The sequence below is a fragment of the Streptomyces sp. NPDC057445 genome, assembly GCF_042802855.1.
In the GTDB taxonomy this organism is placed as follows: Bacteria; Actinomycetota; Actinomycetes; order Streptomycetales; family Streptomycetaceae; genus Streptomyces.
The window spans coordinates 1-57671 of the sequence record NZ_JBHVDH010000013.1 but is presented as its reverse complement, the minus strand read 5'-3'; the positions used below and the strand labels follow the sequence as shown (position 1 = coordinate 57671).

Genomic DNA, 57671 nt, shown 5'->3' with positions numbered 1-57671 from the left:
CAGGACGTCCGGGTTCCCGGCGCCAGGTCACGCCACGTACGTCACGTCACGTCACGTCCTGATGTTCCCCTGCCATCTGACCTCTCCCCCGTCCCATCGGTCCGTCGGCGCCAAGCCGCAGGCCGCCGCGACGGAAGCCGACGCACGATGGTCGGGGTGGATATGGGCGACGAGGGTGTGCACGGATTGCCGGGCGAGCCAGGCGACCGTCCCGAGGGCTGCCTCCCTGGCGATTCCCCTTCCCTGCCACGGCGTTCCGACGACCCAGGCAAGCTCGGCCTCGAGCCCGTCGGCGGAGCGGTGGACCGTCGCTTGCACCGTGCCCACCAGACATGCCTCTTCACGCAGCCCGACCACCCAGTTGCACCAGGAGACGGCCGGGTCGGGCGAACCTGTCTCCAAGCGCCTGTAGCGGGCACGCAGTTGCTGTGACGTGTCGGGAGTGCCACCGATGAACGTGTGCAGAGCGGGGTCGGAGAGGGCCTGTGCCATCTCTTCGGCATGCCCGGTGAGCAGTGGCAGCAGATCCAGCCGCTCGGTGGCGAGAGCGGTCGTCCTGACCGCGGGCCCCCGGAGCTTGCCCTCCGTACGCGGCCTGCGTACCCCGTCGACGGCCAGACAGATACCGAAGACCCGGTCGTGGCTCGTCCAGCCGTTCACGCGCCCTCGGTTGTTGCTGATCTGCACCCGCTTCCTCGGCCTGTCCACCGCCGATACGAGATGCAGATACACGGTGCCGGCGACACGGGCGAGAACGATGTCACCGACGTCAAGTCTCGCCGGATCGACCGGGCCGACGACGACCTGCTGCCGACTGCGTATCAGGGGGACCATGGAGGAGCCGCTGGGCCTGAACTCCACGGTTTCTCCACCGGCGACTCGGTCCGCCACTCCGTTCAGCATGCCCATCACCCCCGATGCTGCCTGATCCAGGTCGTCGTGAGGAACTGAATTTCCGCTCGGCCGCCGCGCTGCCCGTCCGCAGCCACGTTCAAGCCGTACTCGTACCGGTGGTACCGGCCCTCCCGCTGTGCAGAACGACGAGCGTGACCACCGCCGCGGCCAGGAGTCCCAGCGCGAGCAGCGCGGGGACGAGGGCGACCAGCGCCCCCGCGGCCAGACAGCAGAACCCGCCCAAGACGAGGACGGGCGGCCTGCGTCCGCCTGTACGCAGCAGGATCGCCGCGGCCGCCAGCAGGAATACGCCCACACCCCCGGCGAGCGACCAGGCGACGACCCCGTGCAGAGGCTCGTACAGGTCGTAGTGCTCGGTGTCGGCCACCTGATGCAGGACCGCCTTGGTACCGAGTGCGGTGAGCACGATTCCCGCGACGAGCGGCAGATGCAGGAAGGTGTAGGCGTCGCGTGCCAGGCGAGTGCGGTCGTCGCCCTCCAGCGCGTTCAGCCGCTTCTCCGCGGTCTCGCTGAGATGGTGGAAGTACAGCCACCACAGCCCGGCATCGACCAACAGGCCCGCAGCGGTGGCGATCAGAATGGGCGTGGAGATGGGATAGCCGGACACCCCGACGCCGATCGCGACGATCGACTCCCCCAGCGCGATGATCACGATCAGGCCGTGCCGCTCGGCGAAATGGCCGGGCGACACCACCCGCCAGCCTGAGGAGCCGGTGATGTAGATCCCGCCGTAGTCGATCACCACGGCTCCGAGCCAGATCAGTACCTGAGTCACACCGCTGAAGGCGCTACCGACGAGCAGGAGGAGGAACGGCGGGGTCACCGACAGCAGCGCTGTCCGTCGCAGGGTGGCGTGGAGCGCCGTGTCGCCGGGGCTGGCGATCCGGTACGAGACGAGGTGCAGGACCCGGACCACGCCGTAGCAGACTACGAAGACCAGTGGCGCGTACAGACCACCGGGCAGGTCGTCGTACACCTCGGGCACGGCCAGTGAGACGATCAGCACCACCGCCATGACCGAAACCAGCACGGCCGGCATGGTCCCCGTGTCGGCTCGTACGACATTGCCCAACCAGGCGAAGCAGCACCAGCACCACCACAGCAGCGCGAGCACGACCGACGCGCCGAGCACCCGCAGAGTCGAGGGATCTGCCGCCATCAAGGCGGTGACCTGGGTGATCGCGTACACGAACACCAGGTCGAAGAAGAGCTCGGCGGGCGTCACCCGGTGACCGCCTTCAGTGGCGATCATCCGGGAACGCTCTCTTCCGGTCGGCACAGTGAGTCCCCCCATGGAAGCCGACGCCCGGTCGGGCGGTCAGGCTGATCTCGCGCGGAACGATACTGCTGCCGGCGAGCCTCCGCCGGGGATCGTCGAACCCCGGCGCCCCACGGCCGCCGGAGAACCATGGGTCATGCGGAAATACACCGGGTCGCGGGTCCGGCCTCATCGACCCGACGGCGCGGGTTGATGTGTCAATCACCGGAGGGCTAGTCTCCCTTGGTGACTGAACCCCGATGGCTCGACGATGTCGAACGACGCGCGTGGCAGGGCCTCGTAGCCATGAGCCAGCTCCTGGAGGAGCACGTCAACCAGGGGCTCCGCCGGGCCGGGGAGCTGTCCATGGCCGACTACCGCATCCTCGTTCCACTGTCGGAGGCCGAGGGCCACCGGTTGCGGATGCAGGAGCTCGCCGCACAGGCCCGGTGGGAGAAGAGCCGGCTGTCGCACCAGGTCCGCCGGATGGAGGGCCGTGGGCTCGTGCGCCGGGAGAACTGCCCCACCGACGCCCGCGGCGCCTTCGCCGTACTGACCCCCGAGGGGCTGGACGCGATCCGCGCCGTCGCACCGCTGCACGCGGCCAATGTCCGCCGCATCTTCGTCGACGCACTCTCGCGTGACCAGCTGGAGTCCCTCGCCGAGATCTCGGAGACCGTGGTGCACGGCCTGGGCGGCAGCACAGGCGCGGAGTAGGCCGCACGCGGACGCCACCGCCCGCCGCGTGCGCACGGCTCGCCGTCGGCACGGCCGGGCCGGGCTCACCATCATTTAGTTGACGCATCAACTTCCGAGGACTAACGTCGCAGCCATTGGTTGATACGTCAGCCAAATCAGTTGATGCATCAACGTTTTGTGTCGTATCGCCCCGGCCCAGAGGAGACAAAGCCATGTCGACGCCGAACGAACAGCCCGAGGCCAGCACCCCGCCCAGCCGCAGGAAGGTGCTGCGCTACTCCGCGGCTGCCGCGTCCGTACCGGCCGCGGCTGCCCTCCTTCAGCCCCTCCTGCCCTCCGGGACGGCGCGAGCGGCCGACAGCGCACCGGCCACCTACGCCCCCGTGCCACCGACCGCTCAAGGACCCCGCATCCCCGAGAAGGGATATCTCGTCCAGGAGATCCGTGAGGGGCTCTACTGGCTCACGGACGGCACCTACCAGATGATCTTCCTCGTGACCGGGGCGGGCGTCGTGGTCGTGGACGCCCCGCCGACGCTCGGCCACAACATCCTCCGTGCGATCGCGGAGGTGACCTCGCAGCCGGTCACCCACGTCGTCTACTCGCACCACCACGCCGATCACATCGGCGCTGCCGGGATCTTCCCGCGAAAGGCCGTACGCATCGCCCACGAGCGCGCACGCCACCTCCTGGCGGAGGTCCGCGACCCGAACCGGCCGCTGCCGACCCGAGTCTTCTCCGACTCCCTGCGGCTCGAGGTCGGGGACCAGGTTCTGAAGCTGTCCTACAAGGGCCCCAACCACAGCCCGGACAACATCTTCATCCACGCCCCCCGGCAGCGTGTGCTGATGCTCGTCGATCTGGTCTTCCCCGGCTGGGTCCCGTTCAAGAACCTCGCCATGTCCACGGACATCCCCGGCTGGATCGACGCCCACGACCAAGCGCTCGACTTCCCCTTCGAGACATACGTCGGTGGGCACCTCACCCGGCTCGGCACCCGTCGGGACGTCGAGATCCAGCGCGAGTACGTGCGTGACCTCGACCGCCACGCCCGGGAGTCGATCGCCGCGGTGGACCCGACCGCGATGTTCGCGCAGTACCCGGGCAACCCCTGGGCCGTGTTCAAGACCTATCTCGACGCCGTCACCCGGCGGACCGCCGATGCCGTCGTGCCCGCCTGGGTGGACCGACTCGGCGCCGCCGACGTCTTCACCTACGACAACGCCTTCGCGATGTTCGAGGCGCTGAGGATCGACTACGGCGTTCTCGGGCCGTTCTCCGTCCGGCCCTGATCACCTCGTGGCGCCCGGCACATCCGACGCCGACCCACCGGGACGGTCCGGCGCTCTCCCCGGAACACGACCAAATGGTTGACCTGTCAACCTGGCCTTGGTTTCGGGGGAGCACCCGGACGGAGGAGTGGCACGGAGCGGTCTTCCGGCTGCGCCGCCCGGCCGGGACGCCGGAGTCCGCGCGTCGGCTCGTCCAGAACGTCCTGGCCGACCGGGATGGTCCTGGGGAGCCGGCGGGCAGACTGCAACTGCTCACCAGCGGGCTCGTCACCGACGCCCTGGCTCATCGCCACGGCCGGGCGAGCCCTGGACCGGCGACGAGAAGGGCACGATCATGACCGATTCCCCCCGCGCCCCGGAAGGCACGAGCACCAAGCCCGGCCCCGGAATCCGCGAATCACTGCGTGTGCTGGTGCTGTCCGGATCACTCAGGACCGGTTCGACGAACTCGCGTCTGGCCGCCTTGGTCGCCTCTCTCGTCGGCCGTGCAGGAGCGACGGCCGACCTGGCCCACCTTCGCGATTTCGACACTCCCTCCTACGACGGAGACGCCGAAACGGCTCAGGGTCCGCCGGCGGGGGCTGTCGCCCTGCGCGACCGCATCGAGGCGGCGCATGCCTTCGTCATGGCATCCCCCGAATACAACGCATCGGTCCCGGGCGTGGTGAAGAACGCCATCGACTGGGTGTCGCGCCTGCGGCCCCAGCCCTTCAAGGACAAGCAGACGCTGCTCGTCTCTGCGTCCCCGTCCATGGTGGGCGGCAACCGGGGGCTGTGGGCGCTGCGTGTTCCCCTGGAGCACCTGGGCGCTCGCGTCTACCCCGACATGTTCAGCCTGGCCCAGGCCCATCAGGCGTTCACGGACGACGGCGACCTGATCGACACCCGACTGCAGGAGCGCCTCGCCGCGACCGTGAGCTCCTTCCTGGACCTGGTCGAGGCGGACACGCTCTACCCCTGCCTGCAGCGCCGCTGGTACGAGTTCCTCGGCGACAGCACGAGCGCGTCCGTCACACAGCGTACGGAGTGCTGAACAGTGCGCGAACCCGGCGAAGTACGCTGCCCCGTCGCCGCGGCGGGCGGGGACTCCGTCCGACGGTCGCCCTTCGGGGTCAGACCGCGGGAGCCGGGCTGAGGAAGCCGGTGACCCGCGCGGCGAAGTCGTCCGGGGTGATGATGTCGACCTCGAGCTGTTCGGCCTTGGCGCGCTTCGACCCGGCTCCCTCCCCCGCGACCACCAGGCTGGTTCGCTTGGAGACACTCGAGGACGACTTGCCTCCGGCGCGTTCTATGAGCTCGTTCATCTGGTTGCGGGAGAGACTTTCGAGCGGGCCGGTCATCGCCCCGGTGACGACCACGGTCATACCCGCCAGGGGTCCGGCCGTCGCAGGTTCCGTTTCCGCGTCCGTACCTCCGCCGAGACCTCCGCCGAGCGACGCGGGCGTTGTTCCCGGCTCGGTCATGTTCACCCCGGCGGCGATCAGCTTGTCGATGACGGGTGCGAGCTCCGCCAGTTCCGCGACGATCACGGGCGCCTTTTCCACACCGATGCCCTCCACCCGCTGCACCGCATCGGCATCGGCCTGCCGGATCGCGTCCATCGTGGCGAAGTGGCGGGCGATACGCCGGGACATGGAGCGCCCGGTGCCGCGGACGCCCAGCGCGCACAGCACTCGGTTCAGCGGGCGAGTCCTGGCCTGCTCGATCGCGGTCAGCAGGTTGTCGGCGCTCGTTGGGCCCATGCGGTCGAGTTCCAGCAGCCGGTCGCGGGTGAGGGTGAACAGATCGGCGATGTCGGCGACGAGGCCCGCCTCGACGAGCTGCACGACACGGGTGACGCCCAGCCCCTCGATGTCGAGCTGGTCCCGGCCGGCGGCATACGAGAGCGAAGCGACCAGATGGCAGTTCCGGCCGCGCTCGCAGCGCCACCGCTGCTCGCCGGTGTCGATCCCGGAACCGCACTGCGGGCACACTTCGGGGAAGACGACGGGCCGCTCGGTACCGGTGCGCAGGTGCGCCACCGGCGCCTCGATGCGGGGGATGATGTCGCCCGCTTTGTAGACCATCACCTGGTCTCCGATGCGCAGGTCACGGCGGGTGATGTCGGCCGGGTTGTGAAGGGTGGCGTAGCCGACCGTGGACCCGTCGATCTCCACCGGTTCAAGGACGGCACGGGGCGCAATGATCCCGGTGCGTCCGACCGCCCACTCCACGTCCAGCAACCGTGTCATCTTCTCGACCGCGGGGAGCTTGTACGCGATCGCCCACCGGGGCGCACGGGATCCGGCTCCCGCATCCAGCTGATCGGCCGCGAGGTCCGCCTTGACGACGATCCCGTCCGTCCCGAACGGCAGCTCGGCGCGAAGGGCCGCTATCTCCTCGACACGGGCCAGGACCTCCTCGACAGCGGTCACCGTACGGCCTGACACCTCGGTCGACGCGGTGGTGTGCACCCCGAGAGCGGTCGCGCGCCCGATCAGCGCTCCGTGCGGGAGGCGTTGCAGTTCGTCGGTGAGCGCCTCACCGGCGGCCGGTAGCGGGAGCAGTCCGTACGCGAAGAAGGTCATCTCCACCGTGTAGGCGCGGTCCTTCGCCCGTAGGGTGCCGGCGGCGGCGTTGCGCGGGTTGGCGAACGGAGCTCCGCCGTGCCGGACACGAACGTCGTTGGCGCTCTCGAACTGGGCGTTGGTCATCAGCACCTCGCCGCGCAGCTCCACACTGAGCGGTTCGGCGAGACGGACGGGCAGGCCGAGGATGCTGCCGATGGCGTGCGACACGTCCTCACCCGCGCTGCCGTTCCCACGGGTGATCAGCCGGGAGAGCACACCGTCCTCGTAGCGGGCGGCGATCGCCAGCCCGTCGAGCTTCGGTTCCACGCTCCACGCCGTGACCGGGCGGCCGATGCGACGTTCCAGGGAAGCGGCCCATGCGGTGAACTGCTCGGCGGAGAAGACGTTGTCGAGCGACAGCATCGGGACGGTGTGCGGCACGTCTCCCACCCCGGCCCCGCCCGCGACCTTCCCGGTCGGGGAGCCGGACAGAACCTGGTCGGGGTGGCCGGATTCCCAGTCGGCGATTGCCTGCACCAGCCGGTCGTAGGCGTCGTCGTCGAGCCCGCTGTCCCCGCCTGTGTAATAGGCGGCCGCCGCCTTGGCCGCGTCCTCGACCGCCTGCGCGTACGCGGTGGTATCGGCAAGAACCGGAGTCTTCGTCATGCCCGACATCGTGCACTCCCGCACTGACAATCGGGCCCTGACGGCGGCTCCGTGCACCTTCCGGCCCCGGCAATGCCCGGGACGGTGCGGCTGCGAGCGGAAGCCGCGGCGCATCGAGGCCGGGCCTCACTGTCAGACCTCCCTCGTAACGTCGAAGACACAAGGCCCGGACCGACCGGGCCTCCCAGTGAGGGGACCTGCCGTGGGAGACATCAGCGTGAGCAGGCAAAGCCTGCACAGGCTCCTCGCCGACAGCACGCACAAGCCGCACGGCGCCACCTATCAGCGGGCATTCGCCGAGATCGCGATCACGCACAAGGGACGCCCGCCGGCCGAGATCGTGCCGTTGCTGCGCCGCGCCGCCGACCGGGCTCTCCTGGCGTTCACGCCCTCCGACCTGCGTGAGCAGGCCCGGGCGATCAGCGCGGGCACCGCGTACGAACTGCGGATCCGGGTGACCTGAGTGTCCCGGTTCACACTGTTCGAGCGGGGCGCCCCGGAACATCCGGCGATGGTTCACCGTTCATCCACATGTGGCTGCGGAGGGGACGGTGTCCCCGGGCCTCACCCCTTGCCCATGGGGAAGATCGTTCGGCTGAAGCCCCATGGAGCCTTTCGCCGAGAGGCGACCGCCCTCCGCGTCCACGCTGTACCGCCCCGGCTGGATTCCCCCGATCCGGCCGGGGCTTTCCTCGTCCTCGGGCCGGGCAGCGAAGAGCACCCCGGAGCCGGACATCTCGTCCCCCGACCGGTCCACGGCGATGTGATGCGCAGAAAGCGGGCACGGCGGCTCGTGGTCCCAGCCCCGCACAGGGCGACCGTGACGGCCGCCCGCCCCGTGCCCGTACATCGGCACCCGGCTCCATGACCACCGGCGCTTCCATCACGCAGACCCGTCGCACCGCGCCGGCATCCCCCGCGTGCGCCGGGCCCGACTGCACGGGACCGGCGCCCCGGTTCAGGCCCAGGTCTGCGAATAGTAGTTGCGGTAGTTCCGGCGGCCCTGGGCCGACTGGATCCAGCGGCTGGCGATCAGCATGAGCAGACTGGCCACGATGACGGCGAGCCCCGGACCCACCGCGCCGAGAGGTCCGAGACCGGCGGCGATGTCGGTGACGATGCCCGGTCCGATCGCCGACCCCTGCGAGGCGGGCGGTCCCGGTGCCACCGGTGTTCCGGCTCCCGACGCGGACGAGGGGTCCTGCGCAGAGCCCGGCGCGCCGCCCCCGCCCTCAGGCCGCGCGATCAGACTCACCCCGAGCTCTGCCATCGCCTTGGTCGCCGGCTGGAAGAACGTGACGCCCCCGGTCCTGCAGTCCCCGTTGCCCCCGGAGGTGACACCCAGCGCAAGCCCCTCCGCGAACATCGGACCCCCGCTGTCACCGGGCTCCGCGCAGACCGTGGTCTCGATCAGACCGGTGACCGTCCCCTCCGGATAGTTGACCGTCACATTGAGCGCGGTCACCTCCCCCGACCGGAACCCGCTCGTGCTGCCGCTACGGAAGACCCGCTGCCCGACCACGGGGTCGGCCGCGCCGATGATCCGCACCCCCCGGCCGCCGCCGATGGTCACGATGTCGGCGCCCTCGAGGGAATCGCCGTTCTCGTAGCTCACGAGCGAGTAGTCCTCGCCCGGGAAGCTGGAGGCAACGGTGGTGCCGAGCCGCGCGTCCCTTTCACGGTCCCCGAACCAGGGGGTGCCCACTGAACCGCAGTGTCCGGCGGTCAGGATGAACGAGCGCCGTCCGTCGGTCACGTTGAAGCCCGCGGAGCAGCGGCTTGAGCCCGCGAAGATCGGAGCGGCAGCGTTCAGCCGCGTGGTGAAGGCGCCGGCGGTGCGTTCCATGTGGACGAAGCCGCCGATCCGTTCGGCGACGTCCGACATGCGCGACCAGTCGGACGCGGACACCGTGCTGTCGGCGTGCACCACGACCTGGTTCGATGCGTAGTCCACCGCCCATGCCGTCCCGGCCACCCGCGGCGCGGCACCCAGGGTCGCTGTGGCCGAGCGGAGTCGGTCCATGTTGTAGCGCACCATTTTCGCCTTGGCGCCGCTCCGCCGCACCTCCTCTGCGGCGTCCTCGTCGGTCACCGCGACCACCGGCCGGCCGTCGGCTCCTCTCCAACTGCCCGCAGTACGTGATGTGCCGAGCCGGGAGACCAGACCCTCGGTCGGATCGCCGGCCCGCAGGACGCCGCCCGCAGCGGTGCCCGGCGCCGGCGGTTCGCCCGCCATCGCGTCGGAGACCATCAGCGAGCCCCAGACGAGCCCACCGACCGCCGCAAGCCGAACGATCCGCTGGAGGTTCCGTCGTGCATGCCTCATCCGCGGCCCCAAGGTCGTACTGACACGGTGTCACCAGCTGTACGGGGCCCTGTGAACCAGGGCCCCGTCGTCTATACGTGCAAGTGCGCCGTGCTGTTCATCCGGGGCCTGCCGGTGCCGGACGGTGTACGAGGCTGCCGGACGGAAGCGGCGTCAGTCGACGGTCGTCGTACTGAGCACCGGGTTGGGCGACGGATAACAGGACGTCGGCACACTGACCGGGAAGAACACCACGGTCACACTGGCCGTGAACGTGAGCCCGGGGTCGCTGTGACTGCTGCCGGCGAGCTGTGTCGTGACGGCGGTACCGGCCGCTCCGGCCTTCAGGTCCAGGTTGACGGCGGGAAGGGTGAAGGTACTTCCGCCCTTGATCGGGCCGGGCACCGTCATGACGACGGTGTTGCCACTGACCGCGATGCTCGGAACGCCTGAACCGATCCCGGAGCCTCCCGAGAGCGACTTCCCCGTGAGGGTCGCGTTGGCGGGCACGGGCATGCTCAGTTTGATGTTGCTGATGGTCTTGACCGTGTACCCGTTGACCGACCCGGGCACCGTGATCGCGGACGGAGCGAGAGTGACCTTGAAGTCGCTGCCCGACGCGACCGACTCCGGCGCGGTGGCGTTGACGCCGGTACCGACGTCGAAGTTCTGTGCCCCGCCGATGGGCGGGGTGGCCTGACATCCGAACGTGAGAGGGGTTTCAGCAGCCGAGGCGGGGCCCACGGCCATGCCGGCGAGCGCCAGCCCGGCGGCCAGTGCCATGGGTAATCGCTTGCGTGAGAAGGCTGATCTCATTCTCACCCTCCTGGGGCGTCATGAGTCCGGACCGGATGCCTTCGGCGGACCCGGCACCCGGCATTCTGAATTCGCCGGGATGATGTCGCGTTTCCCGGAGCCCGAACCGGCAGGTCAACAGACTTTGAGCGCTGCCGCTCCACGCCGGCATGGTTGACGCAGGCATGTCACCACGTAGGGGTGGCGAAGTCCAGGGGCATGCACAGCCCATTCGAGTCCGCCGGTGCCCGCCACGGGTCGCAACGCCGTCGCAACGCCCTCATGCGCCTGGTGTGTCCCACGACCGTGTCTCGCGCTCGGCACGGCGTGTCTGACGCTCACGGACTCGACGAGCAGTCCGGCACCCGAGCGCGGCGGCCGGGGAGACGACGATCAGGCTCAGTGCGCTTCTGGTACTGAGCCCGACGCTCGCGCTCCTCCCCGAAGCAGTACCGGCCGGAAAGGCCCGCGCGGGAGCCGGCGAGCCGGCCGGTCACCACCGCGTGACCCGCTCCGGGGCATGGTCGGGGACGGGCCGCGGTCAGCGGCCGAGGCGCTCGACGAGGGCAGACAGGTCGGCGACGGAATCCAGAACGTGGTCCGGGGTGCCGGTGGCCGCGCGGTGCGTCTCGGGCTGGTACTTGCCGGTCCTGACGAGAACGCCGGTGAGCCCGTTCCGCTGGGCGGCGAGCACATCGGACTCGATGTCGTCGCCCACCATCAGCGTCCGCGAGGCATCGACGCCGAGATGGGCCAGGGCGGCGGCGAAGAAGGGTGCGGCGGGCTTGCCGGTGACTTCGGCCTCGACGCGGGCCGCGCGTTCCAGTCCGAGAAGGAAGGCGCCGGTGTCGAGCTGAAGCCCCACTTCCGTACGCCAGTAGAGATTGCGGTGCATCGCGACGAGTCGGGCGCCTTTCTGGAGGTGGGCGAACGCGCGGTTGAGCGCCTCGTAACCGAACTCCGGTCCTGCGCCTCCGACGACGACCACGTCCGGGGCGACGTCGCCATCGGGGTCCACGAGGGCGACCCCCTCGAAGTCCTCGTGGATGTCGCCGCTGTTGATCAGCAGGCATCGTGCCCCGGGAAAGTGCTCGGTGAGATGGGCGGCGGTCACGGCGGGAGCGGTGAAGATGTCATCGGCGGTGACGGGGAAGCCCGCCCGGGCCAGGACCGTCGCGATGGAGGCCCGCGTCCGGGACGTGGTGTTGGTCAGCAGCGCGAGCGGAGTGCCCGCGTCCCGCAATCGCCCGACCGCCTCCACGGCGCCCGGCAGCGGCTTCCAGGAGACCGTGAGCACACCGTCGATGTCGAGCAGGACGGCGCTGACCTGTTCCATGGGGTGACCGTACCCGGGGACCGCGGCGGGACGCGGCAGCGCCGGGCGCTGCGTACAGGCGTGGTCCGGACGGTCAGGCGCCCCGGGGCCCTCGCTGTGGACGCCGCCGCGTACATGCCTCCAGGGCACGCCGCCCGGACTCGCCCGGGGCGTGACTCGTCACTCACGGACCACGATGTCCCACAGCGCGTATGGGCGCATATGCCCCCGCCTTGACAGGGGTAGTGGCAGATCTTATGCCCGTATAGGCAGGGGAATTCGCTCCTGCGGGCGGACAGGAGCGCTGATCAGGGACGGAGGAGGCCGTGATGGCGCCTGCGAACGGTGTGGAGACGTCCGCCTGGGTGGTGGAGCGCCCGGCCCCGATCGCTTCGGGACCGCTGCGGCTCGTGGAGCGAACGACGGACCTTCCCGGCCCGTACGAGCTGCTGCTGCGCGTCCGCGCGTGCGGGGTGTGCCGCACGGATCTGCATCTGGCCGAGGGCGATCTGCCGCCCCGCAGACCCCGCTGTACACCCGGCCACGAGGTGGTCGGCGAGGTGATCGCCGCCGGGCCTTCCGTCAGGGACCACGGCGTGGGTGACCGGGTCGGGGCCGCATGGCTGGCCGGAACCTGCGGCCGGTGCCGCTACTGCCGCTCCGGGCGGGAGAACCTGTGCCCGGAATCCCGTTACACGGGCTGGGACATCCATGGTGGATTCGCCGACCACATCCTCGTGGATGCCCGTTACGTCTACCGCCTCCCGGAAGGGTGGAGCGACGAGGACGCGGCGCCCCTGCTGTGCGCGGGCATCATCGGCTACCGGGCCCTTCAGCGGGCGGACCTGCCGCCGGGCGGCCGGCTGGGCATCTACGGCTTCGGAGCCTCCGCACATCTGACGGCCCAGCTCGCCGTCGCCGGGGGTGCCGGCGTTCATGTCGTCACCCGCTCACCACGGGCGCAGGGGCTGGCACTTGAGCTCGGAGCGGCGTCCGCCGGAGCCGACGCGCCCCCTTGCCCACTGGATTCCGCGATCCTCTTCGCACCGGCCGGGAGCCTGGTCCCGGCGGCGCTCGAGGCCCTGGACCGGGGCGGCACGCTCGCCATCGCGGGGATCCACCTGAGTGCCATACCGCAACTCGACTACGAACGGCACCTGTTCCAGGAGCGGACCGTACGCAGCGTCACCGCCAACACCCGCGAGGACGGCCGTGCCTTCCTCGCCGATGTGGCCCGTCTGCGCCCCGTCGTCCGGGTGACGCGATACCCGATGCGGCAGGCCGACCAGGCACTGATCGACCTGGCGACCGGTCAGGTCACCGGCGTCGCCGTGCTCGTCAACGGATGAGCAACCACTGCCGGTGCGTCGCCGGGACGCCTGCCGCGGGGAGTCGCGGCGGAAGGGCTGCCCACAGGAACGGTCCGCCGAAAGAACCAGCGGTCCACGTCCGGCACGAACAGCGACACCGCACACGCGTCACACGTCTCCTCCCCGTTGCCGCGCTTCCTCTTCGCGGTGCGTTGGAAGCTCGGGGAACCGCTCGGCTGGGACAAGCCCGACTCCGGCATCGGCTCCCGGGTGCGGACGCTCCGGGACCGGTTGCCGGAGGACCTCCGCGACGGTGTCCGGGGGCCGGACCTCCCAGCGGTTCCGTTCACCTCCGTCTAATCGGACACACGAGGAGTGGGCGGCAGAGTCGGCCAACCGGACCGTGCACGCGGTGATGCACATCGGCTGGGTCCCGGACAGGGCCGGTGGCTACCGCGGCCAGATGGCCGTCCTGGTGAAGCCGAACGGGCTGCTCGGCTCGCTGTACATGGCCGGCATCAAGCCCTTCCGGTACCTGGGGGTGTACCAGCAGACGGTTCGGGCGATCGGGCGCAACTGGCAGGCGAGTTGGGCGAGCGCGGCGGCGTGTCGTGACCGGTCGGCGAACCGTGCGGGGCCGCCGTCGCGCAGAGCACGAAATCCCCGTCGGCTCTCGCCTGCCGCAGCGCCTGCCGCAGCCCTGCGCTCGTTCCCACTCCGCGGGCCCCGCTCACGGTCACTGCCGTCCCGGGTGCGGGAGTCCGGTCAGCGCACTCCCCCGGATCGCTTCAGGCCGTACGGCGCTCAGTGGGACTCCCACGGCGCACCGCCCTGTCGGCCTGGCGCCGGAACACGGTCGGACCTTCCCGGCCGGTCCGGGGTTTCCCGTTGCGACGGGCAACGGGAAACCCCGGGAAACCCCTGGTCGCGCCGCTCCCCAGGCGACAGCGTGGAGGTCGCCGGGCAATCGCGACAACTCCGCGGGACGCACCGGCGGACCCGTCCGGCCCGTCCGAGCCGCACCGTCGTGTGCCGTGCATCCGGCGACCCGGACCACCGACCCCACGGAGGAAGAACGTTCGTGAGCATCCTCAAGCGCATCCACGCGGCCGCGGCCGCTCTGCTGATCAGTTGCGGCCTGGCCTTCGCCGGTCCGGCAGGCACCGCCCGGGCCGCCGCGTCGGACTGTGAGGGCGGTCGCAACGGCTTCGTCGACATCTCCGACGAGGCGTACGACACCGCCGCCCGCCAGGTCACCCTCCATGGCGAAGGAATCAACATCAGCCTGCAGTACGGGAACATCCGTGGTGTGCAGCGGGGCTGGGCCCGGATCGCCGGTGACGTACAGCCGGGCAACCAGGTCTGGATGGATGTCAGTTCGGACGGCGGGGCGCACTGGCTGCAGTGCGGACCCTTCACGTCCCGCAACGGTGAGAACAAGACGAGTGCCGCCCAGCGCACCAGCACCAACCCCCACCACAAGTTCCGCGCCTGCGGCTCCACCCGCTCCGGCATTCACTGCACCGGCTGGTGGTAGGAACCCGCCCCGCACGCACCACCTGGAGGAATCCGTGAACCTGTCCCGTACCTCGCTCGTGCTCGCGTCCGCCGCATTCCTGGCGGCTCTGGGCACGCCCGCCCTGGCCACGACCGGCACCACCGGCGGCGCCGCCTCCGAAACCCACTGCTCCGTCGTGGTCGACAAGGTCAAGCCCGGGGAGACCGTCTCCAAGGTCGTCTCCCGCAGATGCTTCACCGGACCGGACTCCGCCGCCCGCGCCAGGGCGGCCTTGCCCACTGCAGCGGCCGAGACACAGCTGATGACCTGGGCGGAGCACGCCGACTACGGCGGTGCCTACACCCACATCTACGGAAGCGCCGGCCCCTGCGACTCGGCGGGCTACAGCTTCCGCCCGAACAGCTGGTGGTCCAGCCGGCTTTCGTCCTTTCTCGTCCATGGCGGCTGCAACAAGTCGTATCTGTCCGGCCCCAGAGGCAACGGCTCCTTCACCGGCAGCGTGCCCTACGTCGGCGGCACGCTCAACGACGCGGTCACCTACATCAAGATCTGGCGCGGCTGAGGCCGTGATGATTGCGCAGCCAGGGGTTTCCCGGCCGATCCGGCAGGAGGCGACGGGAAACCCCTGGTTGTGGGGACACGGGGGCGGCACTGTGGTGCCGCCGGCCCCCGAGGGCCGATCCCTCGAGGAGGGAGCCGGGAACGAGCGGGGCCGTCGTCCGGGTGCGCCCGTGCGACACGGCCGTACACGACCGGGACGGCGCGAACGAACGCCGTCCGTGACGCGGCGCCACGCGCCGCGAAGGGGGAACCTCGTATGAGGGAAAGACTCCTGGGAAGAGGGCTGGTCACCGCACTGGTGACAGCCCTCCTTCTCGCCCTGGCCCCGGCCGCTTCCCACGCGGCCGGAACCGGGGAGCAGAACTGGTGCAGCCTCCAGGGCATCGGCTCCGAAGGGGCCCACCGTGCGGTGAGCGCCGCCTGCGCCGAGTGGCGGAGCCGCACGCTCTACACCTGGGGTGGTGGTCACGGCCCGGCTCCGGGCGTCAGCTACGGCACCCTCGACCTCGGCAACCTCGAGGAGACCTGGAACGATCCGAAGACCCGCGGGTTCGACTGCTCCGGATTCGTGCGCTGGGCCTGGTACAAGGCCCTCGGCCTCGACATCCTCGGCAACGAGACCGCCAGGACCATGTATCTGAACGCCGGGCACAGGGCTTACGAGAGGATCCAGGGCAACGGCGGGGGCAAGCCGGGTGTCGAGAATCTGGAGCCCGGAGACCTGGTCTTCACGGCTGTCGGCGGCACCGTGGACAAGATCAGCCATGTGATGCTCTACCTGGGCTCCGGACATGTCGTCGAGGCGTATCAGTCGCAGCGCCCGATCCGCGTCATCGACATGAACTCCCGTACGAGCAACAACAGGCTGGTGGGGGCCGTACGCATGCACCAGGGCAGCCCCTTCACCGAGCCACCGGGCCACGACGGCACGCTCCAGGTGACCTGGGGCACCGACGTCGCGGTGCGCCGGCATCCCAACCGGTCGGCCGCCGTGGTCACCCGCCTGTCCGGGTCCGATCCGGTGTACGCCAAGTGCCAGCAGCACGCGGACCGGGTGACGGCCGAGGGCTACACCAACAGCGCCTGGACCTATCTGTCCAACCGCGGGGGCTGGATCAGCAACATCTACCTCAGGGGCCCGGCCTGGCTGCCGGAGGTCCCCACCTGCACGGGCGCCGACCACGACCCGGATATCGGGGCGGGCGGCACCGGGGACGTCACCCAGGGCGGGCCGTACAGCACGTGGGGATCCGGGGTCGCGATCCGTTCCCAGCCGTCCACGACCACCGGTACGACGGTGGCACGGCTGTCCGGCCCGACGTCTGTCACCGTCAGCTGCCAGACACGCGCAGAGACCGTGACGTCCGAGGGGTACACCAACGACGCGTGGTCCTATCTGCCGCAGTACGGCGGCTGGATCACCAACATCTACCTGAAGGGCGACGCCTGGCCGGCCGGCGTCCCGGCCTGCGACGGCAAGGGCACCTCCACGCCGGCCGGCGCCAGCCCGTACAGCACCTGGGGCACGGGCGTCGCGATCCACAGCGATCCGTCGATGGGTTCGGCCGTGGTGGCGAGGCTGTCCGGTCCCACCAGGGTGGCGGTCTCCTGTCAGAAGCACGCCGAGCAGGTGACGGCCGAGGGCCATACGAACACTGCCTGGTCGTACCTCCCCCAGTACCAGGGATGGATCACCAACATCTACGTGCAGGGCGACGCCTGGCTGGCGGGCGTCCGCAGCTGCGGCGCTCCGGGCGCCATCTGATCCGCTGGTTCGCCGGCACTCCCGACTCCCCGACCCCCGCGGCCCGTCCGGACCGCGGGGGTCGTCGTGCGCCCGGCGCAAGGCCGGGCCCACGGAATGCGCCCCGTAACCCGGTTGAGAGCACGGTCGTTGTGAAGCCGGTCACGCCGCTCCTTCTCCGGGAACCACACTCGGTCCGCCCGCGCCTGACGCGGCGAAGGGACACACCGGTGAAATCGGTCGGCCCAAGGGGACTGCGCCGTCGAGCGCCGCACGCCGTGAAGGGTGTAGATGGACCGGAGTCGAGGCGGGCAGGCGAAGCGGACCGGCGCGCAGCAGCCGCACGCCGGGCGGTTCGGAGCCGCGCTGCGCGAACTGCGGCTGGCACGGGGCCTGTCGCTGTCGGACCTGGCCCGCCGTACGCACTACAGCAAGGGCTATCTGAGCAAGATCGAGACGGGCGGGAAGCCGGTGAACCGCGATGTCGCCCGCCGTTGCGACGAGGCTCTGGACGCGGACGGCGCACTGCTCGCGCTGCTGCCGCCGCCCAATACGACGCCGTTGCCCGCTCAGCGCGGTGACATCGACACGCCGAGCTGCCCCTATCCCGGACTCACCGCGTTCGGCACGGACGACACCCGGTGGTTCTTCGGACGCGAACGGGCCCTGGCCGCCCTCGTCGAACGTCTCTCGGCACGGATCGGCGAAGGGCCGCTGGCGGTCGTCGGCCCCTCCGGTGCCGGCAAGTCCTCGCTGCTCAAGGCCGGTCTCATCGCGGCCGTGGCGGGAGGTGCCCTGGGGGCGGGCGCAGCCGGCCACCTACCCGTCGCGCTGTGCACCCCCACCGGGCGCCCGCTGGCCTCCCTGGTCCGGGCCCTGCGTGACGCCCTGCCGGACGACGCCTTCGGCGGCGTCCCCGACGACGGCCCGCCTCCCGTCCGCGCCACCGCGATCGTCACGGCGCTGCGCTCCATGGCCGCCGGCGGCCCGTCACGACCGGGCGGTGACGGCGCCGGTGTGCCGTGCGTGATCGTCGTCGACCAGTTCGAGGAGACCTTCACCCTCTGCGACGACGAGGCGGAGCGGCGGTCCTTCATCGGCGCGCTCTCCGCGCTCGCCGGCCCCGGTGAGGGGCCGCAGGCGGCCGCGGCCGTTGTGCTCGGTGTGCGCGCGGACCACGCGGGGCGCTGTCTGGAACATCCGCCGCTGGTGCCGGTCTTCAGCGACGGTCTGTTCGCGCTCGGCGCGATGAGCTGCGACGAACTGCGCGCCTGCATCGTCCGGCCGGCCGAGGAGTCCGGCAGCGAGCTGGAGCCGGGGCTCGTGGAGATCCTCCTGCGGGACCTGGGAGCGAACGACGGCACGGATGGCCTCGGCAGCTCGGGGGCAAGCTCCCGAGACGGGAACGGAAACGGGTACGCAGGAGGCGGGGAAGGAACGGGCCGCGCCGGGAGCCCCGGAACGCTGCCGCTGCTCGCCCACGCCCTGATGTCCACCTGGCGCCGGCGAAGCGGACTCACCATGACGGTGGACGGCTACCTCGCCGCCGGCGGCATCCATGGCTCGGTCGCCACCACGGCGGAGACCCTCTACACAGCCCTGGCCGCAGCCGAACAGGACGCGGCCCGCCGGCTTCTCCTGCGGCTGGTGCGGGTCGGTGAGGACGACGAACCGTCCCGGCGCCCGAGCGGCGCCTCGGCGCTCCTCGACGGCCTGCCGGACCAGGCCGCCGCTCGCGCCGCACTCGACACCTTCGTCGCGGCGCGTCTGCTGACGGTCGGCGCCGAGTACGTCGAGATCGCCCATGAAGCCCTGCTCCGTGCTTGGCCACGGCTGCGCGGCTGGATCCACGCCGACCGCGCCGGGCTGCTGATGCACCAACAGCTCACCGCGGCCGCCGCAGAATGGGAACGGGAAGGCCGGGACCCGGCCCTCCTGTACCGGGGCACGCGGCTGGCGGCCGCCCGGGAGTGGGCGGGCGCCGACGGTCGCGGCGGTGAACTGAGCGCCGCGGAGGCCCGCTTCCTGCACAGGGCCTGGTCGCAGGAGGACCGAGGGCGGCAGCTCGGGCGGCGCCGGGCGCGTCGGCAGCGCAGATTGCTGGCTGTGCTCGCGGCTCTGCTGGTGGTGGCCGTAGTGGCCTGTGGTCTCGCGTTCCAGCAGTGGTTCGCCGCCGACGAGCAGCGCCGCACGGCTCTGTCGCAGGCCATGGCCGCCCACTCGGCAGAACTGGCCGCGGGCCATCCTGAGGCGTCGATGCTGCTCGCCGACGCCGCCTACCGCACCGCGCCCACCACGGAGGCACGCGGGGCGCTGCTGAGCACCCAGGCCAATGCCTTCGCCGGTCGGCTCACCGGTCACGGGGGCCCGGTCAACTCCCTGGTGTACTCGCCGGACGCGCGGCTGCTGGCGTCGGCCGGCTCGGACCGCACCGTACGGCTCTGGGACACCGCGGCCCGGTCCGGCAAAGCCGTGCTCACGGGACACCGAGCCCCCGTCCGCTCTGTGGTGTTCTCGCCCGACGGCCGCACGGTGGCGTCGGCGAGTTCGGATGCCACCGTGCGGCTGTGGTCCGTGCGCAACCGCCGGACGACGGCCGTGCTGACCGGCCACCGGGGCCCGGTGCGGGCCGTGGCCTTCTCTCCCGACGGCAGGACGCTGGGATCGGCGGGTGCCGACGGCACCGTCCGGCTCTGGGACACCCGCACCCGCCGCCAGACCGCCGTCCTCACCGGACACACCGACGCAGTTCTCACGCTGGCCTTCCGCCCGGACGGGCGTGCGGTCGCCACCGGCGGCGCCGACCGAACCGTCCGGCTGTGGGATCCGCGCGCCCGTCGGATCACGGCCGTGCTCACCGGTCACAGCGGCGATGTCCTCGCCGTCGCGTTCAGCCCCGACGGGCGGTGGCTCGCCTCTGGCGGCGCGGACCGCACCGTGCGGTTGCGGGACGTCGCCACCCGGCGCTTGTCCGCGACGCTCACCGGGCACGACGACGACGTCAACGGGCTCGGCTTCGGTACCGGCGGTCGTACCGTGGTGTCGGCAGGCGGCGACGGCACCGTCCGCCGGTGGGACACCCGCACCCACCGGCTGATCGACAGCCTTGCCGGCCACACCGACTACGTGATGGCCGTCGCGGTGGCGCCACGCGGCCAGCGGCTCGCGACCGCCGGCTTCGACCGGACGGTGGCGCTGTGGGACCTCGGCCGCAGCGCCCTCGGTTCCTACCCTTTCGCCGAGGTGTGGAAGCCCGCCTTCAGCCCTGACGGCCGGTGGCTCGCCTCCGCCGGGGCCGACGGTTCCGTCCGGATCTGGGACGTGGCGAGCCGCACTCAGACGCCGGCCCTCAGCGGCCACGGCGGTGCGGTGTACGACGTGGTGTTCAGCCCGGACGGACGGTGGCTGGCGTCCGCCGGCGCCGACCGCACGGCACGGCTGTGGGATCTGCGTACCCGTCAGGTCAGGGCCGCGCTCACCGGCCATGGCGGCGCGGTCTTCGCCGTCGCGTTCAGCCCCGACGGACGGTGGCTCGCCTCGGCGGGCGCCGACCGCACGGTCCGGCTCTGGCGCATGTCCGCGTCGGGGCGACCGGGAGCGACTGCGGCCCACGTGCTCACCGGGCACACCGACTTCGTCAACTGCCTCGCCTTCAGCTGGGACGGGCGGACGCTCGCCAGCGGCAGTGACGACCTCTCGCTGCGCCTCTGGGACGTGTCACGGGGGCTGCCCCGGGCCGTGCTGGACGGGCATGACGGATCGGTACGGGGCGTGGCGTTCAGCCCGGACGGACGCGCGATGGCCAGCGCGGGCAACGACGGCACCGTCAGGCTGTGGGACGTGCCGCGGGCCCGGTCGTCAGCCGTGCTCCGTGCACACGCCGGATCGGTGCGGGGAGTGGCATTCAGCCCGGACGGACGCGCCCTTGCCACCAGCGGCAACGACCGCACCGTCAGGCTGTGGGATCCGCAGCGGCACCGGCTGGTCGCCACCCTCACCGGACACCGCCAAGCCGTATGGGGCGTGGCGTTCAGCCCGGACGGGCGCACGGTGGCCAGCGCGGGCAACGACGGCGCCATCCGGCTGTGGGAGCCGGACGTACGCCGCCGCAGTGCCGGCCTCTGCCGCGTCGCGGGGCCCGCCGACCGTCGGCACTGGCAGAGGGTCCTTCCCTTGTACGACTATCCGGGCCCGTGCGGAGCCTTCTGAGCCGTCACGAGACGTGGGGCGGACGAGAGACCGTCAGGCGGTAGCGGTAGCGGTAGCTGCTGACGGCCATGTCGAACGGGGTCGTGGTCGTCCCGTGCTCCGTGCTGCCGCGGACGTGCAGGTTCGGGTGGCCCGCGCGGTGGTGGGCAAAGAGGGCGCGCGGGTCCCGGCGCAGGGACGCCGGTCTCGCGCGGGTGCTCCGAAGAACAGGCGCCGTCACCCGAACAGCGGCAGCGGTTCCGGATCCGTGCCGCGTCATGCCGGCTGAGGCACCACGGCGACCGGGCACTCACTGTGGTGAAGCACCGCGTGCGCCACTCTGCCGAGCTGGAGACCGAAGTGGCCCTGCCTGCGGCGAGCACCTACGACCATGAGGTCCGCCGCCGCACTGCGCATGACCAGCACCTTGTGAGCCGAACCCTCGACGGCGGAGCGGCGCAGCGGGACCTCCGGGTACTCCTTCGCCCATTCCGCCACGGCCTCGTCGACCTGGGCAGCCGCCGCCTCCATGTGGTAGCGGCCCGGTCCGCCTGCCGCCCGTGGGTGCCCGACAGCCTCGCCCACGGTACGGCGCCACGCCCGGACCGCGTCCAGTTCACAGCCGCGTGCAACGGCCTCCCGGAAGGCGAACCGGGTGGCGCTCGACCCTTCACCCGCGTCGGCGACACCCAGCAGGACGCGCCGATGGGTGCTGTCCCGCCCTGTCGTGTCCCCTCGCACCACGACCACCGGGCAGTGCGCACGCGCCGCCACACCCAGCGACACCGATCCCAGCAGCAGGCCCGTGAGTCCTCCCCTGCCGTGCGATCCGAGGACCACCATCGCGGCGTGGAGGCTCTCGTTCACCAGCGCGATCGCCGTGTCCTCCGCGAGCACCTCCGTGGTGAGCCCGATATCGGGGTTGCGGCGGCGGGCGCGCCCCACCGCGGCCCGGACGAGCGCGTCGATCAGTTCCTGTTCCGAGGGGCGGTCGGAATCGTCCAACGGCAGGGCACCCTCGTACCGCTCCCATCTGGACGCGTACACGAGGCGCACCGGAAGGCCGTGGAGTGCCGCCTCGTCCACGGCCCAGTCCACCGCTTCGAGGCTGGAGTCGGAACCGTCGATTCCCACGACCAGGGGCCGCTCCATCGTCCACACCGCCCTTCTTCGCCCGCCGGAGCCTCACTCCGTCACCGTCGCACCCGGGGGCCGAATCCGCGAGCGGCGATCCGGCCTCGTGGGGCGTTCGGCCCACGGCGCCGGTGGCCAGGGAGTAACCGGAGCCCACGTCCCGGGAACTCACCGGCGCGCCGTCCGGCCACAGCCGTGCAGGAGGGCGGGACACCCTCCGGGTCGGCTCCGGCGAATGCCTCTCGCCCGGACGCTCCGCCGTGTCGCCGCCGGGGGCCGGGGCGGTTCCGGCGACGGCGGGCCCACCGCCGTCGCCGGGGAGTGTCTGACAAATGATCGCGGGCGGGTTCGCGGAGCCGGCGGCCGGGCTCGCGTGCCCTGGCGCCGGACCCCGCTCACCGATCCCGGCCTGATCCACCTGATCCAAACGAAAGGAGCCGGCGGCCGGCACCCGATCTCCTTCTGAAATGATCAATGGGTTGGCGCCGCCGTCAGGTGTGCGGCCATTCGGAGGATTCTGACCACACAGAAGGCAGCTCAAGGTCAAGTCCCGGTGCTTGCTGGCATCTTGAGGGCTTCAGCCTAGGCTTCTGGAAGGCAGAGTCATGCAAGTACTCACCACCACGGTGCACCCACCGGACAAACCAGCTTTCGACGCAGAGACGGCACAGGAGCCGTCCGGCGGAAGTCGATCCGAGGTCGCATGGTGGATCTGGGCCCTGGCGGGAGCGCTGTTCTTCACGTACACGGTGTTGTCCCTGCGCATTCACGAAAGGATGCTCTCCAACAGCTTCGACCTGGGAATCTTTGAACAGGCCATCCGCTCCTACGCGGACGGCCATTTGCCGGTATCCGAAGTGAAGGGACCGGACTTTCCCATTCTGGGAGATCACTTCTCTCCCGTCCTGGTTCTTGTGGCCCCGCTGTATGCGCTGTGGTCATCACCGAAGGTACTGCTCGTGACGCAGGCGCTGCTGATCGCGGCAAGCGTGATGCCGCTGGCCCTGTGGGCGCGCCGGTCGCTCGGCTCCCTCGCCGCCGTCGTGATCGGCATCTGCTACGGCCTTTCCTGGGGCATCGCGAGCGCGGTCGGTTTCGACTTCCACGAAGTGGCATTCGCCGTTCCCCTCCTCGCATTCTCCCTGACAGCACTCGCGAACAACCGGTTCCGGGCAGCGGCTTGCTGGGCTCTGCCCCTGCTCCTGGTGAAGGAGGATCTCGGGCTCACGGTGATCGCGATCGGCGTCATCATCGCCCTGCGCGGCGACCGCAGACTCGGGATCATCACCGCCGCATCCGGTGTGGCCGGAGCGCTGCTGGCCATGCTCGTCGTACTGCCGGCCTTCAGTCCCACCGGTTCCTACGCCTATACGTTCTGGCTGGACAGCCCGGGAGGTGGTGGCGGGTTGGGGGATCTGCTGCACAAGAGCACCATTGGTCTCATCACTCCCCAGACCAAGGTCACGACTCTTCTGCTCGTGCTGGCACCCACCCTGTTCCTCGCCATGCGCTCCCCCCTCATGTGGATCGCACTACCGACTCTGCTGTGGCGTTTCGCCTCGAGCAACGCATCTCACTGGGGAACCAGCTACCACTACTCGCTGGTGCTGATGCCGATCGTCTTCGCGGCTTTCATCGATGCGTTGGTCCGACGGCGCTCGAGTCGAAGCAGCCTGCGCCGTTGTCTGGCGGGCTGTGCCGCGATCACATTTCTGCTTCTTCCGCAGTCTCCCTTCTGGCAACTGGTCCAGCCGGCCACCTGGCGGACCGATCCCCGCATCGCCGTCGCCCACAAACTGATGGACCGTATTCCCGACGGCGCCACTGTCCAGGCGTCCAACAAGCTCGTCCCCCAGCTCACCGGCCGGACCAGCGTCAGCCTCCACGGCTGGCCCACCAGCCGTCCCCGGCCTGAGTGGATCATGGTCGACGGCACGGTACCGCAGCACGAGCGATGGCCACTCAATCCACTTCAAGAGAGGATGGCCCTGGACGAAGCCCGCTCCCATGGATACAGCCTGGTGGCCAACGAGGACGGCTACGTTCTGCTCCAACGCCGCAGCTGATTCACGTCCGGAATTCGACGGGGTGCCGGCCTGGACCGGCCGGCACCCCGCTCGATGTCATCAGCCGGCCTGGCGCGGGCCGGCTGCCGCCTCCTGCCGAACCGTCACCGACTTGATGACGACGGGCTTCTTGGGCATTGCGTTGGGCGATCCGTCCGAAGTCCCGTTCTTGGCGATCGCCTTCAGTACGTCCATCCCGCTGACCACCTTCCCGAACGGGGTCCAGTTGGCCGGCATACGCATCGTGGGGTCGGCGTAGCTGATGAAGAACTGGCTGCTGTTCCTGCCTCGAGTCGCCGGGGCCAGGGCCACCGTACCGGCCGGGTAGACGGCTCCGTCGAGATTCTCGTCCCCGAAGAAGTATCCCGGATCGGCCGAGCCCTTTCCTGCAGGATCCCCGCACTGCAATACGAAAATCATCCGGGTACTGACCCGGTGACACTTGCTGTTGTCGTAATACCCCTTCCCGGCAAGGAAGGAGAACGAGTTGGTGGCGCAAGGCGCATTATGTGTCAGCGCCTTGAAGGTGACGCTGCCCATGTTGGTGACCACTTTCGCCGTGTACGGCCGGGCCGCTGCGGCGGCGTCGTACGTGGGCACCCCGACGGTCTTCTTGCCGTGCGTAGGTGTGTAGGAGCATCGGGTCGGTGGCTTCGAATCGACACTTTCACTGGTCAGGGAGACCGCCGTCCAGGCCAGCCCCGAGCAGACGGCGGTGACCGCGAGTGTCGCCTTCGCCGCCCTCATCACGCGTCCGCCGCCCTTCATGACGGTATTCAGTTTTCCTTGCAGGTTCCTGACGGACATTCGAGCCCCATTGCTGTGAGATTTCATGGATGACGCGACAAGGAGAGCGTATCCAGGCCTCTTTGGATCGTTCGGGCCGACACACGCCGTTCGCGCACCGACCGAGCGGCCCGCGAAGTCGGCTTCTGGGCCCGGAAGTTCCACGGGAACAATTCCGTCGACAGAGCGGAGATTCCCGCCCGACACCCTGCCCGGTCCGCCTCGTAAGGAAAAGCCGATCAATACGCCATAGGGGGGTGCCACCGGACAGCAAGGGCCGCGTACGGCAGTTCGCGGCCACTTCGCATGGTCCACTGACGCAATGCCAGTGATTTCGGTCGTCGTTCCCTGTTTCGACGAGAGCGAGGTGATCGGCACCTTCCACTCCGCCCTCACCAGCGCGCTGGAGCGGACCGGGGAAGAGTACGAGATCTGTTACGTCGACGACGGCAGCGGCGACGAAACCGTCGAGCACCTGCGGGACCTGGCCGCGGCCGATTCCCAGGTGCGCTACACCTCCTTCAGCCGCAACTTCGGCAAAGAGGCCGCCATGCTCGCCGGAATGCGGATGTCCCGCGGCGCCGTGGTCGTCCTCATGGACGCCGACCTGCAGCATCCCCCCGAGCTCATCCCCCGCATGCTGGAACTGCACCGGCACGGTCACGACCAGGTGATCGCCCGGCGCGACCGCACCGGCGAGAGCGCCCTGCGCACGATGCTCAGCCGCGGCTACTACCGCCTCGTACGCCACTTCATGGACGTCGGGGTGATCGACGGGGCCGGTGACTTCCGGCTGCTGTCCCGCCGCGCGGTGGACGCCGTGCTCTCGCTCCCGGAAAGCAAACGCTTCTCCAAGGGGCTGTTCTCCTGGATCGGTTTCGACACGGTCAGCTTCCCCTACCGCAATGTGCGCCGGGCAGCGGGCCGTTCCAAGTGGGGCAGCCGACGGCTGCTCGACTACGGCATCGACGGCCTGCTCTCCTTCAACAGCCGCCCGCTGCGTCTCGCGATCCACACCGGCCTGTGGCTCTTCCTGTCCGCGCTCGTCTACGCGCTGTGGATCGTCGCCAACGCCGTACTGGACGGTGTCGACACCCCTGGCTACGCGACCCTGATCACCGCCATCGTCGCCCTCGGCGGGATCCAGCTCGCCACGCTCGGTGTCATCGGCGAGTACGTGGGCCGGATCTACCACGAGTCGAAGCGGCGACCGCACTACGTCGTGCGCGAGACCGAGGAGTCGCCGGCGCTCCGCTCCGAGAGCCCGCGCTCCCCCGTGCCCCGCGACCGTATCCGCACGGCAGTCACGTCGGGCCTGTCCCCCGCGGCCGCCGCACCGGTCCGGCCGGAGCCATGAACGCCACGTCACCGACAGACGTCCGAGCTGCCCGGGGCTCACCGCACCGGGCAGCCCTCCGCGATGTCCTCCGGACTCTCCGGACCGGGCCGACCGTTGATCACTGCCGGCAACTGGAAGTAGGGGTGCCGGCAAGAACGCTGTCACCAGCCGCAAACGGCGGTGATCTTTCGTGGGCGTCACCCGTGTGGGTGAGTCCTGGGCCGTACGCGCCGCCCACGCCGGGCCGGTGCGACCGGATCGTGGCGGCCGCTCTGCGGGCGGCCGAGGCGTCACTGACCGCCCTGATCTCCTCGCGGCTGAGTTGGGCGCCCGTCTCGACCTTGCAGCGGCCAATGTTCCGGCCCCCGGACGTCGCCGGCCAGCAGCCGACAGGGCAGCGCGCGTGAGGCGTGGGGGACGTCTGGAGGAGCTGTGGGAGGGAGGAGGGAACCAGATGGTTCCCTCCTCCCGTATGCGTCATGTCGTGACATCCGCGCTGTTTCGTGGAGCGTCTCCCTCGGGGCGCCGCTTCAGGACACCTCTTCCACCTCTCAGAGGGTCCATCTCGCGCCACTCCGGCCGCAGCCCTGCCAAGTTCGTGGTGAGGAAGTACGCGGCTCCACACGCGAGCAGTACCGGCACAAGTCCGACGGACGCCACCGCCGCCCCGGCGGCCAGTCCACCGAAAGGGATACCTGCCCATGCCACCGAGTCACCGAGCGCGTTGACCCGGCCCAGCATCCGGCGCGGCACCCGTTCGAGGAGGACGGCCCCGATCACCGGGTTGAGGAAGCCTGCACCGAACCCACTGACAGCGAAGACGGCCAGTACCGCTCCCAGCGGGGCGTCGAAGGCGAGGATCAGGAATCTCGGCGCCCCGGCCAACAGAAACCCGGTGAAGAACACCATCCTGCGCCGCAGCCGGTGCGCGGCCACTGCGGCGATCAGGCTCCCGGCAACCGCCGCGGCTCCCATTGCGCTGCCCATGAGGCCGATCGCAGTCGGCCCGTTGCCGGACTCTCTGGCCCAGACCGGCATGAGTACCGCGTTGAACGCCGCGTCCAGCAGGTTGGTGATCCCCACCATGACGATGACGGTGAGCAGCAACGGCTCGGTACGCAGGAAGGTGAAGCCCTCGCCGAATCGCCGCCAGTATCCCGGCTCCGTCTCCCCGGTCCGCGATGAGGCTTCCTCCGCTGCATGCCCCATGCCGCGAGGCAGCGCCAGTGCGATGATCACCGATCCGAGAGCAAAGCAGCCTGCGTTGACGGCCAGTCCGGTCAGAGGTCCGAGGAGCGCCACCAGGGATCCGCCGGCCGCCGGGCCGATGGTGGAGGCGAGCCGTTCGGTCACGCCCGACAGACCGGTGGCTCGCTCCAGCGGCATCCCGCCGTGCTCAGCCGCTTCAGGGACCATGACTTCCTTGGCCAGGTCGCCAGGGCCGCGGGCGGCACCGATCGCCGCGACCAGGGCCAGCAGGAGCGGAAAAGAGAGCAGGTGCAGGGCCTGGAACAGGGGAACCACAGCAGCGGCGGCCGCGCTGACCAGATCCGTGGTCCAGGAAACGGCCCGCGGGCCGATCCGGTCCACCAGTGGGCCGGTGAACGCCTTGACCAGCACGTAAGGAGCCATCTGGAAGAAGGCGACCAGCCCGGTCTGGGTGGCGCTGCCCGTCGTGACGAGCACGAACCAAGGCAGTGCCACGGCCGAGATCCGAGTACCGGTCAGTGACACGGCCATGGCCGCCAGCACCCCGCTCAGCGGCCGTAAGGACCGCCTGTTGGGTATGCCGTCGGCACCTCGGAGATGTTCCGTCACGACGTCTCCGTTCGTGTCACAGTCTCAGGACCGGACTGCACCTCCGACGCGGCGGGCGTATCCAGTTCCGGAAAGAGGTGCGTGATGACGGCGACCCGCTCGGCTCCCTCCGGGGCTTTCGCTGCCGCCTCCGGTGTATCTCTCCGGTAGCGGGCGACGACCGCCAGCAACTCCTGGCGCAGGGCGGCGGTCTCCTCAGGCGTGAGCCGCAAGGCCCAGTCGCTCATCTCAAAGGTGCCCCGCCACGCACGGGGCATCGTCTGAAGCTCGTTGACTGCCCGCTGTGTACGAAGGGTGTAGGTGGCGGCGACGGACTGCAGGTAGGCCAGGGCGGCCTCGGGCTCTCGCTCGGCCAGCTCCGGGTCGTTGAGCTCCGTCATCTGATGCAACGAACGCCACCAGCGCTCTCGCGCGTTGCCGCGGTCCGTGTCCTCCTCGACAAAACCGGCCGCGCCGAGCTGGCGCAGGTGGTAGCTGGCCGTGCCGGAGTTCACGCCGAGCCGCTCCGCGAGGCGTGTAGCCGTCGACGGGCCGTACTTCCGGAGCAGCCCGACCAACTGCACGCGCACCGGGTGCGCCAGGGCACGCAGCCCCTTGGCATCCAGAACGACCGCGTCCGCATCGGCGTTCAGACCATCAGGCCCCGCACTTGTTTCAGTCATATCGCACACTCTAGACCGCAAAGAGTTCTTCGCAAAGAGATCTTCGCGAAGAACTCTTTGGGGTTTCAGTGGCCCATACGATACCGCTGCTCATCTATCGACCGATTGATGAGCAAGATCGATAAGTGGCGGCGCGCGGCTGGATCGGCACCGGATCATGCCCATAAAACGCTGTCAGAAAGTCGATGTGCTCAAGAACTTGAGGAGCACCCTTTTCTGTACGATCTGGCAGGTGCAGCAGCCTCGATCGCGAAGCTCTTTCGGCGTCTCCAGGAACACGATCTACAACTATGTGCCCGAGCTGAAGGGCGGTCGCCTCGCACTCAACGAGGCGACCAATGCGCCGGGGCTGCACCGACCTGCCAGGTCCGAGGATTGATCACCGCCGCTTGCGGCTGGTGACACGGTTCTTACCGGCACCCCAAGTACCGATCCCGACGGGGGACGCGCGTCGTCCCAGTGCCTCCCGCCGGGTGGGGCCCGCCAAAGGTACGGACCGCCGCGTGGGGCAGGATGGCTGGTCGCGTCGAGTCGGACACAGTGACGGGTCCTGGGCCGACGCGACGGCTCAACGGCACTCCCAGAATGCACAGGTGGCAAGGTGACGAGACATCACATCCGGCTCCAGGCGGCGACCGCCGCCGCCCGCGCCCTTCCCGGTGGCACCGGAGGGGGACGGTGAACAGGGACCTCACACTGCACGACCTGATCGTCGCCGGTATCTCGGTTGCCGCGGGCATCGCGGCCGCGCTCCTGCTGCGCGTGATCCTCAAGTGGCTCGGCGTACGGGCCGGCAGGACCCGCTGGAGCGGAGACGACATCATCGTCGACGCGCTGCGGGCCCTGATCCCCTGGGCCGCGATCACCGGCGGCGCGGCGGTCGCGGCGTCGGTGCTGCCGCTGAACCCCGGGGTGGGACGCAATGTCAACATGACGCTCAGCGCCGTGCTCATCATGGCCGCGACCCTGACGGCGGCGAGGATCGTCGCCGGGCTCGTACAGGCCCTGGCCAACTCCAGGTCCGGTGTCGCCGGGTCGGCCACCATATTCGTGAACATCTCGCGCGTCGTGGTCCTGGCCATGGGTTTCCTCGTCGTGCTGGAAACCGTGGGCATCTCCATCGCCCCGCTGCTCACCGCGCTGGGTGTGGGAGGGCTGGCAGTCGCCCTGGCGCTGCAGGACACCCTGGCGAACCTCTTCGCAGGGGTGCACATCCTCGCCTCCAGAACGGTGCAGCCCGGTGACTACATCCGGCTGAGCAGTGGTGAGGAGGGGTATGTCGTCGACATCAACTGGCGCAACACGGTGGTGCGTCACATCTCCAACAACCTCGTGATCATCCCCAACACGAAGCTCTCCGGTACCAACATGACCAACTACCACCGGCCGGAGCAGCAGATGACGCTCAACGTCCAGGTGGGAGTCGGCTACGACAGCGACCTGGACCATGTCGAACGGGTCACCACCGAGGTCGTGGAGAGCGTGATGGAGGACATCGACGGCGGTGTACCCGACCATGAACCGGCGATCCGTTTCCACACGTTCGGCGATTCCAGGATCGGGCTCACGGTCGTCCTGGGCGTCGGCGAGTTCAGTGACCAGTACCGGATCAAGCACGAGTTCATCAAGCGGCTTCACCAGCGTTACCGCTCCGAGGGCATCAGCATCCCCGCCCCGACCCGGACCGTCGCCGTCCAGCAGGGAGAGCTGCCGATTCCGCACCAGCGCTCCGCCACGGAGCAGGTGACAGCACCGATGCATCTGGGCCCGCCTGTGTGACGGGGGCCTGGGCGGGCGCGCCATACACATGTCGTGTCACGGCGCGCCTGCCGCCCGGGCGAGGTTCATCTTCGTTCTTGCTCGTCGTCGTGCAGCCATTCGGCCCTTGCCAGGAGGATGCCCGCCTGGAAGCGGCTCTCGGCCCCGAGGGCTTCCATGATGTCGGCGACATGGCGGCGTGTGGTGCGCAAGGACATGCCGAGACGACGGCCGATGGTCTCGTCCTTCAGCCCCTGGGCGAGCAGTCGGACGATCGTGCGGTCGATCTCCTTGGCTACGCGTTCCAGGCCGTCGTGTCCGGCGTCGGAGAAGGGCGTGGCGCGGTTCCAGGCCTGCTCGAACACCTCGTGGAGGTAGGCCACGACGGAGGGTTCGCGGATCACCACGGCCCCCCAGGTGTCCTCGCGTTCCGGAATGAACGCCACTTTGCGGTCGAACAGGATGAGCCGACCGAACAGTTCGTGAGCGGTGCGGTACTCGGCACCGAGTGCGGTCGCGGCGGCGACGTACGCCTGGCTCGGGCCGTTGAAGCGGGCCGTGTGGTGGTAGAGGGTGCGCATCCTGACGCCGCGGGAGAGCAGGGCGTGGTCGCGGGCGAGCGCCTCTTCGAGGACGGCCGGGACCCGGTTGCCACCGGGCTGGCTGGTGAGCATCTCCTCGCGGCACTCGGCGGATTCGCGGTTGAGCGCGGCCCGTACCTCGTCGACGCTGGGGATCACCTCCAGCGCGGAACGGGCCGGTTCGGGTGCAGTGCGGCGCAGGAAGCGCTCCCGCAGCTGCTCGATGTCGTTCTGGATGCGCTCCAGCGCGTTCTGATGGCTGCGGATCGACTCCTTGAGTGGGGTGGTGAGGCGCGTCGCGACGGCATCCGGGTCCACGGCGCGCGCACGGACCGGATCCTCGGAATCGACCCGTATCAGCCTGAGCTGGACCAGGTGCCCGAGCGCTCGGGTGACCGTTTCCGGTGGCAGCGCGAGGTCGACGGAGGCCCGGTCGGCGTCGGTGCTCCGGTGTTCCAGCACCCAGCCGTACAGGGCCAGTTCGTGCTCGCCGAGGACCGGCTGAGGGGATATCGGCACTGAGGTGTCCACTATGCCTCTGTTCGCCCTTCGCTCTCGTTGCTGCCTGGCAGCTTGGTGACGGTCGGATTGCGGACTCTGCCCCTGATTATCGGAGAGGCTGAGGGGGCAACCGGAAACAATTCGGTTGACGGAGGCCCCGCTTCAGGCAGCGAGCAGGTGACACAGCCGATGAAGAGTCACCGTATGCGCGGGGAGCCTGCGAACCGAACCGCCGCGCCACCAGGGGGAACCCGCGGCGAAGTTCTGAAGGAGTGAGTCCGCAGCCATGGAACAGACCGTCCTGGACACCGGGGCCAGCCTGACGGCACGTGAACGGGAGGTGCTCCACCACGTCGTGGACGGCCTCACCTATACCTCGATCGCCCGTCGGATGGGCTTGAGCCCGCACACCGTCGACACCTATGTCCGCCGTATCCGCGCCAAGACAGGCACGGCGAACCGCACCCAGCTCGCCGTACTCGCCATGACGCTCGAGCCGGGGCGGGGCGGACTGCAGTAGGACGAAAAGCAGCCGGCCGGTCCGGGTGCCCCGTTCAGGGGCGCCGCGGACCGGCCGGCGTGTCGTTGCAGCGAAAACGAAATGGCAGGCAATCAGCTCTCTGCAGCGGGCGGCTGAACCCGGCTGATGATGACGCCGCCACCCCAGCCGCTGTCGCCCGGCTTGATCGGACCACCCGCGACGACGTGGGCGGAAGGCGCCTCGGCTAACGCCGGAACGGCGGCGGAGAGGGACAGGACCATGGCTGGCGCCATGACACTGATGACGGTGAGTCGGCCGAGCTTCATGCGATGTCTCCAGAAGGCAATGCGATTGCGGACCCCGTACGGCGCGGGTCGCTGTTGACTCGTCCATCCTGGCGATCCGGCACCCCGTGCCACCACGCGTGGGCCGTTCACCAAGCTGCTCGGCAGCAAAGTGAGCGACGGATGAACCAGCACAATCCAGGCCGGAGTCACCGGAATCGACGATTCAGCCGTCACCGCCCAGGTGGAAGCTGAGCAGCACCGCCGCCGAGCGGCCCGTCCTCGTGCTGTACCTGGCCCCTCGTGGCAGATAGAGCACGCTGCCGCCCCGAAGACGCAGGTCCTGGCCGTCCGGTACGGGCTCCTTCTCCGTGCGGCAGGGCCAGATCCGGCAGTTCAGCGAACCTCGCACCGGCATCAGCAGCACATCCCGGTCGCACAGCGACTCGTCCTCCTCATGCCAGGCGCGCAGGTGCCGCAGCCCGGCACTCACCGGCAGACCGATCAATCCGCCCAGGTCTGCCGCGAGTTCGTCCGCCTCTTCCACCCGCCCGCCGTCGGCCGGGCGGGAGCCGATGCGGGCGAGGGCCGTCCCCTCCCCCTCCGGCCAGACCATCGCGGGGGTGCGCCCCCGGTATGTCGACACGCACAGGGCCACGTCCCTGAGGAATGCCTCGTGCCCTCCGTCGGAGGGTGTTTCTGCTGTCACTGCGACTCCTTGCGCCCCCTGCCCGGGTCGGTGGGGGCCCCGGGCCGGTTCCCGGGGCCGTTGGCGTTGTGCGATGACCGAAGGACGGTGCGGCGGGCACCACGGCCGTGCCCCCTCGCGCTACGGCACCGGTGCCGCGGCGTTCGGTTCCCCTGCCGGGACCGCGGCGCCGACGGCACGAGGTTCGCGCCGACCGGCGTCGAGCTGCCCCCATACCGGGAAGACCAGCGGCGCGAGCGTGACTCCCAGGTACACGGCGCCCGTTGCGAGCAGCGCCGATGTCAGACCGAGGCGGTCCAGCAGGATCCCTGCGGTGAGCATGCCCAGCGGTGTGGCAGCCAAGGCGCCGGCGACCAGCAGACCGAAGATACGGCCCCGCAGACGCTCCGGCACCCTTTCGTACGCGACGGACATCATCAGCGGCCCGACGATGCCCGAACCGAGGCCGGAAACAGCGAGGACGGCGAGCAGCACCGGCGGCGACGGCTCGGCGGCGAGCATGGCACAGCGCACTCCACCGACCAGCACGAAGCCTCCCACGAACACCGCGCGCCGCGGCCAGCGGTGGCCGGCCCAGCCGTGCAGCACCGAACCGAGGAGCGCCCCCGCGCCGATCGCGGTGATCACGGCTCCGAGAAGCGCGCTGCTGTGCAGGACCCTGCTGCCGTAGGCGGGATAGAGCACCCCGTTGAGCGCCCCGTCCAGGGCGTTGGTCACCATCAGGACGGCGGTCATCGCGCCGAGGAGCCGGTCGCTGCGCAACTGCTGCCAGCCTTCGCGCAGTTCGCGGCGGTACGAGGTCTCCTGGGTGTTTTCGGACACCGGGGCCGCTCTGGGCACCAGGATGACCACCAGCACGGCAGAGACGAGCAGCGCCGTCATGTCCGCGCACAGGGTTCGCACCGGCCCTGCCGTGGCGACGAGCAGTCCGGCCAGCGGCGCACCCGCCATGAAGCCGATCCTGCGCACGCCTTCCACCGCGCTCGTCCCTCGCTCGTTGGTGACGTCTGCCGCCCGCATGGCGTCGGCCAGCAGTACTTGCTTGGCCGTGTCGGCCGGTCCCCGGGCGGCGCCCACGACGAACACCGCCGCGATCAGTGCCGGCAGCGGCAGCCCGACGGTCGCGTGCAGCAGCGGAATGATGCCGATGGCCAGGGCGGTGACGGCGTCGGCGGCCACGCTCGTGGCGCGGGCGGGCAGACGGTCGACGACGGGACCGGCGAGCACCGCCGAGCACAGCAGGCCCAGGCTCTCGGCGGCCGCGACCAGCCCGGTGCTGGTGCCGCTGCCGGTGTTCTGGAGCACGAACCAGGGCACCGCGAGCAGGGTCATGGACGTCCCGAGCGACGAGATGCCGGACACGGTGACCAGGGTGAGCAGCGGCGTACGCCGCCTCTGCGCCCGCGGCGGTGCGTGTGCACCGGCCGGCGACGGATGATCCTTCATTCGGTCTTGCCTCCTCCGGCAATCGGCGGGCCGCCCGGCACCCCGTCGTACGGGGGGCCGGGCGGCGGACAGCTGACGGCCGACGGGTCAGCCGGCCATGCTCAGCCGGAGGCTGCGAGGGCGCATGTCGGTCCACACCTGCTCGATGTGGGCCAGGCACTCCTCCTTGCCGCCGCGGACGCCGGCCTCGCGCCAGCCCGCCGGAACGGGACGGTCGGCGTCCCAAAGGGAGTACTGCTCCTCGTCGTTGAGCACAACGGTCCACTGCCGCTCGGGCTGGGCCTGCTGCGTCGGCGCGTTGTTCATGGTGATGACTCCTTCTTCGTGGTGAGGGAAACGGGAGGAAATCGGACTGCGGACGGAGGTCAGGAGGGGAGGGCGGCTGCGACGGCCGCCGCCAGGACGGCGGCGTGCGGCTGATCCATCAGCGTGTGGTGATTGCCCGGGATGCCGCTGTGGTGGACCGCGCCCCGGGTCCGGGCGGCCCAGGGAGCCGGATCCACGAGCGCGGTGTCCAGCTCCTCGTGCCGCTCGGAGACGGTGAAGAGATGGATGCCGGTACGCAGGACCGCTTCGGTGCGATGGGATGCCGACGCCCTGCCGTTGGCGTCGGCGACCCGCATCATCCTGCGCAGCGCCTCTGTCGGGACGCGGCGCGGCAGGCTGCCGTTCTCGTGCCCGCGCCGGGCGAGGACCGCGATCAGGGCGTCCTCGTCGAGTTCCCTGGCTTCGTGCGCGTCCAGGCCGGCCGCGATGCCGTAGCGCACGAGGTCGGGGTCGCCGGCGCCGTCGTCCTCACGGAGTTCGGGTCCCGGGGCCGCGGTGTCGATGGCGCCGAGGAAGGCGACCGTCTCCCCGGCGGCCTCCAGACGGACAGCGATCTCGAAGGCCAGGGTGCCGCCGAACGACCAGCCGGCCAGCAGATAGGGGCCGTCGGGCACGGTCCTGCGGATTTCCGCGAGATACCGTTCGGCCATGTCCGCCACACGCTCCAGCGGCGTCTCGCCGTTGTTGTAGCCCACCGACTCGATGCCCAGGACCGTGCGCGGGACGTCCTCTGCGTCGCCCAGCGCGCGGATCATGTCCCGGTAGCAGACGATGTCGCCGCCGCGCGGATGGACGAGGATCAGCGGGGGAACACCGGGATCGCCGTCGGCCAGTGCCACCAGGAGGCGGTCCGCCGCCTCACCGGCCTCCGGGAGTGCCTCGCAGAGCAGCTCCACCGTCGGCCGGCGGAAGACCACGTGCAGGGGCAGTTCGACCCCGAACTCGTGGCGGACCGCGCCCATCAGCTCGAACGCCTTGAGCGAATGGCCACCGTGCTCGAAGAAATCGTCCCGGACACCGACGGGTGCGATGCCCAGGACCCGCTCCCAAAGTCGCGCCATGCGGAGTTCGGTGATGTCGCGCGGCGCGAGCGGGGCCCGGTCGGTCGGGACTGTCCCACCGCCGGTGGGGGCGGGCAACGCCCTGCGGTCCAGCTTGCCGTTGGGGGTGAGCGGCATCCGCTCCAGGACGGTCAGCACGCGGGGCACCATGTAGTCGGGGAGGTCCTCGCGGAGGTGTTCGGTGAGGAGCCGCAGATCGCCGGGCTCGCCCCGCCAGGTCAGATATCCGGCGAGCACCGCCTCGACCCCTGATCCCCGCACGGTCACCGCTGCCTCCGCCACCTGCGGGTGGCTGGTCAACACCGCCTCGATCTCGCCGAGTTCGATCCGGTGGCCGCGGACCTTGACCTGGCCGTCGCCGCGGCCGCGGTACTCGAGGGTGCCGTCCGCAAGGCGTCGCACCACGTCCCCGGTGCGATACAGCCGGCCCCCCGGGGTGCAGGGGTCGGGGACGAAGCGCTCCGCGGTCAGTGCGGGCCTGCCGAGATAGCCGCGGGCGACGCCGTCCCCGGCGATGAACAGCTCGCCGTACACGCCGACGGGTACCGGCCGCAGTTGCGCATCGAGCACATAGAGCCGGGTGTTGGCGAGCGGACTCCCGATCGGAACCCCTCCCCCGCCGTGCCCGCCGGGTCCGGGTCCGACCCGATGGGCGGTCGACCAGACGGTCGTCTCTGTCGGGCCGTACACGTTCCACACCGTGCCGGTGGCATCGAGCATCCGCTCCGCCAGCGCAGGAGGCAGTGCCTCGCCCCCGCACAGGGCGCGTACGTGCGGGGCGTGCCAGCCGGTCTCCATCAACTGGTGCCAGGTGGCGGGGGTGGCCTGGACGACGGTGACGGCGGCGGCGTCGAGTTCCTTGGCGAGCAGCGTGCCGTCACGGGCGGTGTCACGGGAGACGATCCGCACGGTGGCACCGCAGGTGAGCGGCACCAGGAGTTCCAGTACGGCGATGTCGAACGAGACGGTGGTGACGGCGGCGACGGTGTCGCCGGGCGTGAGCTCCAGCCTCCGGACCATGTCGAGGGTGAAGTTCATCAGCCCGCGGTGCGGAACCATGACGCCCTTGGGGCGGCCGGTGGACCCCGAGGTGTAGATGGCGTAGGCCAGTCGGTCGAGGGCGACGCTCCGTTCCGGTTCGTCGTTCCCGTGCGCGGTGTCGTCGGTGTCCGGCCCCCTGCCGTCCTCGAAGAGTGTGTCCAGGTCCAGGACCTGAACGCCGTCGGGCACGGTGAGACCTTCGGGGCCCGGCCCCGAGACCAGCAGTACCCGGGCCCCGCTGTCGGCGATCATGTAGGCGACGCGGTCGGCCGGATACTCCGGGTCCACCGGCACGTACATGCCTCCGGCGCTCAGCACACCGAGCAGCGCGGCGGGCAGGGCCGCCGAGCGTTCCACGCAGACGCCGACCGCCGTGTCGGGTCCCACCCCGAGCCCGCGCAGTGCCCGCGCCAGCCGGGCGGTGAGGGTGCCCAGCCGGGCGTAACTGAGCCGTCGCCGGCCGTCGTCGACCGCGACGGCGCCCGGGGTGCGGGAGGCCTGCTCGGCGACGAGGTGGTGCAGCGCCTTCCGGGGAAGGGGCTCTGCGGTGTCGTTCCAGGCGTGCAGGACTCTGTGTGTCTCGTCGGATCCGAGCAGTTCCAGCGAGCTCACGGCGCGGTCCGGCTCCGCGACCGCGGCGCTGAGCAGACGGGTCAGCGCGTCCGTCATGCGCAGTACCGTGTCCCGCTCGAAGAGGTCGGTGGCATAGACGGCCTGGCCGGTCAGCTCGCCCTGCTCCTCCGAGAAGTACAGCGAGAGGTCGAACTTGGCGGCGCCGCTGGCGAGTCCGACGGGCTCCGCCGTGAGGCCGGTCGGGAGCGGTGGGGCGCTGGTCTCCTCGTCGAGGACCAGCATGACCTGGAACAGCGGGTTGCGGCTGAGGTCCCGCTCGGGCTGGAGTTCCTCGACGAGCCGCTCGAACGGCACGTCCTGGTGGGCATAGGCACCGAGGGCGGTGCTGCGGGCCCGGGCCACGAGTTCGCCGAAGCCCGGGTCGTCGGACAGGTCGGTGCGCAGCACCAGATTGTTGACGAAGAACCCGACCAGAGGCTCCGTCTCGGCACGGTCGCGGCCGGAGATCGGTGCCCCGACGGTGATGTCGTCGGCGCCCGACCAGCGGGCGAGCATGGCCTGGAAGCCGGCGAGAAGGACCATGAACAGGGTGGCGTTGTGCCGGCGCCCGAGCGCACGCAGCCGCTCCAGCAGGTCGGCGGGGAGGGTGAAGGCCACCTGTTCCCCGCGTCCGGACGGGACGGGAGGCCGTGGCCGGTCGGCGGGCAGTTCCAGGGGACCGACGCCGTCGAGCCGCTCGCGCCAGTACGAGAGCCGGCTCTCGAGCCGTTCGCCGGTGAGCCCGGCGCGCTGCCAGGCAGCCACGTCCCGGTAGGAGACGGCGAGTTCGGCCGGCCCCGGGGCGCCGTCGGTGCGGGCACGGTAGGCGGCGAAGAAGTCCCGCCAGAACACGGACACCGACCAGCCGTCGAAAGCGATGTGGTGGGCGACGACCACCAGCAGGTGGTCTCCTTCGTCGATCCTTACGAGACGGGCGCGCACCAGGGGCGCCACGCCCAGGTCGAACGGGCGGGCGGCGTCGTCCGCGGCCAGCTCCAGGGCGCGTGCGGCGGCCCGCGCGGGATCGGTGCCGGTGAGATCCGTGTACTCCGGGCAGAACACCTCGGCCGGCTCGACGACCTGACGGGCTTCCTCCACCGCTGCGGGCCCGGCGTGTCCGGCGGCCTCGCCGGTCACGGTCACGGTCACGATCCTCGAACGCAGTACGTCGTGGCGTGCCACGACGTCCCGCAGGGCGCCGAGCACCGCGTCGGTGTCCAGCCGCCCGGTGAGCCGCATCGCCCCTGGCATGTTGTAGTCGGGGCGGCCGGGCTGGAGCTGGTCGAGCAGCCAGAGCCGCTGCTGGCCGAAGGAGAGCGGGGCGGGGCCGTCGGGCAGGACGGCGATGCCGCCGGCGGCCTCCTCCGCGCCGCTGTCCACGGCGGCGAGCGCCTGGGCGAAGTCCTCCGCCACGGGATGGCGGAACAGCAACTGGAGCGGAATCTCCCGGTCGAGCAGGTTCCGCAGCCGTGACACCACGCGAGTGGCGCGCAGCGAGTGTCCGCCGCGCTCGAAGAAGTGGTCGCGCAGGCCGACGGGGCCGTCGTCGAGGATCTCCTCCCACACGCCGGTCACGGTCCGCTCCAGCGCGGTGCGGGGCGCGACGAAGTCCCGGTGGTGCCCTGCGGCCGGGCCTGGTTCGGGCAGTGCCCTTCGGTCGATCTTGCCGTTGGGGGTGAGCGGCAGGGCGTCCAGCGGGACGAGTGCCGCGGGCACCATCGCGGCCGGCAGCGACTTCCGCAGGAAGTCCAGCACCCCGGCGGGGTCGCCACCACCGTCCCGCCACACCACGTACGCCGCGAGCGAGCGCTCTGAACCTTCGCCGTGGGCGGCGGCGACCGCTCGCGAGACATCGGCGTGACGCAGCAGGGCGGCCTCGACCTCGCCGAGTTCGATGCGGTGGCCGCGCACCTTGACCTGGTTGTCGCGCCGGCCGTGGAACTCGAGGACGCCGTCGGCGCGCAGCCGGACCAGGTCGCCGGTGCGGTACATCCGGCTGCCGGGCGGGCCGTAGGGGTCCGGAGGGTAGGCCTCGGCCGTGCGGACGGGATCGCCGAGGTAGCCGCGGGCCAGCCTGGGTCCGGCGATGAACAGCTCGCCGGTCGCGCCCTGCGGCAGCGGTTCGAGACGGTCGCCCAGTACGAGCGTCCGGGCCCCGGGCAGCGGACGGCCGATGGGTATCCGGCCGCTCGCGATGTCGTCGTCGGTGACGACGTGGTACGTGGTGGTGTTGGTGGCCTCGGTGGGCCCGTACTGGTTGACCAGCTGCAGCAGGCCGGGGCTTCCGAGGCCGCGGGCGGCGCCGGCGAGTCCCGCCGACAGTGCCTCGCCCGTGGTCATCAGCAGCCGCAGTGAGGGGCAGGGTCCGGTGGCGGCGTCGACCACGGCGGTCAGCATCGACGGGACGATCGACAGTACGGCGGTGACGTCCTGCTCGTGCAGCAGGCGGACCAGGGCCTCCGGATCGCCGGCTTCGTCGTCGGCGGCGAGCACGGCCCTGCCGCCGGTGGTCAGCGGCGCGAACAGGTCACGTACGGACGGGTCGAAGGTCAGGGCGGTGCGTGCCAGGACGGTGTCCTGCGGGCCGATCCCGAACGTGCCGGTGAGGGCGGCGAGATAGCCCGTGGCAGCGGCATGCGGCACGGCAACGCCCTTGGGACGGCCGGTGGAGCCGGACGTGTAGAGCAGATAGGCGAGGTCTCCGGGGCCGGCCAGGGGCGGCAGGTCCGTTCCCGGTGCGGAGTCGATCCAGGCGCGTTCGGCGTCGAGATCGAGGACCGGCACGCTGCCCGCCGGCGCCGGGGCGAGTCGGGCCGCCGTGCCGCCGGTCAGGACCAGGTGTGCTCCGCTGTCGGCGAGTACCGAGGCGATCCGGTCGGCCGGGTGGCCCGGGTCCATGGGTACGTACGCGGCGCCGGCCTTCAGCACGGCGAGCACGGCGACGACCATGTCGGTGTCGCGTCCGGTGAGCACGGCGACGGTGGTGCCGGGGCCGGTGCCGCGCTCGCGCAGACGGTGGGCGAGCCGGTTGGCGCGGGTGTTCAGCTCTGCGTAGGTCGTGGCTGTGCCGGCGAAGGTCAGCGCAACGGCGCCCGGGGTGCGGCGGGTCTGCTCCTCGACCAGGGCGTGGAGGGTGGTGGCCACGGCCGGGGCGGGAGTCCGCGCGGGCTCGCCGAGCAGTGTGCGCTGCTCCTCTTCGAGGAGCATCTCCAGCCGCGACAGCGGGAGGTCCGGACCCTCGGCGACGGAGTGGAGCAGCCGCAGATAGTGCCCCGCGAACCGCTCGACGGTGACCCGGTCGAACAGATCCGTGGAGTACTGCAGGGTGCCGGTGAGTCCGCCCGGGTGCTCGGTCATGGCCAGGCTCAGGTCGAATTTCGCCGTTCCGTTGTCGGCATCCAGGGTCTCGACCCGCAGCCCGTCCAGGCCAAGGGTGTCGGGCCGGTCGGGGTGGAGCTGGAAGAGGACGTCGAACAGGGGGTTCCTGCTGAGGTCGCGGTCGGGGCGGAGTTCCTCCACGAGCCGGTCGAAGGGCACGTCCTGGTGCTCGTACGCGGCGAGGGCGGTCTCCCGGACCCGGCCGAGAAGTTCGGTGAAGGCCGGGTCGCCGGACAGATCGGTACGCATCACCAGGGTGTTGACGAAGAAGCCGATGAGCGGCTCGAGTTCGGTGCGGTCGCGGCCTGCGATGGGTGTGCCCACGGCGATGTCCTGCTGTGCCGTGTACCGGGCGAGCAACGTCTGGAAGCCGGCCAGCAGAACCATGAACAGGGTGGCGCCCCGGCCATGGGCGAGGGCGGTGAGCCGGCCCGCGAGAGAGGCGGGGACCTCGAAGGTGAGGGCGTCGCCCGCCCCGGACCGGGTGGCGGGCCGGGGGCGGTCGGTGGGCAGTTCCAGCGCGGGCAGGCCGGCCAGGTGTCCGCGCCAGTGGGCGAGCCCGCGGTCCAGTTCTCCGTCGGCCACGCGCTGCTGCTGCCAGTGGGCGTAGTCGCCGTACTGGATGGGCAGTTCGGGCAGTTCGGGGCGCGTCCCGGAGCGCAGCGCGGCGTAACAGGCGGACAGCTCGGTCCAGAGCACCGACATCGACCAGCCGTCGCCGACGGTGTGGTGGAGGACGAGGACCAGCAGGTGTGCCCGCTCGGAGAGCCGGATCAGCCGGGCGCGCAGCAGTGGCGCCGCGGTGAGGTCGAAGGGGGCGGCGGCGTCGGCGTGGGCCAGCCCGAGCGCGCGTGCCTGCGCCTGGTCGCCGGGAGTCCCGGAGAGAGCCGTGAGCACGGGGATGAAGACGTCGGCCCGTTCCACGAACTGGACGGGTCCTTCGGGGCCTTCGGCGATCCGCGACCGGAGCACGCTGTGACGCTCGACGACGGTGCGCAGCGCGTCGAGCAGCGCGGTGGTGTCCAGCGGGCCTTCGAGCCGGGCGGCCACGGGGATGTTGTAGTCGGGCCGTCCCGGCTGGAGCTGGTCGAGGAACCACAGGCGCTGCTGGGCGAACGACAGCGGCGCGGGGCCGTCACCCGAGCGGAGCGCGGGACGGACGGAGCCGTCCTTCGCCGGGTCCGTTCCGACGGCGGAGGCGGCATGGGCGCTCAGGGCGTCGACGGCCGAGGCGAACCGTGCCAGGGTCGGGTTCTCGAAGAGCGTGCGCAACGGCACCTCGGTACCGAGGCGGGCAGCGAGCCGGGAGACCACGCGGGTGGCACGCAGCGAGTGGCCGCCGAGGGCGAAGAAGTCGTCCTGTCCGCCGATCCGTTCGGCGCCCAGCACCTCGGCCCAGACCGTGGCGGCCAGTTCCTCCGTGGGGGTGGCGGGCTCGGTGAATGCCGCGCGGTGTGCGGTGTCGGCGGGCGGCGCCGGCAGGGCGCGCCGGTCGAGCTTGCCGTTGGGGGTCATGGGGAGGTCCGGCACGACCATGACGGCCGCGGGCACCATGTAGTCCGGCAGGGTGGCCGCGAGGGCGGAGAGCAGTTCCTCGGGTTCGGGGGTGGCCGCGGGTTCGGGTACGGCGTACCCGACGAGGCGCTGCTCCCCGGGGTCGTCCTCGCGCACGACGACGACGGCACGGCTCACGCCCGGACAGGCGGCAAGTGCGTTCTGGACCTCGCCGGGTTCGATGCGGAACCCGCGGATCTTCACCTGCTGATCGGCGCGGCCGAGATAGTCGATCGTACCGTCGGGGAGGCGCCGGGCCAGGTCGCCCGTGCGGTACATCCGGGCGCCGGGCTCGCCGTAGGGGTCGGCGACGAACCGCTCGGCGGTGAGGCCGGGCCGGTGCAGATAGCCACGGGCCAGTCCGGTGCCGCCGACGCAGAGCTCACCGGCGGCGCCTTCGGGGACGGGGCGGCCCCGGTCGTCGAGGACGTACAGCCGGGTGTCGTCCAGCGGGCTGCCGATCGGCACCCTGCCCTCGGCCGGGGCCGGGGCGCGCAGCTGATGGAGGGTGGCGAAGGTGGTCGTCTCCGTGGGCCCGTAGGCGTTGGTGAGTACGGTCTCCGGTGCGGCGTCCAGGGCGTCGCGGAAGGCGGCGACGGAAGCCGCCTCGCCGCCGGTCCAGACCTCCTCGACAAGGGTGAGGAGTTCCACGCATTCCTCGACGACCAGGTTGAAGAGGGCGGCGGTCAGCCAGATCGCGGTGATGCCGTGGTCGGTCACGAGGCGCTTGAGGGTGGCGGTGTCCAGCCGCCCGGGCGGAGCCATGACGACACGGCCGCCGGAGAGAAGCGGCACCCACAGCTCGTAGGTGCTGGCGTCGAAGGACAGCGGGGAGTGGGCGAGCACGCGGTGATGCGCGGGGCCGAAGGAACGGTCGCGGGCGAGGGCGGCGACGTTCGCGTGGGTGACCGCGATGCCCTTGGGCTCGCCGGTGGAGCCCGAGGTGTACATCACGTAGGCGAGCTGATCGGGCGCGCACGTCACAGGACGGTCTTCGGCGGCGCCGGTCGTGCCCTCGAGCTCGGTGGCGTCGAGCTCGGTGGCGTCGAGCTCGGTGGCGTCGAGCTCGGTGGCGTCGAGCACCGGCACGGGCGACGAGGCCACCGCGTCGTGGCCGAGGGTCGCCGGGTCGGCGAGCAGCAGTGCGGCACCCGTGCGCTCCAGCATCCAGTGCAGACGCTGCGCCGGGAAGGACGGATTGAGCGGTACGTAGACGCCGCCGGCCTTGAGGACGCCGAGGATCGCTGCCAGCAGGTGGGTGGAGCGTTCCATCAGCAGTCCGACCGGGGTCTCCCTGCTCACACCGGCCGCGACGAGCCGGGCGGCCAGCCGGTCGGAGAGGGCGTCGAGTTCGGCGTAGCTGAGGGTTTCGGCGCCGCAGGTCACCGCGATGGCCCCGGGGTTGCGCCGGACCTGGTCGGCGAAGAGGCCGGTGAGGGTGGCGGGGGTGAGCTCCCGTACCGCGCCGTGGCCCTCACGGGTGAGCCGGGCCGTCTCCGGGCCGGGCACCAGGAGTTCGGCGACCGGGATGTCGGGGTCGGACGCGGCGGCCGTCAGCAGCCTCAGATAGTGCCCGAGCAGCAGCTCGGCGGTTCCGCGGTCGAACAGGTCGGTGTCGAAGACCAGGGAGCCGGCGCATTCCTGCGCGCCTTCCGCCACGAACACGCTGAGGTCGAAGAGCGATCCGCCGAAGTCGGTCCGTACGGTCTCGGCGGAGACACCGGGCAGGCGCAGCCCGGCCGTCTCGTCCTGCGCCGCCGCGAACATGACCTGGGTCAGTGGATTGCGGTCGCCGACCCGCTCCGGGCTCAGGTGCTGGACCAGACGCTCGAACGGCACGTCCTGGTGACCGTAGGCGTCGACGGTGACTCTGCGGACCCGGGCCAGCAGTTCCCGGAAGGTCGGCTCGCCGGAGACATCGGTGCGCAGGACGAGGGTGTTGACGAAGAGCCCGATGAGGGGCTCCAGCTCGACACGGTCGCGGCCCGCGACGGGCGTGCCGACGGCGATGTCGGTGCTGCCGCTGAAGCCGGCCAGCACGGCCTGGAAGCCGGCCAGCAGAGTCATGAAGAGAGTGACGCCCTGCGCCTCTGAGAGCCGCCTCAGCCGGTCGGTGAGCGCCGCGTCGAGCGAGAACTCCAGGGTGCCGCCGTCGCCGCTGCGGCGCAGCGGGCGGGGCCGGTCCGTGGGCAGTTCCAGCGGCTCGAGTCCTGCCAGGCGCTCCTCCCAGTGGCGCAGCAGTGCGGCTGTCTCCTCCCGGTCGAAGCGTTCGCGCTGGAATCGGGCGTAGTCCTGGTAGCGGACGGGGAGCGGCGGCAGGGAGAGCCTGCGTCCCTCGGCCAAGGCCCGGTATCCGTCCGCGAGTTCCTTCCAGAGCAGCCCCATGGACCAGCCGTCGGTGGCGATGTGATGGACCACGAGTACGAACAGATGCTCGTCGTCTGCGGTTCGGACCAGCAGGGTTCGCAGCAGGGGCCCGGTGGCGAGGTCGAACGGCTCCCGGGCTGTCCGCCGGGCCAGCTCGACGGCCCGCCGCTGCTGTTGCGCGGCCGGTTCACCGCGGAGATCGACGACCGGCAGTGGTACGTCGGCCGGGGGCGGTACGACGACGGGGTGCGGCAGCCCGTCGCGCTCCTCGAACACGGTCCGCAGGGTGTCGTGCCGCTGGACGAGTGCGGTGAGGCTCCGCCGGAGCAGGCTCTCGTCGAGCGGGCCACGCAGCCGGACCGTCTCGGGCACGGCGTAGCCGGGAGTGCCGTTCAGCATCCGGTCGACCAGCCACAGTCGTTCCTGGGCGAAGGAGGCGACGGGTTCGGCATCCGGGTCGACGGCAATGGTGGCGTCGGCCGCCGCACCCGCCGGGTCGGCCAGGGCGGCCTGCACCCGGCGGCGCAGCAGCTCCCTGGCGGCGCCGAGTTTGCTGCCGACGTCGGTGGGCGTGGTGTCGTGGGTGGTCACGCGGTCTCTCCCTGGTGTACGAGCGGACGGGAAGCCTCGTCGTCGGCCGCGGCGGTGAGTTCGTCGAGGAGCGCGGACTCGATCGCGGCGGCGAGTCCGGCGACGGTCCGGTGCTCGAAGAGGGTGTGCAGGGGCATTTCCAGGCCCAGGGCCTGGCGGAGGCGGGCGGCGACGCGGGTGGCGGTCAGTGAGTGGCCCCCGAGCGCGAAGAAGTCGTCGTGGCGGCCGATGCTGTCGACACCGAGGACCGCGGTCCACAACGCGGCGACGAGTTCCTCGGTCTCGTCGGCGGGTGGTTCGTGGCCCGTGGCGGTGGCGGCCGTCGGTGCGGGCAGGGCCCGGCGGTCGAGCTTGCCGTTGGGGGTGACGGGCAGCTCGTCGACGACGACGAGCACCGGCACCATGTACTCGGGCAGTGACCGGGCGAGTTCGGCACGCATGGCGTCGGGTTCGGGGGTCGTGCCGGCCAGCGGGACGACATAGCCGACGAGCCGGCGCTCGCCCGGGGTGTCCTCGCGGACGACGACTGCGGCCCGTGCGGTGTGCGGCAGCCTGGCGAGGGCCGTCTCGATCTCCCCGAGTTCGATCCGGAATCCATGGATCTTGACCTGGTCGTCGGTGCGGCCGAGGTATTCGACGGCGCCGTCGGCGCGTCGCCGGACGAGGTCTCCTGTGCGGTACATCCGGGATCCGGCCGGGCCGAACGGGTTGGCGACGAAGCGTTCGGCCGTGAGCGCCGGACGGTTCAGGTACCCGCGGGCAAGTCCCGTTCCGGACAGATGGAGTTCGCCGGGGACGCCCACCGGCACGGGCCGTCCCGACGGATCGAGGACGTGCAGTGCGGTGTTCCAGATGGCATGGCCGATCGGAACGGGTCCCCGGTCCTCGGGGCGGCACTCCCAGTACGTGACGTCGACGGCCGCCTCGGTAGGCCCGTACAGATTGTGCAACGGGACGTCGAGGACGCTGTGGAAGTGGTCCTTGAGCTCCTCGGGCAGTGCCTCGCCGCTGCAGATCACCCTGCGCAGCGAGCGGCAGTGCACGGCCGCGGGCTCCTGTACGAAGGCCGCGAGCATCGACGGAACGAAGTGGACGGTGGTGATGGCCTCGTCCTGGATCAGCCGGGCGAGACAGGCCGGGTCCTTGTGGTCTTCCGGCTCGGCGACGACCAGGGTGGCGCCGGTCAGCAGGGGCCAGAAGAACTCCCATACGGAGACGTCGAAGCCGAACGGGGTCTTCTGCAGCACCCGGTCGCCGGCGTCGAGGCCGTAAGTGTCCTGCATCCACAGCAGCCGGTTGACGATGGCGGCGTGCTCCACGACGACGGCCTTCGGGCGTCCGGTGGAGCCCGAGGTGTAGATGACGTAGGCGGGGTGGGAGGGCAGCAGAACGTCCGTGGGCCGACCGGCGGGCAGGCCGCCGGCGGTGTGGCGATCGGCGCCGGCGTCCGTCTCGTGCACCGCGTGCACCTCGTGCCGCATGTGCACCGCGTCGGAGTCGGCCGCGCCGTCGTCGGTGTCCGCGTCGGCGTCGGCGTCCGCGTCGAGGAGCACGCGAGCCAGTCCCGGCGTGGGCGGCAGCCCTGGCCCGACGTCCTGGTTGGTGATCAGCAGGACCGGCCGGGCGTCGGTCAGCATGAAGGCGATGCGGTCCTCGGGCAGCGACGGATCCACCGGCAGATAGGCCGCCCCGGACTTCAGGACCGCCAGCAGGGCGATCACCATCTCGGTGGAGCGGCGCAGGGACACCGCGACGATCCGCTCGGGTCCCGCTCCCCGCTCACGGAGCGCGCGGGCCAGCCGTTCCGCCTCCTGATGGAGCTCCGCGTAGCTGCGCGTATCACCCCGGAACACGGTCGCCGGGGCGCCGGGAGTCCGGTCCGCCTGCCGGGCGAGGAGTTCGCAGAGGGTGGTGTCCGGTACGGGGTGTCCGGTCGCGTTCCGGTCCCGGACCAGACGGTGCTGCTCGGCGGACAGGATGTCGACGGCCCCGACGGCGAGGCCCGGGGTGTCTGCGGCCGTGGTGAGGATCCGTTCCAGCGCGTCAGCGATGCCGCGCGCTGTCGGTGCGTCGAGTACGTCCGGGCGGTGGTCGAGGTTCAGGCACAGCCGCTCGCCCGGCAGGGCGATGAGGTTGACGGTGTAGTGCGTGGCGTCGGAGCCGCCGACCCAGGTCAGCCGCGGTCCGCCGGCGGCGTCACGGATCGCGTCGAGGTCCAGTGGATAGTTCTCGAAGACGACGGCGGTGTCGAAGAGTGTGCCGAGCCCGGTCGCGTGCTGGATGTCGGCGAGCCCGATGTGCTGATGGTCCATCAGCCGTGCCTGCTCGTCCTGGAATCGTGCGAGTGCCGCCATCAGAGGCTCTTCGTCACGGATCCGGAAGCGCACCGGGAGGGTGTTGATCAGGAGGCCGACCATCCGCTCGATGCCGGGGATCTCGGCGCTCCGGCCGGCGACGGTTCCGCCGAAGACCACGTCGTCGCGTCCCGTGATGCGGCCGAGCAGGATCGCCCACGCTCCCTGGACGACGCTGTTGAGGGTGATCCCGGCAGCGCGGGCACGGGCGGTCAGGCGCGCGGTGAGCTCCTCCGACAGTTCGACGGGAATGCGTTCGGGCAGGGTGTCCAGACGGTGGGGATCCCCTGCGGCCAGCAGGGTGGGCTCGTGGAGTCCGTCGAGCGCCCGGCTCCAGGCGGTGTGCGCCTGATCGCGGTCCTGGTGCGCCAGCCAGTCGAGATAGGCCCGGTAGGGCACGGCCTCAGGGGCGATGTGCCGATCGTGGGCGGAGGGTTCAGCGGTGGGCCGTTCTGCCCGGTCGCCGAGTTCGGCGTATCCGGTGAGGAGTTCACGCAGGAGGATCGCGGAGGACCAGCCGTCCCACAGAATATGATGGTTCGTCAGCACGAGCTGGTGGTGGCCCTCGCCGAGCCTGACGAGCGTGAAGCGCAGCAGTGGCGGCCGCTCGAGGTCGAAGCGGCGCAGCCGGTCGTCCGCCAGGAGCCGGTCCAGTGCGTCCCGCTGCTCGCTCCCTGTGAGTCCGGCGAGATCCACCAGGTCGAGCGGGGGCTCGAGTTCGGAGAGAACCACCTGGACCGCAGCGGCCAGACCTTGGTCGGTGAATGCGGCGCGCAGCGCGCTGTGCCGGTCCAGCAGCCCTCTGCACGCCTCGCGAAGCCGCCGTACGTCGACTTCGCCTTCGAGCTCCAGCACGAGCTGTCCGGTGTAGGCGTCCGTGCCGGCCGTGTCGAACGACGCGTGGAAGAACAGTCCTTCCTGGAGCGGGGAGAGAGGGAGCACGTCGCACAGGCCGGGGTAGCGCTCCGCGAGGCCGTCCACGTCCTGTTGTGCGAGCCGTACCAGCGGGAGGTCCCGGGGTGCGAGGCGTCCCCCGGCCGGCTCCGCCGAGCGGTCGGCGAGCGTGTGCAGGGCACGCTGCCACTGCTCGGCCAGGGTGGCGGCGTCGGCTTCCTCGAGCAGGGCGTCCGGCCAGGTCCATACGGCGGTGAGTTCGGGGCCGGAGGGCCCGTCGACGGCCAGTACGTCGATCTGCAGGCAGTGCTCCAACGGCATGGCGGGATCGCTGTCCGCCCGCAGTCCGGCCGCGCCGGGCAGTGGACTCCACGGTCCGGTCTCGTCCCCGTCGAAGCGTCCCAGGTAGTTGAAGAGCACCGTCGGCCGGGGCATGGCCTCGAGCTCGGCCGCGGTGTCCTCGTTCAGCAGGCGGAGCAGCCCGTAGCCGCTGCCGTGGTCGGGCACGGCGGCCAGCTGCTCGTGAACCCGGCCCACCAACTCGACTGCGGCGTCGGCCTCTTCGGCGGCGGCATCGGGCGCGCGGTCGCGCAGATCGAGTCGGACGGGGTACTGGGTGGTGAACCAGCCGACGGTACGGCCCAGGTCGTGCCGGCCGCTGCGGTCGGACCTGCCGTGTCCCTCCAGGTCGACGAGCAGGGAGACGGCACTCTCGCCGGTCCGTTCGCGATGCCAGGTGCGCACCGCCGTCGCGAGCGCGGCGAGCAGGATCTGCGAGGGACCGGTGCGCAGCGCGTGCGGCACGGCCGACAGCAGCGGCCCCGCCACCTCGGCCGGCAGAATCACGCTCAGGGAGCGCGCGGTCGCCGCGGTGTCACGCGCGGGGTCGGGGATGCGGTCCGCGAGCGGGGACGGTCCGGTGGTGGCCTCTGCGGGCTCCAGGACCTCACGCCAGTAGGGAAGTTCGGCAAGTGTTTCGGGCGTCCGGGCGTGCTGCTGAAGATGCTTGGCCCAGGCGCGGAACGACGTGCCACCCTGAGCCGGGGCGACACTACGGCCCTCGGTGTGGGCGCTCCATGCCTCGGCCAGGTCTGCCAGCAGGATCCGCCAGGAAACTCCGTCGACCGCCAGATGGTGCACGCACAGCAGCAGTAGGGGCCCGGCCGGATCGCCCGCGAGGCGCACCGCCTGGAGCATCACTCCGGCCGCCGGGTCGAGGCGCCCGGCGGCCTCTGACACCACGCGATCAACCTCCTTGCGACGTGCGTCGTCGTCCGCGCCCTGGAGGTCGACGCGCGAGAGCAGAGGGGTCACGTCCACGCTCCCGCGCGGCCCGACCGCGCAGACGGGCCCGGTTGCGCCGGGTGTGACCTTCAGCCGCAGCATGGCGTGCTGTTCGACGACGCTCTGCAGCACGCTGGTCAGCTTGGAGTCGTACGCACGGTCGTGGGAGTCGGTGCCGTCGTGGGAGTCGGCACCGGCGTGGGAGTCGGCACCGGCGGGCAGACGCACCACCATGGACTGGCTGAACCGGTCCGTGGGACCGTCGGCCTCCAGCAGCCAGCGCATGATCGGGGTCGACGGGATGTCGCCTTCGCCGGTGTCGTCGCCGTCCGTGGCTGCGGGCGGCGTCCCGGCGTCGCCGTCGGGGAGGGCGGCGGCGAGAGCGGCCGCGGTCTTGTGCTCGAACACATCACGCAGGCTGAACGACAGCCCACGCGCCCTCGCACGGCTCACCAGCGTCAACGCGCCGATACTGTCACCGCCCAGCTCGAAGAAGCTCTCCGCGGGACCCACCCGCTGCCCCAGCACCGCACCGAACAGCTCGCACAACACGGCCTCGAGTTCGGCCCGGGGGCTCCGCAGAGTGGCGGCGAGAGCGGCCGCGGTCTTGTGCTCGAACACATCACGCAGGCTGAACGACAGCCCACGCGCCCTCGCACGGCTCACCAGCGTCAATGCCCCGATACTGTCACCGCCCAGCTCGAAGAAGCTCTCCGCCGGACCCACCCGCTGCCCCAGCACCGCACCGAACAGCTCGCACAACACGGCCTCGGCGCCGGTACGGAGTTCACTTGAAGCCGCTTCGTCCGTTGCGGCTGTCGTGGCCGGCGCTTCGCGGTCCGGTACGACGAGGGCCTTGCGGTCGACCTTGCCGCTCGGGGTGAGGGGCAGCCGGCTTCCGTCGAGCAGCACGTAGGTGTGGGGCACCATGTAGCGCGGCAGACCCTCGCCGAGGAATGCCTGGAGCTCCTCCGGCCCGGCAGCGGGGGCGTCCGCGTCCGGGGCCACGAACGCGACCAGGCGCTTTCCTGCGCCCGGCGCGTCGTGGACGACGACGGCGGCCTGGGCGACCGCGGGATGGCGGGTCAGTTCCGCCTCGATCTCCCCCAGTTCGATGCGATGCCCGTTGATCTTGACCTGCTGGTCGATGCGGCCCAGGAACTCGAGTTCACCGTCGGCCGACCAGCGCACCAGGTCGCCGGTCCGGTACATACGCGCTCCCGGATCCGTCGCCCAGGGGTCGGGAACGAACCGCTCGGCGGTCATCGCCGCCCTGCCCAGGTAGCCCCGGGCCAGACCCGCGCCGGCCACACACAGCTCTCCCGGCACGCCCGGCGGGACCAGCCGCAGCCGGCGGTCGGTCACATACACGCGGTGGTTGACGGTCGGGCGGCCGATCGGCGGGGCCTGTCCCCCCGAGGGCGCGGAACACCGGTGCATGGTGACGACGACAGTGCTCTCGGTGGGACCGTAGGTGTTCCACACCTCTCGCCCAGGGGCCGCCCAGCGGTCCACGATGTCGCCCGTGGGGGCTTCTCCGCCGGTGGAGACGAACGACAGGTCGGGCAGCGCGGCGGGGTCGAGCAGGGGCATCAGGGCGGTCGGCAGGTCGGCGATGGTGACGGCCTGTGTCGCCATCAGCGCCTGCAGCCTGTCCACGTCGAGCCGTTCCTCGTCGGTGGCGAGGACGAGGGTTCCCCCGCTCAGCAGTGCGCCGAAGATCTCCAGTACGGAGACGTCGAAGGTGAGTGCCGCGAAGCCCAGGAAGCGGGCGTCGGTGCCGACCCGGCAGGCCGCGAGGTTCTGGAGAGTGAAGTTGACGGCCGCCGAGTGGGCGACCACAACACCCTTGGGCTCTCCGGTGCTGCCGGAGGTGTAGAGCATGTAGGCGGCAGAGGCCGACGGCCGGTCCTCCCCCGACGATGCCGGTCCCGCGCCGCCGCTCGCCTGTGCGGCGTCCTCCAGGGATCCCACCGGCACCAGCGAAGGTATGCCCGCCGGCAGCCTCTCCGCCGGTCCCGGGCGGGTGACGACCGTGTCGATCCCGGCGTCGTCGACGATGTACGCGAGGCGTCGGCGCGGCAGCGACGGATCCAACGGCACATAGTGCGCACCGGACTTGAGGATGCCCAGCAGCGCGGCCACGAGTGCGGGCGAGCGCTCGAGACTGACGCCGACCGGGCGGTCGGGGCCGGTGAGCGGACGGAGCCGGGCCGCGATGTCCGTGGCCCATACGTCGAGTTGACGGTAGGTCAGCTCGACTCCGTCACAGATCACGGCAGTGGCGTCCGGGGTGCGGGCGACCTGCTCCTCGAAGAGCTGGTGGAGGCAGCGGTCCTCGGGGAACGCGGCGGTGCCGCCGTCCCCGAGGACCGCAAGACGCTTCCTGTCGGCGCCGGTCAGCAGCTCGATGCCGTCGACCGGAGTGTCCGCGTCGGCCTTGGCGACCGCGGCCAGGAACTCCATGAACCGCTGCTGGTGCGCGCCCAGTTCATGCTCGTCCGCGCGCGCCCGGTCGGCCTCGGCCTGCACGGTGATGGGTCCGTCGCCACCGCGGTCGTACACGTTGAACGAGACGTAGTCGACGGGCCCGACGGAGAGGTTGTGCACCGTGGCGGGCGCGCCCGCGAACGACAGTCCGTAGTCGAACGACATGATGTTGACGGCCGCGTCCCACAGTTTGCGCCCGGCGTCACGACCGGCGCCGTCGGTACCCGGGCCGGCTTCGTCCGCGCCGCGGGCGAGGTCACGCTGCAGATCGGTCGAGCGGTAGCGCTGATGGCGCAGCGCCTCCTTGATGGCCTCGGACGTCCGGCGCAGCAGCTCGCCGAGCGGAAGGGAGCCGTCGACGGAGAGCCGCAGCGGAACCACGTTCGAGAACATGCCCGGTGTGCGGCGCGCCGCCGAAGTGGTACGGCCGGTCACGGGGAGTCCGAGCACCAGGTCGTCCGCCCCGCTGACGCGGTGGAGATATGCCGCGGCGGCGGCCATGACCAGCGCCGGCCAGCGCGTGCCGTGGCGACGGGCGCCGTCGCGCAGGGCACGGCCGTCGGCAAGCGGGAGATCGCGGCGTACCCGCAGGGTCTCGCCGACCGGCGGGACAGGAGCGTTGCCGGTGTATCCGACGGGCTCGGGCGCATCGGCCATCCTGGCCAGCCAGAACTCCCGGTCGCGTGCGCACTCCTCGGACTGCCGGTACGCCAGGTCCTCCGCCACGATCTCTTCCAGCGGGGCGGCGTCGGCGTCCGGCACCGGCCTGCCTTCTGCCAGCGCGGTGTAGATCTCGGCGACCCTGCGGGCCACCATGGAGCCGGTGATGCCGTCCACCACGATGTGGTGGTAGGCGTGGAACCACAGACAGGTCTCCGGGCCGGTGCGCAGCAGCAGATACCGGTGCACGTCTCCCGCCGCCAGGTCCGCCGGACGGCCGAGTTCGGCCCGCATCCGTGCCTGGGCGGCGCCGGCCGGGTCGGGGCTGTCCCGGAGGTCGACCGTCTCCAGTTGGAACGGGGGCAGTTCGGCCGGTATCTGCCGGATCTCGCCGTCGTGCTCCACGAATCGCATCCTGAGCACTTCGGTCTCGTCCAGCATCCGGCGCAGCGCCGTCTCGAGCAGCTCCGGGTCCACCGAGCCGTGGATCTCCAGGTATTCACCGATGTTGTAGTCGGCGCGATGGGGATCGAGCTGCTGCGCGACCCAGACGCCGGTCTGCGGGGATGTCAGCGGCAGGTACCCGCGGTCAAGAGCGGCCATGAGGTGGTCCTGTCTCCTCAGTCGGATGAGTCGGGTCGACGACGTTGCCCGGCAACTCTCACCCGAGGGGTGCTGCCGTGTAAGTCACGGAAAACCGCCCCTTGACATGCGAAGGGAGTACGGGTGCGGATCGCGGGACCTGCTTTACGTGACTGGGCAGCGACCGGGAAGCGCGGCGAGCCTGGACGGGTACGGCCCCGTCCACGACGTTCAGCAAAGGAACCGGCGATGACTCCGGAGATCGAAGAGGCCTTCGAGGCGATCAGACGCACCCACGGCGAGCGTTCGCTCGACCGCGTGGAGGCCATGCTCGACCCGGAGGGACAGAAGCGGCACCCTCTGCAGAGAGATGCCAAGTGGGTCATGCCCGGCATCTCCGAACGCCCGTGGCACGACCCTTACGAGCACCCGGAGGTCGCTCCGGTCGTGCGGGCCTTCGAGTCCGGCCACGCCGCGATCAAGGAGGAGCTTGCGGCGGCGTGGGCGCAGCGCCGGGGGCAGTTCTCCGACTACGAGCACTATCTCGTCCGGCAGAACGACTGGCAGGCCCTCTACCTCTACAAGAGGGGGCGCCTGATGGCCGAGTCGGAACCGCTCGTGCCGACCGCGTACCGGATCCTGCGGGAGACGGCAGTGGACACAGGGGCCATATGCCCGCTGCTGGAGAGCCACTTCTCGACACTGCTGCCCGGGGCCGCCATCCGCCCGCACTGCGACCTGTGGAACTTCAGCATCAATCTGCACGTCGCCGTCGACATCCCCGAGGACTGCGGCATCCGCGTGGCAGGGGAGGCACGCCCGTGGAAGGAGGGCGAGTGCCTGCTCTTCGACTACTCCTTCGAGCACGAGGCATGGAACCACGGTGCCCGGCCCCGTACCTGCCTGCTGGTCGACCTGTGGCATCCGGAGACAACGCTCCCCGAACGGGAGGCACTTGTCGCCCTGGTGACGGAGATCCGGGCGCTCACGGGCGAAGGCTGACGGGGACGACCGTGCCGTCCAGGCAGGGGCCTGGTCCCGGGTCCGGCCCAGGCCGGCCGCCGCAGGGGATCCGGGCCGGGCAGCGGGACGCATCGCCGGGAGACAGCGGACCCTCAGTCCGGGACACGCGTCGGCCCCGGCCGGACCTGCGTCACAGGTCCGGCCGGGGCCGTGGTGGGGCCGACTTCAGCGACGACGGGCGGTCTCACCGCGATTGCGCGTCCGGAGCAGCAGAACGCCTGCGATCAGCAGCACCGCCCCGGCCGCGGAGGGCCACAGCTGGGCACCCGTAGAGGCAAGCCCTCCCTCTGCGGCCTGCCGGCCGTTGCCACCGGCAGGCGCCGGAGCGTTCCCACCGGTGTCCGGCGTGGCCTGCGCACCGGCCGTACCGGCAGCCGCCCCCGTCGCGAGCTTGGGCGTGTCCACCTCGCCACCGGTGTCCGGCGTGGCCTGCGCGCCGGGCTGGCCGGCACCCGGCTTACCACCGTCCTCGGGCTTCTCCTCCCCGCCACCGGGCGCGGGCTCCTCACCGGGCTGGCCGGCACCCGGCTTACCACCGTCCCCAGGGTTCTCCGCCCCGCCACCGGGCGCGGGCTCCTCACCGGGCTGGCCGGCACCCGGCTGACCACCGTCCCCAGGGTTCTCCTCCCCGCCACCGGGCGCGGGCTCCTCACCGGGCTGGCCGGCACCCGGCTGACCACCGTCCCCAGGGTTCTCCGCCCCGCCACCGGGCGCGGGCTCCTCACCAGGCTGGCCGGCACCCGGCTGACCACCGTCCCCGGGAGTCTCCTCGTCCTCGGCCGGAGGGGCACCGGTGTCGCCGGGTCCGCACTCTCGTCCCTCGTTGATGCAGCTCACCATCGTCCGCATGAGGTCGTCGTCGAAGACGTTGATGAAGTCGCCGTGGTCGGTGACCGGCTTGTGCAGCTGCTCGGGGAAGGAGTCGACGGCGAACACCGCGGGGCTGTTCCCGTCGAAGACCGGCGGCGGCACGTCGTAGACGATCCGCTGCACGAGCTGCGGGATGGCCTTGAACCCGTTCTGGCAGCGGCCGTTCTGGTCGGCGAAGGCCACGTGCGTGCGGTGGTTGGCGCTGTCGGTGTTCTGACCGTCCCAGCAGCTCTGGAACTTGAAGCTACGGACCACCTTGCTGCCCTGGGGGCAGATCGGGTACTTGTCCTTCAGCTGGCGGTCCTCGAAGCCCGTGCAGCTCCAAGAGGCGTTGGCGTTCGCGTTGCCGTTGACGAAGGCCTTGGCGTCACCGGTGATGATCCGCAGGAAGCGGGGCATCTCGGTGACCTTGTCGACCGGGCTGCCCACGAAGTTGAGCGTGACCTGGGCCGGGGTCTGGATCTGGCCGGTGTTCTTGTCCTTGCCGCCGCCGTCGGCCTGGACGTCCTTCTCGTCCTGACCGTTCTGCAGGCGCAGGACGGGCCAGTAGTAGGTCGACTTGTCACCCTGGTCGCGGCACGAGGTGTCGCCGTTGGCGAGGTCGTCGTCGCTCGCGAACGCGTCGTTGGCCTGGTTGCCGACGTAGTCGTGCATATGGTGCGCGCCATTGCTCACACCGGGCGCGACGATCACGTTGTCCGGGTTGAACTTGCCGTTCGCGTTGACACCGCACTCGGTGGAGAAGGTGCCACGGGAGGCGTCCTGAAGCCGTTCGGGGTTGCCGACGTTCGGCTGGACCGACTGGATGTCGGCGAAGTCGGACGCCTCCGGGCCGTTGCCCGCCTGGCCGCCGTCGCCGTTGTCCTGGCCTCCGCCGTTGTCCTGGTCGCCCTCGCCGTTGCCGTCCTGGCCGTCGCCCTGGTTCTGCCCCTCGCCGTTGCCCTGACCGGCGTCGCCCTCGTCCGCGTCATCCACCTGCAGGGTGCAGGGAGCCATTGCCTCCAGCCCCTGCGGGCGCGCCCCGGCCGCCCGGCTGATGGCCACGGCGATGCGGTCGATGCTCGCCGCACGCTTGCCCTCCAGCGGTCCGAGCACCGCGTTCTGGGCGAACTGGGAGTCCCGCTGAATCTGGTCCTTCTGTTCGACGAACCGCTGGTACGCCTCGGTGATCTGACTGTCCAGTGTCGCAAGCTCGCGGTCGACCTCGGGCCTGGCCCGGTCCGGCACCTCGGACAGTCCGTTCGCCACCTCAGGACACTTGATGGTGGACGCGGAGGATCCGGCACTCAGGTTCTGATTCTGCTGCTCGTTGCCGGACCAGGGTCCCCATCCCTCGCCGGCGGAGGCATAGGAGTTGACCGCAATGAGGCCACCCCCGCCCAGCATCAGCGCGATCGAGGCGGCGACTACCCTTTTGCCCTTTTTCGAGCGTCTTCGAACTGTACTCAATGGAACTCCTATGCTTCGGCGCCGGTCGGGTCATGAACGTGCGCCGGCCGAGAGGGAAGCGCTGGTCTTCATACGGCGGAGAGCCACGGGGTGTTCACCCCGTACGGAAATTCGTGGGAACCTCCAACAACGGAGGCGACTGACGCTTCATCAAGAGGGATCCCATGGCCCGCCTGTGTGCAGCAGACAGGCGTCCGCGAATCCGGCCATGCTGTGCCCTGGCTCCGGCACGAAGCAGCCCGCTGCGGGCGTCAGATGGCCGGGGTCATCGGCTGCGATGCCGATGACGATGCCGATGCCGAGGATGTGCCGCGTGCCCGGGCTGAGGATGTGCCGTGATCCCGGGCTCACGAGGGCGCGGCTTCTGGCGTTGCGGAGGCATGGCCATGATGTCGACCTGAATGGGCCGGTCCACCTCGTCCAGAGTGAGCCGGGTGAGCTGGAGGACTGGGT

General features: G+C 70.8%; 35 protein-coding genes and 2 pseudogenes. 16 read left to right on the top strand and 21 right to left on the bottom strand.

Annotated features, from left to right (window positions below; all coding sequences use genetic code 11):
- Window positions 1-51 precede the first annotated feature (51 nt).
- Both ACFU5O_RS24825 and ACFU5O_RS24820 read right to left on the bottom strand, forming a co-directional pair.
- Window positions 52-531, bottom strand: coding sequence for a GNAT family N-acetyltransferase (locus ACFU5O_RS24825; RefSeq protein ID WP_384244088.1), 480 nt, complete (start codon window positions 529-531; stop codon window positions 52-54).
- Window positions 532-991: 460 nt separating this feature from the next.
- Entirely contained in the window at window positions 992-2167 is a 1176-nt protein-coding gene (locus ACFU5O_RS24820; RefSeq protein WP_384243971.1) for a low temperature requirement protein A, read from the bottom strand.
- Between the two features lie 252 nt (window positions 2168-2419).
- Here ACFU5O_RS24820 and ACFU5O_RS24815 point away from each other — a divergent pair, with 252 nt between their 5' ends.
- The 3 genes from ACFU5O_RS24815 (at window position 2420) to ACFU5O_RS24805 (ending at window position 5197) form a co-directional block, all read left to right on the top strand.
- The gene (locus ACFU5O_RS24815) at window positions 2420-2890 is read left to right on the top strand and encodes a MarR family winged helix-turn-helix transcriptional regulator (protein WP_384243969.1); all 471 of its coding nucleotides are present in this window, start codon (window positions 2420-2422) and stop codon (window positions 2888-2890) included.
- 194 nt (window positions 2891-3084) lie between these two features.
- Window positions 3085-4164 (top strand): MBL fold metallo-hydrolase, encoded by a 1080-nt coding sequence (locus ACFU5O_RS24810; protein ID WP_384243968.1) that lies wholly within the window; start codon window positions 3085-3087, stop codon window positions 4162-4164.
- Window positions 4165-4498: 334 nt separating this feature from the next.
- Window positions 4499-5197, top strand: coding sequence for an NADPH-dependent FMN reductase (locus ACFU5O_RS24805; protein ID WP_384243967.1), 699 nt, complete (start codon window positions 4499-4501; stop codon window positions 5195-5197).
- Between the two features lie 79 nt (window positions 5198-5276).
- On the opposite strand, the gene ligA is transcribed toward ACFU5O_RS24805, so the two are convergent.
- On the bottom strand, window positions 5277-7388 hold the full coding sequence (gene ligA / locus ACFU5O_RS24800) for an NAD-dependent DNA ligase LigA (RefSeq protein ID WP_384243966.1): 2112 nt from the start codon (window positions 7386-7388) through the stop codon (window positions 5277-5279).
- Between the two features lie 208 nt (window positions 7389-7596).
- On the opposite strand from ligA, the gene ACFU5O_RS24795 reads away from it, so the two are divergent.
- Window positions 7597-7842, top strand: a complete 246-nt coding sequence (locus tag ACFU5O_RS24795) for a hypothetical protein (protein WP_384243965.1) — start codon at window positions 7597-7599, stop codon at window positions 7840-7842.
- Between the two features lie 495 nt (window positions 7843-8337).
- Here ACFU5O_RS24795 and ACFU5O_RS24790 read toward each other — a convergent pair whose 3' ends face one another.
- The 3 genes from ACFU5O_RS24790 to ACFU5O_RS24780 all read right to left on the bottom strand — a co-directional run bounded on the left by ACFU5O_RS24790 (window position 8338) and on the right by ACFU5O_RS24780 (window position 11815).
- Entirely contained in the window at window positions 8338-9705 is a 1368-nt protein-coding gene (locus ACFU5O_RS24790; RefSeq protein WP_384243964.1) for a S1 family peptidase, read from the bottom strand.
- Between the two features lie 153 nt (window positions 9706-9858).
- A complete protein-coding gene (locus ACFU5O_RS24785; RefSeq protein ID WP_384243962.1) occupies window positions 9859-10500 on the bottom strand; it encodes a cyclase in 642 nt (213 codons plus the stop codon).
- Window positions 10501-11020: 520 nt separating this feature from the next.
- Entirely contained in the window at window positions 11021-11815 is a 795-nt protein-coding gene (locus ACFU5O_RS24780) for an HAD-IIA family hydrolase (protein WP_384243960.1), read from the bottom strand.
- 308 nt (window positions 11816-12123) lie between these two features.
- On the opposite strand from ACFU5O_RS24780, the gene ACFU5O_RS24775 reads away from it, so the two are divergent.
- The 6 genes and pseudogenes from ACFU5O_RS24775 to ACFU5O_RS24750 all read left to right on the top strand — a co-directional run bounded on the left by ACFU5O_RS24775 (window position 12124) and on the right by ACFU5O_RS24750 (window position 21137).
- Window positions 12124-13143 (top strand): zinc-dependent alcohol dehydrogenase family protein, encoded by a 1020-nt coding sequence (locus tag ACFU5O_RS24775; protein ID WP_384243959.1) that lies wholly within the window; start codon window positions 12124-12126, stop codon window positions 13141-13143.
- Window positions 13144-13519: 376 nt separating this feature from the next.
- Window positions 13520-13594 (top strand): annotated as a pseudogene (locus tag ACFU5O_RS24770) (DUF2867 domain-containing protein); the annotation flags it as partial.
- Window positions 13595-14185: 591 nt separating this feature from the next.
- Entirely contained in the window at window positions 14186-14641 is a 456-nt protein-coding gene (locus ACFU5O_RS24765; protein ID WP_384244096.1) for a hypothetical protein, read from the top strand.
- 34 nt (window positions 14642-14675) lie between these two features.
- Window positions 14676-15185, top strand: coding sequence for a hypothetical protein (locus ACFU5O_RS24760; protein WP_384243957.1), 510 nt, complete (start codon window positions 14676-14678; stop codon window positions 15183-15185).
- Window positions 15186-15440: 255 nt separating this feature from the next.
- On the top strand, window positions 15441-16949 hold the full coding sequence (locus ACFU5O_RS24755; RefSeq protein ID WP_384243955.1) for an NlpC/P60 family protein: 1509 nt from the start codon (window positions 15441-15443) through the stop codon (window positions 16947-16949).
- Between the two features lie 270 nt (window positions 16950-17219).
- A complete protein-coding gene (locus ACFU5O_RS24750) occupies window positions 17220-21137 on the top strand; it encodes a helix-turn-helix domain-containing protein (protein ID WP_384243954.1) in 3918 nt (1305 codons plus the stop codon).
- A gap of 4 nt (window positions 21138-21141) precedes the next feature.
- On the opposite strand, the gene ACFU5O_RS24745 is transcribed toward ACFU5O_RS24750, so the two are convergent.
- Together ACFU5O_RS24745 and ACFU5O_RS24740 are read right to left on the bottom strand one after the other, a co-directional pair.
- The gene (locus tag ACFU5O_RS24745) at window positions 21142-21396 is read right to left on the bottom strand and encodes a hypothetical protein (protein WP_384243952.1); all 255 of its coding nucleotides are present in this window, start codon (window positions 21394-21396) and stop codon (window positions 21142-21144) included.
- Window positions 21393-22268 carry a universal stress protein gene (locus ACFU5O_RS24740; protein WP_384243950.1) on the bottom strand — a complete coding sequence of 292 codons (876 nt, stop codon included), beginning with the start codon at window positions 22266-22268 and terminating at the stop codon, window positions 21393-21395. The genes ACFU5O_RS24745 and ACFU5O_RS24740 overlap by 4 nt, the downstream gene beginning before the upstream one ends.
- Before the next feature lie 608 nt (window positions 22269-22876).
- On the opposite strand from ACFU5O_RS24740, the gene ACFU5O_RS24735 reads away from it, so the two are divergent.
- Window positions 22877-24316, top strand: coding sequence for a DUF2079 domain-containing protein (locus tag ACFU5O_RS24735; protein ID WP_384243948.1), 1440 nt, complete (start codon window positions 22877-22879; stop codon window positions 24314-24316).
- A gap of 60 nt (window positions 24317-24376) precedes the next feature.
- Here the strand turns inward: ACFU5O_RS24735 and ACFU5O_RS24730 are convergent, their stop codons facing one another.
- Complete coding sequence (locus tag ACFU5O_RS24730; protein ID WP_384243946.1) at window positions 24377-25084, bottom strand: peptidylprolyl isomerase; 708 nt, start codon at window positions 25082-25084, stop codon at window positions 24377-24379.
- A 340-nt stretch (window positions 25085-25424) separates the two neighbouring features.
- Here ACFU5O_RS24730 and ACFU5O_RS24725 point away from each other — a divergent pair, with 340 nt between their 5' ends.
- On the top strand, window positions 25425-26459 hold the full coding sequence (locus ACFU5O_RS24725; RefSeq protein WP_384243945.1) for a glycosyltransferase family 2 protein: 1035 nt from the start codon (window positions 25425-25427) through the stop codon (window positions 26457-26459).
- Window positions 26460-26918: 459 nt separating this feature from the next.
- Here ACFU5O_RS24725 and ACFU5O_RS24720 read toward each other — a convergent pair whose 3' ends face one another.
- Together ACFU5O_RS24720 and ACFU5O_RS24715 are read right to left on the bottom strand one after the other, a co-directional pair.
- Window positions 26919-28259, bottom strand: a complete 1341-nt coding sequence (locus tag ACFU5O_RS24720; protein ID WP_384243944.1) for an MFS transporter — start codon at window positions 28257-28259, stop codon at window positions 26919-26921.
- Window positions 28256-28921 carry an ArsR/SmtB family transcription factor gene (locus tag ACFU5O_RS24715; RefSeq protein WP_384243943.1) on the bottom strand — a complete coding sequence of 222 codons (666 nt, stop codon included), beginning with the start codon at window positions 28919-28921 and terminating at the stop codon, window positions 28256-28258. Before ACFU5O_RS24715 ends, ACFU5O_RS24720 begins: the two co-directional genes overlap by 4 nt.
- Before the next feature lie 232 nt (window positions 28922-29153).
- On the opposite strand from ACFU5O_RS24715, the gene ACFU5O_RS24710 reads away from it, so the two are divergent.
- Window positions 29154-29300 (top strand): hypothetical protein, encoded by a 147-nt coding sequence (locus tag ACFU5O_RS24710; protein ID WP_384243942.1) that lies wholly within the window; start codon window positions 29154-29156, stop codon window positions 29298-29300.
- Between the two features lie 299 nt (window positions 29301-29599).
- A complete protein-coding gene (locus tag ACFU5O_RS24705; RefSeq protein WP_384243941.1) occupies window positions 29600-30700 on the top strand; it encodes a mechanosensitive ion channel family protein in 1101 nt (366 codons plus the stop codon).
- Window positions 30701-30765: 65 nt separating this feature from the next.
- Here the strand turns inward: ACFU5O_RS24705 and ACFU5O_RS24700 are convergent, their stop codons facing one another.
- Entirely contained in the window at window positions 30766-31779 is a 1014-nt protein-coding gene (locus ACFU5O_RS24700) for a LuxR C-terminal-related transcriptional regulator (protein WP_384243940.1), read from the bottom strand.
- 268 nt (window positions 31780-32047) lie between these two features.
- Between ACFU5O_RS24700 and ACFU5O_RS24695 the strand changes: the two genes are divergently transcribed.
- Window positions 32048-32281, top strand: coding sequence for a response regulator transcription factor (locus ACFU5O_RS24695; RefSeq protein WP_384243939.1), 234 nt, complete (start codon window positions 32048-32050; stop codon window positions 32279-32281).
- Between the two features lie 92 nt (window positions 32282-32373).
- Here the strand turns inward: ACFU5O_RS24695 and ACFU5O_RS24690 are convergent, their stop codons facing one another.
- From ACFU5O_RS24690 to ACFU5O_RS24665, 6 genes are all read right to left on the bottom strand, one after another.
- Complete coding sequence (locus ACFU5O_RS24690) at window positions 32374-32568, bottom strand: hypothetical protein (RefSeq protein ID WP_384243937.1); 195 nt, start codon at window positions 32566-32568, stop codon at window positions 32374-32376.
- A 184-nt stretch (window positions 32569-32752) separates the two neighbouring features.
- A complete protein-coding gene (locus ACFU5O_RS24685; protein WP_384243936.1) occupies window positions 32753-33235 on the bottom strand; it encodes a hypothetical protein in 483 nt (160 codons plus the stop codon).
- 120 nt (window positions 33236-33355) lie between these two features.
- Window positions 33356-34681: an MFS transporter gene (locus ACFU5O_RS24680; RefSeq protein ID WP_384243935.1), complete on the bottom strand. Its 1326-nt coding sequence runs from the start codon at window positions 34679-34681 to the stop codon at window positions 33356-33358.
- A gap of 87 nt (window positions 34682-34768) precedes the next feature.
- Entirely contained in the window at window positions 34769-34987 is a 219-nt protein-coding gene (locus ACFU5O_RS24675; RefSeq protein ID WP_384243934.1) for an MbtH family protein, read from the bottom strand.
- Window positions 34988-35046: 59 nt separating this feature from the next.
- Entirely contained in the window at window positions 35047-45612 is a 10566-nt protein-coding gene (locus tag ACFU5O_RS24670; protein WP_384243933.1) for an amino acid adenylation domain-containing protein, read from the bottom strand.
- Complete coding sequence (locus ACFU5O_RS24665; RefSeq protein WP_384243932.1) at window positions 45609-53897, bottom strand: amino acid adenylation domain-containing protein; 8289 nt, start codon at window positions 53895-53897, stop codon at window positions 45609-45611. The genes ACFU5O_RS24670 and ACFU5O_RS24665 overlap by 4 nt, the downstream gene beginning before the upstream one ends.
- 228 nt (window positions 53898-54125) lie before the next feature.
- On the opposite strand from ACFU5O_RS24665, the gene ACFU5O_RS24660 reads away from it, so the two are divergent.
- Entirely contained in the window at window positions 54126-54878 is a 753-nt protein-coding gene (locus ACFU5O_RS24660; RefSeq protein ID WP_384243931.1) for an aspartyl/asparaginyl beta-hydroxylase domain-containing protein, read from the top strand.
- 186 nt (window positions 54879-55064) lie between these two features.
- On the opposite strand, the gene ACFU5O_RS24655 is transcribed toward ACFU5O_RS24660, so the two are convergent.
- From ACFU5O_RS24655 to ACFU5O_RS24645, 3 genes and pseudogenes are all read right to left on the bottom strand, one after another.
- On the bottom strand, window positions 55065-57155 hold the full coding sequence (locus ACFU5O_RS24655) for a DUF1996 domain-containing protein (protein WP_384244086.1): 2091 nt from the start codon (window positions 57153-57155) through the stop codon (window positions 55065-55067).
- Window positions 57156-57368: 213 nt separating this feature from the next.
- Window positions 57369-57569 (bottom strand): hypothetical protein, encoded by a 201-nt coding sequence (locus ACFU5O_RS24650; RefSeq protein ID WP_384244095.1) that lies wholly within the window; start codon window positions 57567-57569, stop codon window positions 57369-57371.
- Between the two features lie 4 nt (window positions 57570-57573).
- A pseudogene (locus tag ACFU5O_RS24645) lies at window positions 57574-57671 on the bottom strand (UTRA domain-containing protein); the annotation flags it as partial.

What these genes read in the sequence shown, in the direction of transcription:
- ACFU5O_RS24780 (WP_384243960.1), bottom strand. Translation starts at nt 11,815, where the DNA reads ATGGAACAGGTCAGCGCCGTCCTGCTCGACATCGACGGTGTGCTCACG.
- ACFU5O_RS24665 (WP_384243932.1), bottom strand. Translation starts at nt 53,897, where the DNA reads ATGGCCGCTCTTGACCGCGGGTACCTGCCGCTGACATCCCCGCAGACC.
- ACFU5O_RS24755 (WP_384243955.1), top strand. Translation starts at nt 15,441, where the DNA reads ATGAGGGAAAGACTCCTGGGAAGAGGGCTGGTCACCGCACTGGTGACA.
- ACFU5O_RS24680 (WP_384243935.1), bottom strand. Translation starts at nt 34,681, where the DNA reads ATGAAGGATCATCCGTCGCCGGCCGGTGCACACGCACCGCCGCGGGCG.
- ACFU5O_RS24725 (WP_384243945.1), top strand. Translation starts at nt 25,425, where the DNA reads ATGCCAGTGATTTCGGTCGTCGTTCCCTGTTTCGACGAGAGCGAGGTG.
- ACFU5O_RS24740 (WP_384243950.1), bottom strand. Translation starts at nt 22,268, where the DNA reads ATGGAGCGGCCCCTGGTCGTGGGAATCGACGGTTCCGACTCCAGCCTC.
- ACFU5O_RS24730 (WP_384243946.1), bottom strand. Translation starts at nt 25,084, where the DNA reads ATGAAGGGCGGCGGACGCGTGATGAGGGCGGCGAAGGCGACACTCGCG.
- ACFU5O_RS24690 (WP_384243937.1), bottom strand. Translation starts at nt 32,568, where the DNA reads ATGAAGCTCGGCCGACTCACCGTCATCAGTGTCATGGCGCCAGCCATG.
- ACFU5O_RS24785 (WP_384243962.1), bottom strand. Translation starts at nt 10,500, where the DNA reads ATGAGATCAGCCTTCTCACGCAAGCGATTACCCATGGCACTGGCCGCC.
- ACFU5O_RS24775 (WP_384243959.1), top strand. Translation starts at nt 12,124, where the DNA reads ATGGCGCCTGCGAACGGTGTGGAGACGTCCGCCTGGGTGGTGGAGCGC.
- ACFU5O_RS24655 (WP_384244086.1), bottom strand. Translation starts at nt 57,155, where the DNA reads ATGCTGGGCGGGGGTGGCCTCATTGCGGTCAACTCCTATGCCTCCGCC.
- ACFU5O_RS24790 (WP_384243964.1), bottom strand. Translation starts at nt 9,705, where the DNA reads ATGAGGCATGCACGACGGAACCTCCAGCGGATCGTTCGGCTTGCGGCG.
- ACFU5O_RS24745 (WP_384243952.1), bottom strand. Translation starts at nt 21,396, where the DNA reads ATGACGCGGCACGGATCCGGAACCGCTGCCGCTGTTCGGGTGACGGCG.
- ACFU5O_RS24750 (WP_384243954.1), top strand. Translation starts at nt 17,220, where the DNA reads ATGGACCGGAGTCGAGGCGGGCAGGCGAAGCGGACCGGCGCGCAGCAG.
- ACFU5O_RS24805 (WP_384243967.1), top strand. Translation starts at nt 4,499, where the DNA reads ATGACCGATTCCCCCCGCGCCCCGGAAGGCACGAGCACCAAGCCCGGC.
- ACFU5O_RS24820 (WP_384243971.1), bottom strand. Translation starts at nt 2,167, where the DNA reads ATGATCGCCACTGAAGGCGGTCACCGGGTGACGCCCGCCGAGCTCTTC.
- ACFU5O_RS24675 (WP_384243934.1), bottom strand. Translation starts at nt 34,987, where the DNA reads ATGAACAACGCGCCGACGCAGCAGGCCCAGCCCGAGCGGCAGTGGACC.
- ligA (WP_384243966.1), bottom strand. Translation starts at nt 7,388, where the DNA reads ATGTCGGGCATGACGAAGACTCCGGTTCTTGCCGATACCACCGCGTAC.
- ACFU5O_RS24715 (WP_384243943.1), bottom strand. Translation starts at nt 28,921, where the DNA reads ATGACTGAAACAAGTGCGGGGCCTGATGGTCTGAACGCCGATGCGGAC.
- ACFU5O_RS24695 (WP_384243939.1), top strand. Translation starts at nt 32,048, where the DNA reads ATGGAACAGACCGTCCTGGACACCGGGGCCAGCCTGACGGCACGTGAA.
- ACFU5O_RS24660 (WP_384243931.1), top strand. Translation starts at nt 54,126, where the DNA reads ATGACTCCGGAGATCGAAGAGGCCTTCGAGGCGATCAGACGCACCCAC.
- ACFU5O_RS24810 (WP_384243968.1), top strand. Translation starts at nt 3,085, where the DNA reads ATGTCGACGCCGAACGAACAGCCCGAGGCCAGCACCCCGCCCAGCCGC.